Source organism: Spirosoma fluminis (genome assembly GCF_054778895.1).
Map to the genome: position 1 here is coordinate 1 of NZ_BAAGZD010000015.1, position 57,671 is coordinate 57,671.

Annotated in this window: 48 protein-coding genes and 3 pseudogenes (1 of these 51 running past the window's edge); 26 read left to right on the top strand and 25 right to left on the bottom strand. The window is 51.0% G+C overall.

Annotation, left to right across the window (positions count from 1 at the left end; genetic code table 11):
• Positions 1-261: 261 nt before the first annotated feature.
• The 5 genes from ACYVBJ_RS17490 (at position 262) to ACYVBJ_RS17510 (ending at position 4,416) form a co-directional block, all read left to right on the top strand.
• On the top strand, positions 262-753 hold the full coding sequence (locus ACYVBJ_RS17490) for a GNAT family N-acetyltransferase (RefSeq protein WP_460983601.1): 492 nt from the start codon (positions 262-264) through the stop codon (positions 751-753).
• Positions 754-851: 98 nt separating this feature from the next.
• Complete coding sequence (locus tag ACYVBJ_RS17495; RefSeq protein ID WP_460983602.1) at positions 852-1,910, top strand: serine hydrolase domain-containing protein; 1,059 nt, start codon at positions 852-854, stop codon at positions 1,908-1,910.
• Between the two features lie 139 nt (positions 1,911-2,049).
• Positions 2,050-3,294 (top strand): MFS transporter, encoded by a 1,245-nt coding sequence (locus ACYVBJ_RS17500; RefSeq protein WP_460983603.1) that lies wholly within the window; start codon positions 2,050-2,052, stop codon positions 3,292-3,294.
• 113 nt (positions 3,295-3,407) lie between these two features.
• The gene (locus tag ACYVBJ_RS17505) at positions 3,408-3,857 is read left to right on the top strand and encodes a hypothetical protein (protein ID WP_460983604.1); all 450 of its coding nucleotides are present in this window, start codon (positions 3,408-3,410) and stop codon (positions 3,855-3,857) included.
• Between the two features lie 25 nt (positions 3,858-3,882).
• Entirely contained in the window at positions 3,883-4,416 is a 534-nt protein-coding gene (locus ACYVBJ_RS17510) for a hypothetical protein (protein ID WP_460983605.1), read from the top strand.
• A 6-nt stretch (positions 4,417-4,422) separates the two neighbouring features.
• Here ACYVBJ_RS17510 and ACYVBJ_RS17515 read toward each other — a convergent pair whose 3' ends face one another.
• Together ACYVBJ_RS17515 and ACYVBJ_RS17520 are read right to left on the bottom strand one after the other, a co-directional pair.
• The gene (locus ACYVBJ_RS17515) at positions 4,423-7,965 is read right to left on the bottom strand and encodes a carboxypeptidase regulatory-like domain-containing protein (protein ID WP_460983606.1); all 3,543 of its coding nucleotides are present in this window, start codon (positions 7,963-7,965) and stop codon (positions 4,423-4,425) included.
• A 60-nt stretch (positions 7,966-8,025) separates the two neighbouring features.
• On the bottom strand, positions 8,026-8,331 hold the full coding sequence (locus tag ACYVBJ_RS17520; RefSeq protein ID WP_460983607.1) for a putative quinol monooxygenase: 306 nt from the start codon (positions 8,329-8,331) through the stop codon (positions 8,026-8,028).
• A gap of 90 nt (positions 8,332-8,421) precedes the next feature.
• On the opposite strand from ACYVBJ_RS17520, the gene ACYVBJ_RS17525 reads away from it, so the two are divergent.
• The 4 genes from ACYVBJ_RS17525 to ACYVBJ_RS17540 all read left to right on the top strand — a co-directional run bounded on the left by ACYVBJ_RS17525 (position 8,422) and on the right by ACYVBJ_RS17540 (position 14,143).
• A complete protein-coding gene (locus ACYVBJ_RS17525; RefSeq protein WP_460983608.1) occupies positions 8,422-9,393 on the top strand; it encodes an aldo/keto reductase in 972 nt (323 codons plus the stop codon).
• Positions 9,394-9,467: 74 nt separating this feature from the next.
• On the top strand, positions 9,468-10,154 hold the full coding sequence (locus ACYVBJ_RS17530; RefSeq protein WP_460983609.1) for a response regulator transcription factor: 687 nt from the start codon (positions 9,468-9,470) through the stop codon (positions 10,152-10,154).
• Entirely contained in the window at positions 10,151-11,431 is a 1,281-nt protein-coding gene (locus tag ACYVBJ_RS17535; protein ID WP_460983610.1) for a sensor histidine kinase, read from the top strand. The genes ACYVBJ_RS17530 and ACYVBJ_RS17535 overlap by 4 nt, the downstream gene beginning before the upstream one ends.
• A gap of 516 nt (positions 11,432-11,947) precedes the next feature.
• Positions 11,948-14,143, top strand: coding sequence for a TonB-dependent receptor (locus tag ACYVBJ_RS17540; protein WP_460983611.1), 2,196 nt, complete (start codon positions 11,948-11,950; stop codon positions 14,141-14,143).
• Between the two features lie 71 nt (positions 14,144-14,214).
• On the opposite strand, the gene ACYVBJ_RS17545 is transcribed toward ACYVBJ_RS17540, so the two are convergent.
• Positions 14,215-14,922: an SDR family oxidoreductase gene (locus ACYVBJ_RS17545; RefSeq protein WP_460983612.1), complete on the bottom strand. Its 708-nt coding sequence runs from the start codon at positions 14,920-14,922 to the stop codon at positions 14,215-14,217.
• A gap of 68 nt (positions 14,923-14,990) precedes the next feature.
• Here ACYVBJ_RS17545 and ACYVBJ_RS17550 point away from each other — a divergent pair, with 68 nt between their 5' ends.
• Positions 14,991-15,932 (top strand): tryptophan 2,3-dioxygenase family protein, encoded by a 942-nt coding sequence (locus ACYVBJ_RS17550; protein ID WP_460983613.1) that lies wholly within the window; start codon positions 14,991-14,993, stop codon positions 15,930-15,932.
• A 31-nt stretch (positions 15,933-15,963) separates the two neighbouring features.
• Here the strand turns inward: ACYVBJ_RS17550 and ACYVBJ_RS17555 are convergent, their stop codons facing one another.
• Positions 15,964-16,488, bottom strand: a complete 525-nt coding sequence (locus tag ACYVBJ_RS17555) for a YdeI/OmpD-associated family protein (protein WP_460983614.1) — start codon at positions 16,486-16,488, stop codon at positions 15,964-15,966.
• Positions 16,489-16,534: 46 nt separating this feature from the next.
• Positions 16,535-17,566 carry a helix-turn-helix transcriptional regulator gene (locus ACYVBJ_RS17560; RefSeq protein ID WP_460983615.1) on the bottom strand — a complete coding sequence of 344 codons (1,032 nt, stop codon included), beginning with the start codon at positions 17,564-17,566 and terminating at the stop codon, positions 16,535-16,537.
• Positions 17,567-17,728: 162 nt separating this feature from the next.
• Between ACYVBJ_RS17560 and ACYVBJ_RS17565 the strand changes: the two genes are divergently transcribed.
• From ACYVBJ_RS17565 to ACYVBJ_RS17600, 8 genes are all read left to right on the top strand, one after another.
• Positions 17,729-18,181, top strand: a complete 453-nt coding sequence (locus ACYVBJ_RS17565; RefSeq protein ID WP_460983616.1) for a pPIWI_RE_Z domain-containing protein — start codon at positions 17,729-17,731, stop codon at positions 18,179-18,181.
• A 41-nt stretch (positions 18,182-18,222) separates the two neighbouring features.
• Entirely contained in the window at positions 18,223-19,581 is a 1,359-nt protein-coding gene (locus ACYVBJ_RS17570; protein ID WP_460983617.1) for a WGR domain-containing protein, read from the top strand.
• 1 nt (position 19,582) lies between these two features.
• Entirely contained in the window at positions 19,583-19,831 is a 249-nt protein-coding gene (locus ACYVBJ_RS17575; RefSeq protein WP_460983618.1) for a hypothetical protein, read from the top strand.
• Between the two features lie 158 nt (positions 19,832-19,989).
• Positions 19,990-20,451, top strand: a complete 462-nt coding sequence (locus ACYVBJ_RS17580) for a pPIWI_RE_Z domain-containing protein (protein ID WP_460983619.1) — start codon at positions 19,990-19,992, stop codon at positions 20,449-20,451.
• 31 nt (positions 20,452-20,482) lie between these two features.
• On the top strand, positions 20,483-20,833 hold the full coding sequence (locus ACYVBJ_RS17585; RefSeq protein ID WP_460983620.1) for a VOC family protein: 351 nt from the start codon (positions 20,483-20,485) through the stop codon (positions 20,831-20,833).
• 105 nt (positions 20,834-20,938) lie between these two features.
• On the top strand, positions 20,939-21,136 hold the full coding sequence (locus tag ACYVBJ_RS17590; protein WP_460983621.1) for a DUF433 domain-containing protein: 198 nt from the start codon (positions 20,939-20,941) through the stop codon (positions 21,134-21,136).
• Positions 21,137-21,393: 257 nt separating this feature from the next.
• Positions 21,394-23,022 carry an amidase gene (locus ACYVBJ_RS17595; RefSeq protein ID WP_460983622.1) on the top strand — a complete coding sequence of 543 codons (1,629 nt, stop codon included), beginning with the start codon at positions 21,394-21,396 and terminating at the stop codon, positions 23,020-23,022.
• A gap of 67 nt (positions 23,023-23,089) precedes the next feature.
• On the top strand, positions 23,090-24,022 hold the full coding sequence (locus ACYVBJ_RS17600) for an HNH endonuclease (protein ID WP_460983623.1): 933 nt from the start codon (positions 23,090-23,092) through the stop codon (positions 24,020-24,022).
• 117 nt (positions 24,023-24,139) lie between these two features.
• Here ACYVBJ_RS17600 and ACYVBJ_RS17605 read toward each other — a convergent pair whose 3' ends face one another.
• The 6 genes and pseudogenes from ACYVBJ_RS17605 to ACYVBJ_RS17630 all read right to left on the bottom strand — a co-directional run bounded on the left by ACYVBJ_RS17605 (position 24,140) and on the right by ACYVBJ_RS17630 (position 33,154).
• The gene (locus tag ACYVBJ_RS17605; protein WP_460983624.1) at positions 24,140-24,613 is read right to left on the bottom strand and encodes an RES family NAD+ phosphorylase; all 474 of its coding nucleotides are present in this window, start codon (positions 24,611-24,613) and stop codon (positions 24,140-24,142) included.
• 6 nt (positions 24,614-24,619) lie between these two features.
• Positions 24,620-25,165: an antitoxin Xre-like helix-turn-helix domain-containing protein gene (locus ACYVBJ_RS17610; protein ID WP_460983625.1), complete on the bottom strand. Its 546-nt coding sequence runs from the start codon at positions 25,163-25,165 to the stop codon at positions 24,620-24,622.
• A 143-nt stretch (positions 25,166-25,308) separates the two neighbouring features.
• Positions 25,309-25,650 carry a YrdB family protein gene (locus ACYVBJ_RS17615; RefSeq protein ID WP_460983626.1) on the bottom strand — a complete coding sequence of 114 codons (342 nt, stop codon included), beginning with the start codon at positions 25,648-25,650 and terminating at the stop codon, positions 25,309-25,311.
• A 77-nt stretch (positions 25,651-25,727) separates the two neighbouring features.
• A pseudogene (locus ACYVBJ_RS17620) lies at positions 25,728-27,413 on the bottom strand (glycoside hydrolase family 13 protein).
• Between the two features lie 135 nt (positions 27,414-27,548).
• Positions 27,549-30,419 carry a TonB-dependent receptor domain-containing protein gene (locus tag ACYVBJ_RS17625; RefSeq protein WP_460983627.1) on the bottom strand — a complete coding sequence of 957 codons (2,871 nt, stop codon included), beginning with the start codon at positions 30,417-30,419 and terminating at the stop codon, positions 27,549-27,551.
• A gap of 167 nt (positions 30,420-30,586) precedes the next feature.
• A complete protein-coding gene (locus tag ACYVBJ_RS17630; protein WP_460983628.1) occupies positions 30,587-33,154 on the bottom strand; it encodes a TonB-dependent receptor in 2,568 nt (855 codons plus the stop codon).
• Between the two features lie 460 nt (positions 33,155-33,614).
• On the opposite strand from ACYVBJ_RS17630, the gene ACYVBJ_RS17635 reads away from it, so the two are divergent.
• Together ACYVBJ_RS17635 and ACYVBJ_RS17640 are read left to right on the top strand one after the other, a co-directional pair.
• Entirely contained in the window at positions 33,615-33,761 is a 147-nt protein-coding gene (locus ACYVBJ_RS17635) for a DUF2490 domain-containing protein (RefSeq protein WP_460983695.1), read from the top strand.
• Between the two features lie 119 nt (positions 33,762-33,880).
• Positions 33,881-34,168, top strand: a pseudogene (locus ACYVBJ_RS17640) (DUF2490 domain-containing protein); the annotation flags it as partial.
• 37 nt (positions 34,169-34,205) lie between these two features.
• Here the strand turns inward: ACYVBJ_RS17640 and ACYVBJ_RS17645 are convergent.
• The 7 genes from ACYVBJ_RS17645 to ACYVBJ_RS17675 all read right to left on the bottom strand — a co-directional run bounded on the left by ACYVBJ_RS17645 (position 34,206) and on the right by ACYVBJ_RS17675 (position 44,089).
• Positions 34,206-34,799 carry a YbhB/YbcL family Raf kinase inhibitor-like protein gene (locus ACYVBJ_RS17645; RefSeq protein ID WP_460983629.1) on the bottom strand — a complete coding sequence of 198 codons (594 nt, stop codon included), beginning with the start codon at positions 34,797-34,799 and terminating at the stop codon, positions 34,206-34,208.
• Positions 34,800-34,942: 143 nt separating this feature from the next.
• Positions 34,943-35,644, bottom strand: a complete 702-nt coding sequence (locus tag ACYVBJ_RS17650) for a hypothetical protein (protein WP_460983630.1) — start codon at positions 35,642-35,644, stop codon at positions 34,943-34,945.
• Between the two features lie 429 nt (positions 35,645-36,073).
• A complete protein-coding gene (locus ACYVBJ_RS17655; protein ID WP_460983631.1) occupies positions 36,074-38,587 on the bottom strand; it encodes a phosphocholine-specific phospholipase C in 2,514 nt (837 codons plus the stop codon).
• Positions 38,588-38,949: 362 nt separating this feature from the next.
• The gene (locus tag ACYVBJ_RS17660) at positions 38,950-39,657 is read right to left on the bottom strand and encodes a head GIN domain-containing protein (RefSeq protein WP_460983632.1); all 708 of its coding nucleotides are present in this window, start codon (positions 39,655-39,657) and stop codon (positions 38,950-38,952) included.
• A gap of 253 nt (positions 39,658-39,910) precedes the next feature.
• On the bottom strand, positions 39,911-41,764 hold the full coding sequence (glmS, locus tag ACYVBJ_RS17665; protein WP_460983633.1) for a glutamine--fructose-6-phosphate transaminase (isomerizing): 1,854 nt from the start codon (positions 41,762-41,764) through the stop codon (positions 39,911-39,913).
• A gap of 134 nt (positions 41,765-41,898) precedes the next feature.
• Positions 41,899-43,347 carry a DUF4270 family protein gene (locus tag ACYVBJ_RS17670; protein ID WP_460983634.1) on the bottom strand — a complete coding sequence of 483 codons (1,449 nt, stop codon included), beginning with the start codon at positions 43,345-43,347 and terminating at the stop codon, positions 41,899-41,901.
• Positions 43,283-44,089: a glycogen/starch synthase gene (locus ACYVBJ_RS17675; RefSeq protein ID WP_460976247.1), complete on the bottom strand. Its 807-nt coding sequence runs from the start codon at positions 44,087-44,089 to the stop codon at positions 43,283-43,285. The genes ACYVBJ_RS17670 and ACYVBJ_RS17675 overlap by 65 nt, the downstream gene beginning before the upstream one ends.
• Before the next feature lie 199 nt (positions 44,090-44,288).
• Here ACYVBJ_RS17675 and panC point away from each other — a divergent pair, with 199 nt between their 5' ends.
• Positions 44,289-45,128, top strand: a complete 840-nt coding sequence (panC, locus tag ACYVBJ_RS17680; RefSeq protein ID WP_460983635.1) for a pantoate--beta-alanine ligase — start codon at positions 44,289-44,291, stop codon at positions 45,126-45,128.
• A gap of 32 nt (positions 45,129-45,160) precedes the next feature.
• On the opposite strand, the gene ACYVBJ_RS17685 is transcribed toward panC, so the two are convergent.
• The 5 genes and pseudogenes from ACYVBJ_RS17685 to ACYVBJ_RS17705 all read right to left on the bottom strand — a co-directional run bounded on the left by ACYVBJ_RS17685 (position 45,161) and on the right by ACYVBJ_RS17705 (position 49,393).
• Positions 45,161-45,310 carry a DUF6766 family protein gene (locus tag ACYVBJ_RS17685; protein WP_460983636.1) on the bottom strand — a complete coding sequence of 50 codons (150 nt, stop codon included), beginning with the start codon at positions 45,308-45,310 and terminating at the stop codon, positions 45,161-45,163.
• Positions 45,309-45,401, bottom strand: a pseudogene (locus ACYVBJ_RS17690) (DUF6766 family protein); the annotation flags it as partial. The pseudogene ACYVBJ_RS17690 and the gene ACYVBJ_RS17685, both read right to left, overlap by 2 nt.
• A gap of 83 nt (positions 45,402-45,484) precedes the next feature.
• Positions 45,485-45,913: a DUF1810 domain-containing protein gene (locus ACYVBJ_RS17695; protein ID WP_460983637.1), complete on the bottom strand. Its 429-nt coding sequence runs from the start codon at positions 45,911-45,913 to the stop codon at positions 45,485-45,487.
• A gap of 1,069 nt (positions 45,914-46,982) precedes the next feature.
• On the bottom strand, positions 46,983-48,605 hold the full coding sequence (locus ACYVBJ_RS17700; protein ID WP_460983638.1) for a hypothetical protein: 1,623 nt from the start codon (positions 48,603-48,605) through the stop codon (positions 46,983-46,985).
• A gap of 122 nt (positions 48,606-48,727) precedes the next feature.
• Positions 48,728-49,393, bottom strand: coding sequence for a M15 family metallopeptidase (locus ACYVBJ_RS17705; RefSeq protein WP_460983639.1), 666 nt, complete (start codon positions 49,391-49,393; stop codon positions 48,728-48,730).
• 91 nt (positions 49,394-49,484) lie between these two features.
• Here ACYVBJ_RS17705 and ACYVBJ_RS17710 point away from each other — a divergent pair, with 91 nt between their 5' ends.
• Entirely contained in the window at positions 49,485-50,720 is a 1,236-nt protein-coding gene (locus ACYVBJ_RS17710) for a nucleoside recognition domain-containing protein (protein ID WP_460983640.1), read from the top strand.
• A gap of 106 nt (positions 50,721-50,826) precedes the next feature.
• A complete protein-coding gene (locus ACYVBJ_RS17715; RefSeq protein WP_460983641.1) occupies positions 50,827-50,997 on the top strand; it encodes a hypothetical protein in 171 nt (56 codons plus the stop codon).
• Here ACYVBJ_RS17715 and ACYVBJ_RS17720 read toward each other — a convergent pair.
• A complete protein-coding gene (locus ACYVBJ_RS17720) occupies positions 50,994-51,656 on the bottom strand; it encodes a DUF1345 domain-containing protein (RefSeq protein ID WP_460983642.1) in 663 nt (220 codons plus the stop codon). The two genes, ACYVBJ_RS17715 and ACYVBJ_RS17720, sit on opposite strands and share 4 nt — an antisense overlap.
• Before the next feature lie 42 nt (positions 51,657-51,698).
• Between ACYVBJ_RS17720 and ACYVBJ_RS17725 the strand changes: the two genes are divergently transcribed.
• Both ACYVBJ_RS17725 and ACYVBJ_RS17730 read left to right on the top strand, forming a co-directional pair.
• Complete coding sequence (locus ACYVBJ_RS17725) at positions 51,699-53,003, top strand: APC family permease (RefSeq protein WP_460983643.1); 1,305 nt, start codon at positions 51,699-51,701, stop codon at positions 53,001-53,003.
• Positions 53,004-53,279: 276 nt separating this feature from the next.
• On the top strand, positions 53,280-56,732 hold the full coding sequence (locus ACYVBJ_RS17730) for a pyruvate carboxylase (protein WP_460983644.1): 3,453 nt from the start codon (positions 53,280-53,282) through the stop codon (positions 56,730-56,732).
• A gap of 95 nt (positions 56,733-56,827) precedes the next feature.
• Here the strand turns inward: ACYVBJ_RS17730 and ACYVBJ_RS17735 are convergent, their stop codons facing one another.
• Positions 56,828-56,953: a hypothetical protein gene (locus ACYVBJ_RS17735; protein WP_460983645.1), complete on the bottom strand. Its 126-nt coding sequence runs from the start codon at positions 56,951-56,953 to the stop codon at positions 56,828-56,830.
• Positions 56,954-57,301: 348 nt separating this feature from the next.
• Here ACYVBJ_RS17735 and glgX point away from each other — a divergent pair, with 348 nt between their 5' ends.
• Positions 57,302-57,671, top strand: the 5' portion of a protein-coding gene (glgX, locus tag ACYVBJ_RS17740; RefSeq protein ID WP_460983646.1) for a glycogen debranching protein GlgX. The gene runs 1,745 nt beyond the window's last position; 370 of the gene's 2,115 nt are visible here — the first part of the coding sequence; the start codon lies at positions 57,302-57,304; its stop codon lies off the right edge, out of view.

Genomic DNA, 57,671 nt, shown 5'->3' on the forward strand with positions numbered 1-57,671 from the left:
AAAACATGTTAAACAGGTTTGGCTAATAACACTACGGACTTTCCCGCGCTGGTGGCTCAAATCACAGTAGAATAACTGTTTTTAGAGTATTTTTCAAACCAGCTCAAACGTACTATAACGTTAGATCATATTATACAACCTGTTTAACACATTTTGGTACGCTCAACAGAGGGTGTCACTCATATATGCATAGTCAGAGTAGGCTGACAAGTTTAAGATATTTCTTATGCATTTCTGTCTTCCTGCCATAAATTAGTAGCTATGCAATTCACCTTCAGAAATGATCAGCCTGACGTCGCAATTGCCATTCTGCAGGAAGTTGGGCAATGGCTGATTGATAGTGGACGAGAACTGTGGGGGATTGATACCCTGACTCATCAGAGCTTAATCGATGAGCATACGGAGGGTAACCTATACGTAATGTACGCCGACGATGAACCCGCGGCTGTTTTCATTCTGCAATGGTCCGATCCGCTGTATTATCCTGATGTACCCGCTAATACCGCCGGTTTGATCCATAAAGTAGCCATCCGACGCCAGTTTGCCGGGCGGGATTTATTCCGGCAGGTGCTCCTGTTCTGCCAGCAGCAGTGCATTGAACGTGGCATCCACGAGATCCAGTTGGAAACCGACGCTACACGACCGGCACTGGTCCAGTTTTACGAGCGCTACGGCTTCCGGCCTACCTACCGTCGACTGGTCGAAGAATTCGGACGAACGTATGACTGTCAGTATTACGTCCTGGTGTTTTAACGTATCGGATTCCTGCTTAAATTTATAGCCTGTTAATTCGATTTAAACCATTGGGCAGTAAGCTGATCAATGGTTTGCGACCACCGTACTGATGACTTATGAAACCGGCTTGTTTCCTGCTTATCGTATTGAGTATTTCGGCTGCGTTCGGCCAGTCTAAACCCGCTGCCAGCCCGATCAAATCAACAAACTCTCCAGCGGACGCTAACCTGCAACTGGCTTGGCAGTACTGCCAGCAATCGGGCACGCGGGCCATGCTGGTCATGCATGAGGGCAAAGTCGTTTTTGAGCAGTACGCCAATGGCGGTTCAGCCACTCGGCCCCAACTGCTGGCCAGTGGCAGCAAAAGCTTCAATGGAGTGTTGGCCGAAGCAGCCGTGGAAGATGGCCTTCTTAAGCTCGACGATCGCGTGTGCGACGTCATCACGGAGTGGAAAAACGACCCGCAGAAGTCTCAGATTACGTACCGTCAGCTACTAACGCTCACCAGCGGCTTATCGCCGGGCAGCATCCGAGGCAAGCTGGGTCTGGCGGGCTGGAACGACGTACTGACCGTACCCATGGTATCGGCTCCGGGCGAGAAATTTGACTATGGCGGCAATCACCTCAACGCGTTTGCGGCTGCCCTTCAGCGCAAGCTCAGGACCGAAACCTACGAGAGCTACCTCAAACGACGAATCCTGGACCCGCTGGGTATTACGTTGACCTGGCGAGGCCGGTTCGACGATGGTAATCCACAGGTAGCCGGTGGTGGTTTTATTACGGCCCGCGACTGGGCTACGTTTGGCGAATGGGTTCGTCGGGAGGGGAACTGGAATGGCAAACAGATCATTGCCAAAAATCGCCTGGCCGAATGTTTCGTCAGTACGCCCCAAAACCCCGCCTACGGACTGACGTGGTGGCTGCGCAGGCCCGTCAGCCCCGACCTGATTCAAGCCATTCCCTTACTACGGAGCGAAGCCGGTCCATTTCTCAGTGCTCCTAATCTCCCCGACGACGTTGTGATGGCCGCTGGAGCCGGTAAGCAACGGCTTTACATCATCCCCTCCCTGAAGCTGGTGGCGCTGCGCCAGGGTCCACTGCTTACGCCGAATGCTGAGTATACAGATGTCGAATTTCTGAATCGACTGCTTCTCGGTAAAGCGTCCCGCCAGTAACGAACGTACCGCTTAGCCCGAAAAAATCAACGAAACAGATCAGATTGGCGTCGTAACCGTATACGTAACAAACCCAATAGCTCAACCTTGGGTTTGTTACGTATACATCGGACTTTTACAGCCGAAAAACGCTTCATTCATGCTAAGCGACCGCCGTCTGCTTCAGATTTACGCCATTATTCTCATTGATGTTATTGTCGGCTCGGCGGTGGGACCCGTTCTGCCTCAGTTCGTAAAAGGGTTGGAGCGCCCTCAGCTTTGGCTGGCCGTGGGCACCGCTCTCTTTCTGGGTGTGCAATTGTTCTCAGCGCCGTTGCTGGGTAAACTGTCGGACGGGTACGGCCGACGGCCTATTTTTATTGTATCGGCTATCGGTACATTCCTCGCTGACTGCCTGCTGCTGCCCGTGCGGGTTGGATTTTATTTCGCTAACCGGCTGAGCGACGGGACCACCAATGGGATGTATGCCACCGTACGGTCGGCCATTACCGACATCTCGCCCAAGGATCAGTTATTTCGGAACCTGGGTATTGAAGGCGCTATTATTTCGCTCGGCTTCGTAATTGGCCCAGCCGTAGCGGGTCTGCTCTTAACTACGTTCGATGTTGTGGAAGGCGAACAGGCGCGGGTCATAGCGATTATGGCCGTTGCATTGTCGAGTGTTAACATGCTGCTGAGCTGGACCTTGCGCGAGACGCACCCGAACCCACCCGGCGTGGCTGTGGCCACGCTCAAATCAGAACTTATCCAGTCGCTGAATGTCCATACGCTTTGGTCCCGCTTAACGGCAAAAGACCAGCAGTATCGGAAAGCCGGGCTGGGGCGGCTAAAACAACTGGTGCTCATGCAACTGGCGTTAACGTTGAGTACAGGTTATTACAACTACTTTGTTACGTTCGCCAGCTTCGGTGAACTGCGCATGGACGCCAAAGATATTTCGTACTTCTTTATGTATTTCGGCGCGCTGAGCATCGTTATCAGCTACGTCTTTTACGCCTACATCGCCGACCGCATCAACCAGCGCCGGGCTATTTTCTGGTTTGCCTTACTTGGTGCCCCGGTGCTGGCTGGCTACGGTCTGGTTGGTTCATCGATGCGTTGGTTATACATTCTGATTACGATCGACTGTCTGACGCTATCGCTCATTCAGGGGCTAATTGAAGGCCTGATGGCCCAGTGCACCACCGACGAAGACCGGGGCGAAATTTTTGGTATCAATCAGGCCCTGCAAGGTATCGCCAGCTTTGCCACCACCCTCGTCTTCGGCGCTTTATCCCTACTGGATCTGCGTGTACCCTTCGGCTGGTTCGGGTTTTGTCTGGCTGCCGTAGCCTGGCTGGCTAATGGGCAACTCAAGCAGGCAAAGGCCACTGCCTTACCCTAATTTTTCGGAAATTTATCGCATCAACCGTTTGCGAATTGCGCTTCGTTTCGACTAAAGAATTGTCTACTTTAACTGGCACAATAACAAAATCATGGTTGATAACCGATAGATCTATGACAAACCGGATACCCTTACTTCTATGGAAGGCTCACATACCGCTGTTGGAGTTCGTCGTGAGCCTGCTGCTGCTGGGGGGGTGCTCAAAATGGAACGTAGCCCCTAAAGAACTGGAAGCCGTTTCTACCCTGCCGAACCTGCAGGTTTCCAATGTCGATGTGTTTGCCATATCGGGCCGGGGCTGGAGCGCTACGTTTACCCTTAACCTGGATGCCAAACCCAAGGTAGCTATAAAAGAACTGGGCGTGTGCTATTCGTCGACGAACAAACTGCCATCGCTGGTTGATGCAACCGGCGCCACGGCCACGGCCAAGGCGAAAGACGTTACGTTGCCCAACTCGGTAGGCGTACTCGTCACCGTTAAAACGACGTATTACTACCGGGGCTACGCGCTTTTCGAAGACGGCCGGGTCAGCTACAGTAAAGTAGATTCGTTTGCGCCTTAATGATGAGTTGATCAAACTGATTTCTATGCGCCTATTTTCCGGTCTAACGCTTAGCCTGCTTGTCGCCCTGACCGGTTGCCAGTCGCGCCAGGAGCCCAGGCCCGATCAATACGTAGTACCGGCGGAGGTCGAGCGGTACGTTCAGGCATTCCGCGAGGAAGCACAGCAACGGAACCAAGCTCTTACAATAACCAACCTGGTTATCCAATTCGGCGCAACCTCCGGCCGCGACGTCTGCGGCCAGTGTTCGCTGGAGGCTGGTAAACCCCCAACCATTACGTTAAGCAAGGAGCCGTACTGCTGGCAGAACGCCAGTGAAGCGGAGCGCGAATGTCTGGTGTTTCATGAGTTGGGCCATTGTGTGCTCAATCGGGCGCACAACACAGCGCGTCTCCCAAACGGAGCCTTCGCTAGCCTGATGAATCCCGACGATGTCAGCCTGTACGCCACCTGTCGGTATCCGATTGGCGATGAGGTTTGCGACAAACGTCCCCGACGACTTTACTACGTTGACGAGCTGTTCAACGCCAATACGCCCGCTCCAGCCTGGGGAAATTGATTGTTTCTACTGTACCTCTATGAACCCACTTTTGACCACTGGACGCCCATCCCGGGTGATGCCCTGCACAGTTACCCGCAGAGTTCGCACCACATCCGAAAGCGGAAAGATCAGCCGGGTATGCCCACTCGCGTCGGTTTGCAGAATAGGTTTCCAATACAACACATCCCGCCGATCAACGGCCGATGTTTCGTCAATTTCACCTTCGTAGCGCGGCACGTAAAATTCCCGAACCACCGACGGAAACCCGATAACCTGTAAGGGTATCATGCCAGACTTCGCTTTACTGTCTTTATCCGGACGAAACCGTTTGGTATAAAAGGCAATCACACCATTACCGCCCCGAACGCCATAGATACCGGTTGATCCTCCGTTTTTCAAGACTTCTATACGCTCAATATCACCGGGGTTAAAACTAAGCAGCGACGTTCCTTCATCGCCCGTAATAGGCATGCCGTCCATCAGGAAAAGAGGCTCGGTACTACTCACAAACGTACCTATGCCCCGAATGACTACGCGGTAACCACTCCCAGCCGTTACCGATGATAATTGGGAAACACTAACGCCCGGTACCTGGCCCTTTAACATTTCGTACAGATTTGTGTAGCGGGGGCCGTTATCGTCGAATGTAATGGTCGCATCAGCTTCGCTGTGCAGGCTCATACGCCGGGCATCTTCGGCGGCCGGGTCGCGTTTACGCGCTTTGACGGTCACTTCCTTTAATATTTTGACGGTTTTGTCGCGGTACAAATTCGGGTTCGATTCCTGCCGGATTCGGGCGGCTTCGAGCTGAGCTTTCAGAGCCCGCCAGTCAGGCGCGATCCGGTCTTCGCTGGATTTCCACTTCATTCCCACCTGATCGAGTTCGATGCGGACATCGTTGGCGGGTAAATCTTTAAACTGCCGATTGGTAAGCTGGGCCAGTAGCTGGGTTGTGTCAGCGATGGGTAAACCCGCCAGCCGAAACCGGCCCCGCTCATCAGCCCCCGCCGACCGAACAAACGACCGTCCCGACGCCGTCGATGCCAGAATAAGCTGTGTGCCGGGCATTGGTTCATTTTTTGGATTTACGATACGTCCCGAGACCGACACGCCCCCGCCCAACTCATCGTTGGGCGTGCCGCGAACCCGTCGCCAGCCCTGCGTCAGCAATAAATCGTCCAACGCCCGACGGGTCGCGGGGGCATTGTCTTTGAGGTAAACATTAGGTTCTTCCACCCGGCCCCGCAGTTCGTCGGTCAGCAAAAAATGCGTTTGAACGGTAGCGGCTGCCGTATCATCGGGGATTTGAGCCGCGTCAGTGATGGAGGCCGACAGGGTAGCTACAGCCGGTTGTCCGTCATCGTTCAGGTTGATGTTCAGCACCACCGACTCGCGGGGTTTGTACCGGGCTTTGTTGGGCGTCAGCATCACCCGCACAGGCGGCAGCCGATCCGGAATGAACACCAGCCGCTCTGCCTGCGGACGGGCGATGCCGTCGTAGAGCGTAAGCTGGATCAGGCCCGCTGGCAGCGTAGCTTTGGGAATCACCAGTTGGGCACTACCGTCCTGCAACTGCACTTTCTGCTGCCCCACCAGCTGCCCCCGCTGTTCCAGCAGCACGTATACCGGATCCGCACCAAAGCTACTGGTGGCCGCAATCTGAATAATAAGCAGGTTGGTATCACTGACGGCATCGGCCGATAGGACTAGCCCCTGCGCTTCGCAGGCGGGCAACAGAATAAGCTGTTTCTGCCCATCCTGATCGACTTCGGCGTAATATTTCTGCCCAAGTTTAGGCGTCATCGATACGCTGCCCATACCAAACCGATTGCAGCCGAACCGAACCAGCTCGGTACCAATACTGTCGACAATCCGGCCTGCGGTGGACCGGCCGCGCCCGTCCGGAGCAGTCACTTTAATGCCCAGCCGGGCGGGTAAATCCGCGACCCAACGGCCCCCTTCGGGCAGCAACTGCACATCCAGTGCCGCTTCGGTTTTCGCCAGCTTTCCTAAACCCGCCCCCTGCATCAGGTTGTACACGGCAACAGTTCGTTCAAAGGCCGGACGGTTCAGCCCATCGTCTTCATCGGTATAGGCCCGCAGCCGATACGTACCCGACGCCAACGAATCGGACAGGCGGAAATCGCCTACCGCTCTCCCGTCTTTTATATAAATCCACTGGTGCTGCACCAATTGTCCTGAGGGAGCGAGCAAATCAACCTGTAGAGCCGTTTCGCCAATGGGAAGCCGACGGGTAGGTGCGTCAAACACGTACGCACTTAACCACAACCGGTCGCCCGTGGCGTAGAACGGTTTATCGGTCTGGACAAACACACCCGGTGCCATGTTTTTAAATCGCTTTGCAAATTCCTCCGTTATCCGCCCCATACGCGCATCGGGCGGCAGCAACTGGCCTTTAGCCAGGATCGGTGCCGACGCGTCTGGCTGGTTACCGCTGCCCGCTGGTTTCCAATCGGCAGGCAGTAAGGTCGCGAGTCCCTGTTCAGCCAGTGAGCCCTGAATCTCCATACCGCTGGGCAAAGTAATCCAGCCGTCCGTTGTAAACTGCATCTGCTTATAGGGCAGCATCAACTGCGAATAAGCGTAACGGGCATCGCGGTAGGGTGAATAGGAAGACGTAGCACCGGTGTAAAAAATGGCCAGTTGTTTATCCGACATCAACCGGCGCTCAAAGGCGAGTTTCCCCGGCAGAATCAGTTCGGGCAGTTTTAAGGGTAGCAGACGCCGACCGATGGAAGCCTGCAACGTAGCGGGGGTGCCAGGTGTCGTAATCGGAACACGTAGATCTTCCTGATAAACCAAAAACCCTTCCTGCTGATACGTCCCTGACACCAAACTGGCCATCAGATGACGTAGTGACCCCTGATACGCCTTCATCCGGTTCCGGCGAAACCGGTTAGCCTGGCGTTCGTCAGCCGCGGGTAGTTCTTCGAACCGGGCCGAACCACCGTAGTGCACATGCTGCCGGTACACATCGAAATGCTGTAAATCGTAAAAGAGCCGATACCCCATCGCCTGGTTTTCGATGGTCAGCGGTTCACTGGCCGTCGCTGTCAGGCGGCCCTCTCTCTCCGTAAACTCAAGTACGTAACTATTGACCAGGAGGCATTGATTTCCGTAGAGATCGCCGAGCATGTATCGTTTAAACTCCCGCAACTGCCGCTCCCAGACCTTATCTTTCTTGCGGGCCTTCACCGTTACGTCGGCCAGCACCTGGTTGTTGGGTTTGAGAGCAAAGTGTATGGGTGTAGGCTGTGCGTCGTCGATGCGTACCGTGCGTCGCTCGGTCTCGTAGCCCAGAAAAGAAGCGACCACATCAACCGTACCCAGTTGTACAGCTGGAAGCATAAATTTCCCTTGTTCGTCCGTAGCGGCTCCCTGGGTGGTGTTGTTCAGGTAGACGTTGGCGAAGGGCAGGGGTTTTCCCGTCGCGGCATCCGTTACGTGCCCCGTGAGTCTCGTGGTCGTTGTTTGCCCTAGCGCATCGACAGCGCACCACCCGACCAAGCAGCTAATCAACAACCCATATAAGAGCCAGCGTTTCATAAGTGCTAAGGGGCGACAAACGTATAACTCAGAAAGCCGGGCAAACCGTATTTTTACCTATTAACCCGATTGGTCCACTACCTCAAGTGTATTGCCCGAAAAAGCAATGGCTTTGTCGGCAAACAACCGTTTGGTAGCCGCCCAGGTGGTGCGGAACAGCTCGCTTTGTCGATACGCTTCCAGGGCCTGAGCCGAGTCCCATAAACTGTACGTCATCCGGACGTTCGGATGATCCGGATCGCGCAGCAGTTCGAGGTGATGGTTACCGGGAAACGCCCGGATGTGGTGCTTGGAATTATCGAAAATGGTATGAAAATCGGAAAGTTTATCTTCCGGAAAGGTCATACGAACAATGCGAACGAGCATAAAAAACTAAGTTTTATGTTTGTGGTTTCAAGTGTACAGTTGTTACAAACAACGGCAACACGAAAATCATAACCCTTTATTACTTATCGAATGGAATACCGTACGTTTGGCCGCACCGGCTGGGAAATTTCCGAAATTGGCTATGGCATGTGGGGCCTGGCGGGCTGGACTGGCTCAGAACGGGATACGATTGAGAAAGCCCTGGACCTTGCCGTTGAGCGCGGCTGTAATTTCTTCGACACGGCCTGGGGCTACGGCGAAGGTCTGAGTGAACAGATTCTGGGCGAACTCCTGAAACGTAACGCCGGCAAAAAGCTGTACGCAGCCACCAAGATTCCCCCCAAGAACCGCCAGTGGCCTTCCAGACCAGAATTTCAGCTGGACGATGTGTTTCCGGCGGATTATATTGTCGAGTACACCGAAAAAAGCCTGAAAAACCTGGCCGTCGACACCATTGACCTGATGCAGTTTCACGTCTGGGAAGATGCCTGGGCGACTCGCGATGACTGGAAAGAAGCCATTACGAAACTAACGGAGCAGGGCAAAGTGCAGGCCTGGGGAATATCGGTAAACCGCTGGGAGCCCGACAACAGCCTCGCTACGTTACGTACCGGCCTGATCGACGCGGTGCAGGTAATCTACAATATTTTCGATCAGAATCCGGAAGACAACCTGTTTCCCCTCTGCCGCGAACTGAACCTGGGCGTTATTGCCCGCGTCCCCTTCGACGAAGGAACGCTGACCGGTACGTTTACGAAGGAAACGACCTTCCCGGCCGACGACTGGCGCTCGACGTATTTCGTACCCGAGAATCTGAACAGCAGCGTCGACCATGCCGATGCTCTTAAGCCGTTAATTCCGGAAAGCATGACCATGCCCGAAATGGCGCTGCGCTTTATCCTGAGCAACCCCGACGTACACACGACCATTCCCGGCATGCGACAACTACGTAACGTCGAAGCCAACACCGCTGTTTCCGACGGACAAGGCCTATCCCAGCCTCTTCTGGAGGAGCTAAAAGGCCACCGCTGGGACCGGACGCCAACTGAGTGGAGCCAGTAGAAACATAGCAATTTACCGTTCGCAGCTTAGTATCAACCTGTTAACCGTAACTTGCGAACGGTAAATTGTACATTATGAAAATCCTTTTAGTTGAAGATGAGCCAGCGTTACAGGCAGCCGTGCAGCAGTACCTGGGAGGTGAAGGCTTCACGGTAACGACGGCAGCTACCTACCAGCAGGCATCTGAAAAGGCTCATGATTATGACTACGACTGTGTCGTGATCGATTTAATGCTACCCGACGGTAACGGTCTGGATTTAGTACGCGATCTGAAACACCAGCGCTCTCAGTCCGGTATTATTGTTGTCACGGCAAAAGATGCCCTGGCCGACAAACTCACAGGCCTGGATGCCGGTGCCGATGACTATCTCACCAAGCCCTTTCACTTACCGGAACTGAACGCCAGGCTTCGGTCTGTATTACGGCGTCGATTGTTCGGCGGTCAGGCACGCGTCGATGCTGGCCACCTCACCCTATGGCCCGACCAGCAGCGCGTATGCATTCACGACGTCGATCTAAAGCTCACAGGCAAAGAATATGAGCTACTACTTTTTCTGGTTACGAATGCTGAGCGACTTCTGTCCAAGGCAGCCATTGCAGAGCATGTGTGGGGCGATGCCATGGATGCCGCCGACTCGCACGAGTTCCTCTACACGCACGTCAAAAACGTACGCCGGAAATTGATTACCGCCGGTTGCCCCGATTACATTCAGACACGCTATGGTGCGGGATACGTCTTTTCGACTCGGATGACACCATGAGTTTACTTGGCCAAACTGCCCGCTATCTGCTGCTTTCAGCATTGATTGTTGCACTACTTGGCGCGGTAGTCTTCTATGCGCTCATTTATCGAACCATACGGCATGAAGTGGATGAAATCCTGTTCAATCAATTTGGACAAACAGAAAAACGACTCCATCAACAACCACCTGCTACACCCTTGTTTATGGGTTGGGATGACAACCCACGCGTTGAACGTATTACAGGATCAGCCTCAAGCCAGCCTGTGTTTTCGGATGTGTTCCTGCGCGATTCGCTAAATTCTGAAGAGCAGATCCGCCAACTTCAGGCTACCGTATCGGTAGGGGCACAGACCTACCTGGTAACCATACGTCAACCGTATTATGAATTTAACGAGTTAACCCGAATTATGGCCGGGGGTGTTATTTTCGGCTTTTTAGGCTTGATGGCTTTGTCTGTAGTGATTGGATTAGCACTGGCCCAGCGATTATGGAAACCGTTTTACGGAATCATCGGCAAGTTCAGCAGCTTTCGACTTGATCAGCCCACCGACCTGGCCTTTCCCACCAGTCGTGTACGGGAATTTAAACTGCTAGGCCAGTCATTAGGCGAATTAACGCACAAGCTACGTCTCCAGTATCAACTGCAAAAACAGTTCACGGAGAATGCCTCCCATGAACTGCAGACACCGCTGGCTATTGCCCTGGCCGAACTGGAACTGCTTATGCAATCGGATCGATTAAGCGAAACCGATTGGGAACACCTTCAGCATGCTACCCATGCGCTTAGTCGGCTGAGTCAGCTAAACCGATCTCTGCTACTGCTCACCCAGGTGGAAAACAACCAATTCGCCGGCGCCGACGACCTTAACTTAAGCAGCTTGCTGAACCAATACGCCGACGAGTATGAGCCGTTCTTCCAACATAAACACATACGGCTTGAGCAATCGATTAGCCCCGATGTTCATTTACGAATAAACCGGCAACTGGCGGGTATCTTGTTGACGAACTTGCTGAAGAATGCGGCCCGTCACGGTAAACCAAAGGGCTGCGCAGGCCTTTCACTGACATCCGACGAATTGATTATCTATAACACCGGTGAGCCGTTGCCCTTCGCTGATAGCCAGCTGTTCAACCGGTTTGTGAAGCACCCTGGCAATCCCGATTCAACGGGACTGGGTCTGGCTCTGGTGAAGCAAATTGCGGATCAGTATCAGTTGCCACTCGCCTACAGATACGATACGAACGAGCGAATACATAGCTTCCGACTAGGGCTACGTTCGACCGTTCAATCCTGATTTGAAACACTGCACTGGCTACCACCACGCCCAGTGTCAACAGCGCGAGCCAGCTTGACAGATTGTTTTTTATCCATAACAGGCTTATTATCCTTTACGATCGGCTAAATATATACGCAACAAGCCCGGCCAGTATTGACTCAATAATCCAGATGTAGAGCACCCTGTAGTTTGTAGCTCGCCGAACTAATAAGTGCACGAGAAGACAGAAAACCGCCAGCGGCAAGCCAAGTACGATCCCGAGCGGGTAATCGCGCTTTTGTTGGGGAGTGCCATACAGAGTATAAAACAGGCCATGCAGTACCCAATAAAAACCCAGCAAAACACCAAGCATTAGGAGGTAATCCAGCCAGGCAGCTTCTCTATATTTACGTTGTCATTCGCTGGTTTCCTGAACAAACAAATGACAGCCGGCAATGGATTTCAACGGCTCAAAATGGTTAGTGCCCGTAATCGAGGCTTCTTCAGATTCTCTTCACATTTTGTGATTAGTCTTACGGCGAAATCCAATAAATGATGAAGACGGCCTTTCTTGCCTTCCTGCTAACCTTAGCGATAACACCAGTATTTGCCCAGAGATCTCTGCGCATCCGGGTCGAAGATAGTCTTTCGCACGAACCGGTTGTTGGTGCCACGGTCCGGACAGCGACAAAACCTAGTATTGGGGCCGTTACGAATGTCAACGGCCTGGCTGAATTAGCTAATCTACCCGCAGACATTAAAACGCTTACCATTAGCGCCGTAGGTTATGAAACCTCCCTAGTCCCGCTTACAGCTAGTGCCGACACCCTTACAATTAAGCTGCACAGCCAGGATGAATCCCTGGAGGAAGTGACGGTAACGGCTACCCGTACAAACTCCCGTATTGAAGACCTGCCCATTAAAGTAGAAGTGTTAGGCCAGGAAGATATGGACGAAGAGAGCGCTGTCGTACCGGGAAACGTCAGCAGTATTCTGGGCGACATTTCAATTATTCACGTTCAGCGCACGTCGGCGGTTAATGGCAATCAGGCCCTTCGGATGCAGGGCCTTGATCCTAAATACACGCAGATTCTACGGGACGGTCTGCCGCTTTACGAAGGGTTTTCCGGCAATCTGGGCGTCTTGCAAATTCCGCCCCTCGACCTGAAGCAGATTGAGGTCGTTAAAGGCTCCGTGTCTACCCTATACGGCGGGGGCGCTATTGGCGGGTTGATCAATATTGTGTCTAAAACGCCGACATCTACCAAACCCGAATTTACGGTTCTTGTGAATCGTTCGGGTTTGAAAGAAAGCAATAGCAATGCCTATTACTCTCAGAACTACGGTAAAACTAGCCTGACCTTGTTTGCGGGCTATACCAACCAGCAGGCTGTGGACGTAACGAGCGATGGCTTCACGGACAGTCCGATGATTCGGCAACTCAATCTGCATCCTCGTTTTTTCTGGAATCCGTCGGATCGCACGCGGTTGAATGTTGGCTATACTTTCACTAATGAACATCGCGCTGGTGGATGGTTGGCCGCCGTCGACGGCGATGAGCCAAATCCGTCGAATGCTTACCAGAACACAACGGCCCTGAGACGCCACACGATTGATTTTAACGCCAGCCATAACACATCGGAATCGAACACGATTACCTTTAAAGGTGCATTTAGTGCCTTCAATCGCCAGAATACGGATTATGGTAAATATTCCAAAGGACGCCAATCGTCGGTGTATCTGGAAGCAAATGATCTGATTCAGTTTGGCAAGCACCAGCTTATTGCGGGGGGTAACGTAACCGTTGAGTCCTTCCGCAAAGGAGCTGATAGCACCCGTCTTGTGGATTATACCTACCAAACGCTGGGCGCGTTTGTGCAGGACGACTGGCAACTGGCCGGGAAAGTATCATTACAAGCGGGGTTACGGTTTGATCACCCCTATACATTTGGCAACTTTCTTTTACCCCGGCTGTCGGTCAAAATCAAGCCGTCCGCCCCCTGGACGGTGCGCGTGAGTGTAGGAACGGGTTATAAAACGCCAAACCTATTTGTGAACCAAACACCCGGTCAGTTAAACGTCAGCCTGATTCCAGCGCGGCTACTGCCGATTGATGTGAATGCCGTTAAAGTCGAGCGGTCTGTTGGAGCAAATATGGACATCGCCTATTCGAAGTCATTCGAAAGCGGGCTTTCGATACAGGTCGATCAGGCGTTTTATTACACGTACATCAACTCGCCGGTGGTTGCCACATTTGCCAGCACTTCGAGTTCATTAGGCGCGTATACCCAACTTGCGAATGCTCTTTACAATATATTCAGCGTCGGAATGGACACCTACGTCCGGCTGGAATACAACGATTATGAACTGTATTTGGGCTATAACCATACCTTATCACAACACACGGGCGTTGACAATACCTATTTACCACTTGCCCCGCAGGACAAATTCTCGACGACACTGGCCTGGGAGAACGAGCATTTTCGTTTCGGGGTTGAAAGCGCTTTAGTTGGCACCCAATACCTCTATAACAATCAGCGCGTACCGAACTACTGGTTCTTCGCCGGAGCTGCGGAGTATCATTACAACGAACACTGGCGGCTGGTGCTGAATGCCGAAAACCTCTTCAATATTAAACAAGCGAATTACGAAACCGTCGTCACCGGCCCCATCTCACAACCCACCTTCCGCCCTGTCTGGGCACCACTCGAAGGTCGCATCGTGAATCTGGCACTGAAATACACGTTGTAAAAAGAATGCCAAACGATTCTGTCCGGTTCCTAGAGAAGGGGCAGAATCGTTTGGCAGCTATTCATATCACTTTAATACTCCTGCTCCAGCGGGTGAACCATGAACTCGTCGATGACAACGTGGGCGGGGCGGCTGACGATGAAGAGCATCGATTCGGCCATATCTTCGTTTTTGAGCCAGTTTTTCGAGGTATCGTGGCCATGTCCTTTTTCGTGAAAATGGGAGTCGACCAAGCCTGAATACACACCCGTTACCTTGATGCCAAACGGCCGAACTTCCTTACGTAACGCGCCCATAAACGCTTCCTGGGCGTATTTACTAGCCGTATAAAGCGAACCACCGGCAAATGTTCGTTTCGCTACGTCCGAAGCCACGACCACGATATGCCCCGATCCCTGCGCTTTCAGGGTAGGCAACGCAGCTTTGGTGAGTAAGAACGTACCCTTCACGTTCGTTGCCATGAGGTTATCCCATTCATCGACGGAAATCTCATCTACGTTCTTGAAGACGCCATAACCTGCGTTATTGATGACAATGTCGATGCGCCCGAAACGATCCAGAGCCGCCTGCACAACACGTTGCATATCGACTTCGCTCGTCACGTCGCCCGGTATGGCAACAACCTTACCCTGACCGTCAGCTTCAACCTGCCTGAGCTCAATGACATTGCGGGCCGTAACAACTACGCTTGCACCATGCTGAGCTAATAGCAGAGCCGTAGCCCGACCGATCCCACGCGAGGCACCGGAAATGATAACCGTTTTGTTTTCTAAAGTCATTGTCTGGACATTTGGGTACAAAGAACGAAAAGAAACTGTAGTCAATTTACACTTCGGTCAACACCTATATGCACGAATCCATAGCTGACAAACTCAATCAACTGGAACAGAAATTTGCGGCCATGGGCCAGGACATGGCCTCTTACCTCGAAGGGTTGCTGCAAGCGGATTACCTCACGTATTGGGATTACGTTCACCTCGAAACGCTGCTGTCGTTACAGACGCCCAAAACCACCTATCCTGATGAACTGATCTTTATTACGTATCATCAGATCACCGAATTGTATTTCAAGTTGATCCTGCACGAGATTGCCCAGATTGCCGATACCCAGCCATTGACAGCACCGTTCTTCGCGGAGCGGATGGGCCGCGTCAACCGCTACTTCGACTTACTGGAGCAGTCATTCAGCATTATGGTTACGGGTATGGAGCGGGAGCAATTCCTGAAATTTCGAATGGCCCTCCTGCCCTCCAGCGGCTTTCAATCTGTTCAGTTCCGAGAGATAGAGATCGTCTCTACAGACTTTATTAATCTGGTCGTTGCGCCAGATACATCGACAGATCACAAGCCCATTGCCGAGCTGTATGATTTTATTTACTGGAAACGGGGTGCAACCGAGTTAGCTACGCAGCAGAAAACGTTAACCCTCCGACAGTTCGACCAGCATTATGGCGACCAGTTGGTTCGATTAGCTGAAGTCTACAAGCTCAAAAACCTATACCGGCGGTATAAGCAGTTAGACCAGACGGGTTTGGCCACTGACGAGTTAATTGCGGCCCTGCGGGAGTACGATTGGCGGGTAAACGTCCGCTGGAAATTAGTTCACCTCCGCTCGGCGGTTCAATACCTGCACAAAGAACCCGAAGATATTAAAGCAACAGGTGGCACCAACTGGCAATCGTATCTGCCGCCTGTTCAACAGCAACGCGTGTTTTTCCCAAGTCTGTGGTCAACTGACGAACTGCAAAACTGGGGGCAATCCATACATCCGCCAGTTAAACCAACGTAAGCAGGATAAAGCCAAACGTGGGCCGAATGTGCTACAACTGCTTCCTCTTGAAATACCGAATCATTTCCGGGTATTCCATTCCTAAAGATAGGCCCGTTACGGCCTGCGTAATACGTTTCGTTTTGGTCTCAACGGTCTTGGCGCTTTCGATCCAGTTAGAGAAATAATTCTGGTGGCCTTTGGTCAGCCCGTTGAAGAAGTCGAGTGCCCTGGGGTCGTCTTCCAGACACGCCATCAGATCAGCGGATACCGGCATGGGCGAATCGTCAACGTCGATACTAACCCGAACGCTGGCTCCTTCTTCTTTTCGAATTCCCCGACGCATGGCCGCATTAACGGCCAGAATAAATCGTCCTTCGCCCATTGGCACTAAAGCGACCTGCTCAATTGGGTGATTATCCAGCGTTCCCTTTACGCGAAAGGCCGTTTTCTGACCAGGTTTGAGGGATTCGGTGATATCGAGCGGAATATCGATGTATGTCCAGCCAAGCGTGGCCCGGCCGGTTTTTTCGCCTTTTTCACCGAAGCGTTGTAGAAGGGCAGTGAAGGTGTGCATGGTGTTTGAATAAATCCCAGAGAACAGAACGAAATCACTTGTCCATTCAGTAGCTATACTTTGCTAACGTGGCACGTAACGACTCGGCCATCTCCTGGACTAAGCTTTGCGGTTGTAAGACGTTCAGATGTTCACCGTAGCTCCGCAGGTGCATCAGCAAATCACGGTTTGGGGCTAAACGTAGTCGAATCAGGCATTCGGTGTCGGTATCGCTGATGACCTCCTGAGTTTGGTGGATCGGTTTCGCTTTCACGTATCGACCAAACAAAGGGGAGAACGACAGAATAATCTCTTCGACGGGTCCGCTGCTGTCGGTAATGCCGTAAATGTGCTCGAATAACTCGCTTACGTTGGTCAGAATATTGGGTGGCACATCGCAGGGGTCGTCCAGTATTTCGAGGTCGCTCATCCGGTCGAGGGCAAACGTTTTTTCGCGGCCGCTGGGGGCGTCGTACCCAATTACGTACCAGCTGTCCCACACTTCACGTAACAGGATCGGGTGCAGAATACGGAGCTTTGGCCGTTCCTGATCGGGTATCGGATTTTCGTGCTTGCTGTACCGAAACGCGACTTGTCGATTCTGGTTTACCGCCCGGATCAGCACCGGTACGTATTGCCGATTACCACCCAAAATCTTCTCCTCTACGTATACAACCCGCCGGACCGGGCCAGCATCCGCGCCCGTGTCGCGCTTTACTTCGCGAATAATGTCCAGACTTTGCCGCACGCGTTGTAAGGCATTATCCAGCTCATTAGCTACCGATGCGCCTTGTGTTGCGGCTAAGACCTCACTGGCCTGCTCCATGGCTTCCATATCGTCGGGCGAGAGCATCAGCCTCAGCAGCCGAAACTGCGGGTCGGTATAGTAGTAGCCGTTACGTCGCTTGCAGTAAGCAATGGGTGCGTCGTGGTCCTCACGCAGCCGTTGAATGTCTTTCTCCAGCGACGAAACCGACCGGATGCCGCACTTATCGCGGCACAACTCAAACAGCTTCTGCTTGGAAAACTGGCGAGGATAGCGGCTGATGATCTCATCAATTAACCGATAACGCTGAAAGGCAGAACGAGTGATGGGCATAAGGAAAGGGGCAATGGGTGCTGTCAGTGTTTGTCATTCCAACCGGTACGCCGGTCGGAATGACAAACATCACGAAAATATTTTCGCAATAAAAGAAGAACGGAAAAAGATTACGTTTTGCCGGGTAGAACTTTGTTCTGTGAATTTTAAACAACGATACTAATGAACACGCTATTTCAGACCCAGCCACAGAACACGTTACGGCCCTTGTACCCAACCGCTCAGCGGTCAACCATACCGGCTCAACGCCCCACAAAACGCACTGCGTTATCGGCTCAGCAGCTTCTGGACGTTGAATTAGGGTTGTTTCTGCTTTCACAACTCCTGCCGACAGCGCCACCCGACGCCTTACCCAATTTGCTGGTCGATAAAGGCAGCTCATTTCTGGACCGTCCGACCTGGACTCCAAAGCAACTCCGCCTGCTGAACCGCGGACGGACTATGCTCAGCCACGTCCAGCAATGCACCATCTGGAATGCCCTGCTCGACGCGTACGTGACCATTCCTGAGCGTTTACAAGCCTACGACATCAGCACCGACCGCAGCCGCTTTAGCGAGAAAACGGTTGGTTTCTTCCGAAATCGAATCATTACGTTGCGGCAAACTGTGGCCTGATCCTTTCTTTCTTTTTTTAAGTATTTAAGCGTAGCGTACCCATGTTTACCGGTCTATTACAGCAGCTTACCAACGTAATGAATCCCGCGGTTGCGTTAAAAAAGATTCAGCTCTCATCTGACCTTCCTAAACCCAAACCTATTTCTAAACCTGTTTCCCAGTCCGGTACCTTATCGACTCCGCCGGGGCGGGTGGCCAAGCTGATTATGGTGACGGCCGAAAACAACAATAAGTTTTATGAGATGCGCGAGAATGATAATGGTACGTTCACTGTGCAGTATGGCCGGGTGGGCGGCACGCACAGTACGGCAACTTATCCGCTGGCGCAGTGGGATAAAAAGTTTCGTGAGAAAGTGGCGAAAGGCTACGTAGACCAGACCCATCTCTTCGCGAAGTCAACAACGGCTACTGATGCCAGTACCATCGACAATGTCGCCGTACGTGGGCTGATGACCCGACTACTGGAACTGGCCAATCGCTCAATCCTCCAGAACTACGTCGTAACCGCCCAGCAAGTAACTCGCAAACAGGTGGAAACGGCCCAGCGACTGCTCGACGAATTAGCAGCACTCGTAGCCATTGGCGTAGATATTGATACGTACAACCATAAGCTACTCGACCTGTTCAAGACCATACCGCGCAAAATGGGCAAGGTCAACGAGCATCTGGTGTTGCAGACGCCCCAGTCGACCGACGATCTGCAGCCCTTGCGCGACCGACTCGCCAGCGAGCAGGACACCCTCGACGTGATGCGGGGGCAGGTAGAGCTTACTCAAGCAAACGACACCCCCGACCAGGCTCCGCCATCGCTGCTGGAATCCCTGAATCTGACTATGGAGCCCGTTACCGATGAGCGCGCACTGTCCCTGATAAAGCGCATGATGGGTGCCGATGTCAATAAATTCGACGCGGCTTTCAGCGTCAGGCAAGCTAATACACAGGCCGCTTTCGACGCCTATGTAAGCCAGCAAACGAACCGAAAAACACAGTTACTCTGGCATGGCAGCCGAAGCGAAAACTGGCTTTCAATTTTGAAGACAGGGCTGGTGCTGCGACCCGCTAATGCCGTGATTACCGGCAAGATGTTTGGGTATGGCATCTACTTTGCAGATCAGTTCAGCAAGTCATTAAACTACACCTCGCTGCATGGATCATCCTGGGCTAGAGGTATGCAACGCGAAGGCTACCTGGCCATTTACGAAGTGCACGTCGGAACGCAATTGGTAGTGAAACAGCACGCAAACTGGCATACGCAACTCGATGCCGATCGGCTGAGACAAATCGACGCTGAGTACAATTCCGTGTTTGCCCAACGAGGTGTGAGCCTGCTTAAAAACGAATTTATTGTTTACAACCCGGCCCAGTCGACAATCCGGTACATGGTTAAAATTAAAGTCTGAGATGAACGCAGCACTCAAACAAATCACCCCATCGGCTGTACGCATGGCCGCTACCACCTTAATCCTGGCCGAGGGCAGCACATCGACACTTATTGTCAAGCAGTTTCTGCGGAACCGGGGGTATCAGGCCTATCAGGCCGAAGTCTCGAAGTGGTTATTCGTCGTGGCCCTGGAAGAGGATTGGGCCATCAATGACAACGGTCTGTTCCGGGTTTATTACTTCCCTACCCTACCGGCCTTACCGCAATAAAGAGCGGGTGGGAAAAGCAGTGAAAAATATTTTTTACGCAAAGAGAACAACGTAAAAAAATTACGTTCATCAAGTGAGATCTTTGACATAACAACAGCATACAACGGCCCGACGTATCGGGATTCAATCCAACTGCTGACAGTAAACAACAAAGACAAATGAACACTGTAATGACTTCCGCTCGTGCCACCGCCCGCCCGGCCCTGACCAGCCTGATGCGCTGGCAGGAGCCGCTGGCGACTCGCCTGCGCCACCGTTACGCTTTACCGGGTATGGTGACAAACCGTCTGCTTAATGTAGAGCTGGGGTTGTATCTCCTGACGGAGTTGTTACCCCTGTGCCCTCCGCACTCGTTACCCGACCTGCTCAACGGACAGGGAGAGGCCTACAAACAACGGCCTATCTGGTCGCCCCGGCAGCACCGGGCGTTAAGCCAGGCGCGGGCCTTATTGGCTCCTTACCGCGATCGCACCGTTTGGTACAAAGCTCTGGACAAATACGCGACTTTAACGCCGGAAGTGCGGGCATTCTCAATCAGCGTACGGGGTGGCTGGAACCCTGAGATTAGCAGCTACACCCTACGTGAGCGACTGCAACTGTTTCAGGGCGCTTTGGCGTAATAAAAGTAGACTATTCCTATTCCTTTTTCTTATGAAGTTCCTTTCGATTGAGCCATTTATTCCTTCCGGTAGCGACTATGAAAGCTCGAAGCAACTGTTTCAGGCCCTGGGCTTCCAACTAAACTGGGAAGCGGATGGCATGGCCGGTTTTGAACGCGACGGCTGTAAATTTATACTACAGCAGTATGATAACGTGAGCTTTGCCGAGAACCTCATGCTTAGTGTACGTATCACCAATGCGGATGAATTCTATTGGGACGTAACGGAAAAACAACTCGCCGAGAAATTCGGTATCCGGGTAAGCAAGCCTATCAATCAACCCTACGGCCGCGAAGTAAACCTGATTGATCTGGCCGGTGTGTGCTGGCACTTTGTGGAATAAATATATCAATGTTGTCTAGGCGGTGCCTAGAATGAACTGACGGCTTCGTAAGTGAGTAGATGCTGTTTATAATGCATTCACTACCTTTGTAAAAATACGTGCTACATGAACTGGCAGGAGTACATAGTTGCAAATGAAGAGGTCTTGTCGGGGAAATCAACCATTAAAGGAACAAGACTATCCGTTGAATTTTTGCTGGAACGGCCGAGTGTCACCGATGCAGACGTCACCGGTTTTGCTATTGCTGAACAGCGAATCATCCTGACGTTCGACGGTGATTATGGAACGCTAATCTTCAAATAGGGTTATCGCCCACCCGGCGTTGTTTACTTTCGATTAGCCAATATTGCTGCCGACGAACCGGCGTATATCCTGATGAATATATTGAAAGAAGGGTACTTAATCGACAATATGCATACGGTTGTTGAGAATGACAAGATACGTCAGCGTCGGATAGCTCAGGAGTGATACTTTTGTCGGTGATTTGAATGACCTTATGTGAATGCCCGCTTAACTTAATGGCCAGTTAACCTAATCCATTTAGCCTACATTCACTTCTTATGAACAGACGGAGCTTCATCAAGCACAGTTCAGTCGTTTCCGTATCCGCAACTTCTTTGGCAACAGCCGCCTGCTCATCGCCTAAAGCAGCCGAGTCAACCGATAACTCCACCCACTTTGACGATACATTCGCCCTTAGTGAGCTAACCGTCTCCGATCTGCAAAAGAAGATGCAGTCGGGTGAGTACACGTCAGAAGAGATTACGCAACTCTACCTCGACCGTATTGAGGCCATCGACAAGAAAGGCCCTGGTTTGAACGCGGTAATTGAAGTCAACCCCGACGCCCTGAAAATTGCCAAAGCCATGGACGAGGAACGCAAAGCCGGTAAGGTACGCGGCCCCATGCACGGCATTCCGGTACTTGTCAAAGACAACATCGACACGGGTGACCAGATGATGACTACCGCTGGCTCATTGGCCTTAGAGGGTCATAAAGCAGCAAAAGATGCGTTTATCGTTGCTCAGTTACGGAAAGCCGGAGCCGTCATATTGGGTAAAACCAACCTGAGCGAGTGGGCAAACTTTCGCTCAACCCGGTCGAGCAGTGGCTGGAGCAGCCGGGGTGGACAAACGCGCAATCCGTACGTACTAGACCGGAATCCAAGCGGCTCCAGTTCAGGTTCCGGCTCGGCGGCATCCGCTAATTTATGTGCCGTAGCGGTAGGCACCGAAACCGATGGCTCTATCATTGCTCCGTCGTCACACTCTGGGCTGGTTGGTCTCAAGCCAACAGTGGGGCTGGTTAGTCGCAGCGGCATCATTCCCATCTCGAAGACACAGGACACCGCCGGACCAATGACACGTACCGTAACCGATGCCGCCATTTTGCTGAGTGCGCTGGCGGGCGTCGATCCGGCCGATACCGTTACGTTAGAAAGTGGTGGTAAGAGCGCGACCGATTACACCCAATTTTTGAAAGCCGATGCCTTACGTGGCAAGCGTATTGGCGTCGAAAAATCATTCTTGAAAGGGCACGAAGCCGTCGTTGGCCTCTACAAAGAGGCTATAGGGGTATTGAAAAAGCAGGGCGCTACGGTTGTCGAGATTGAACTGATGAAAGGGCTTGGCGAAACGGGCGGAGCCGAGTTTACCATGCTGCAATACGAGTTCAAAGACGGCCTAAATCGCTACCTGTCTACAGCCAACGCGAAGGTTAAATCGCTGGCCGACGTGATTGCTTTTAACAAGCAGAATGAGGCCAAGGCCATGCCATTCTTCAAACAGGAAACCCTCGAAAGCAGCGAAGCCAAAGGCGACTTAACCAGTAAAGAGTACACCGATGCACTGGCCAAAACACGAACCTGGCGCCAACGTATCGACCAGCTCATGGCGGCAAACAAGCTGGATGCCATCGTCGGAACGAGCATTGGCTTTGCGGGTTGCATCGATCTCATCAACGGCGACTACGACACCGGCTTTTACTTCTGCCAACCAGCCGCCATGGCCGGTTACCCGCACCTGACCGTCCCGATGGGAAACGTTCACGGCCTACCGGTCGGCTTCTCCTTCATCGCCAGTGCCTACCAGGAAGGGCCGTTACTCGCCTTGGGCTATGCATATGAGCAAGCGTCGAAGAAGCGGGAACGGCCTACGTTTGTGCCCGTGTTGATTCCTGGAGTAAATTAGGTAATCACACAGATATTTTTTCGGGTAATGCCACTCTGAATTATCTTGTACTCCCTATTTTACTTGTATGGATTATTATCTCGGCGTAACAGACTGGCGTTGGTACAACTTTCTAAGCAACCGTGCTCCGGAAGACGTTAATTTTTGGCAACCCGGTGGTAAGAGCGCATTTCGTGCACTTAAGCCGGGCGGTGCTTTTCTATTCAAGTTGAAACATCCGTATAATGCTATTGGAGGACTTGGCTTCTTCGCGGCTCAAAGCCAACTACCACTGTCGCTAGCTTGGGATGCATTTGAATCACGTAACGGATTTGATTCTATAGAAGAATTTCGGGCTGTAATTCAGACATATCGCAAAACGTTGGAACGTAATCCAGTTATTGGTTGCATTGCCTTAACTAATCCTATATTTTTTCGCAGGGAGGACTGGATACCAGTGCCAGAAGATTGGGCTAACAGCATTGTACAAGGCAAGAAATATAATTCAAGTAACAGCACTGGAGCAGGTTTATGGAAACAGGTCGAGACGACGCTTACTAACTATCTCACAACGGTTCCTGGAAAGCAAGAGTCATTTTTAGTAGATGAAGAAGAGCCACATTATGGGAACTCAGTATTAAAGAAAGTAAGAATCGGGCAGGGAGCTTTCCGGCTCTCTGTAATCGATGCTTACCAAAAACGATGCTCAATTACGGGTGAGAAAACATTGCCTGTGCTGGAAGCGGCTCACATTAAACCGTTCTCGGAATCGGGTCCGAATCAAATAGCCAACGGTTTGCTACTACGCTCGGACATGCACAAATTATTCGACGACGGTTATATAACAGTTACGCCTGATTACAGAGTTGAAGTAAGTAAACGTATTAGGGAAGAGTTTAACAACGGCCGAGAGTATTATCAATACCATGGTAAACAGCTAATCATCTTGCCAGAGTTAGCCCTCAACAAGCCTTCCGCAACCTATCTTGATTATCACAACAACACAATCTTTCGTCCGTAACATCAAACCCCTCCCTGTGTCAATGGTTTCCTGCCCTACGCTTTAAGCTCTATAGTTATAAGGTCGGTTCGTATTGTTATCATCCGTTCGTTCACCAAACCTACAAAATTAGCCCATTCATTGTCTCAACAACCGACCATCCAACGGTAGCGGACGCTGGGCAACTACCTCCACCTGAGCGAACGCCGGGTGTTGCGGGTGCAGCAACAGGTTGTAAGATGTGTCAATAATGGCTGAGGGAATAGCAATGGCCAGGGAAAACGGATCGAGAAGCCAGTCGGTCAGGATAGTTTGGGTTTCGGCCAGGGTGCCGGCTCGCCAGTAGGGTGGTAATCGGTTGGGGTTAAGCCAGAAAATGGCCTTGTCGAGATCGACGGGTAGGCGGATGGTGCTAAGCCAGAGCCGGGGCAGTTCAGGCAACGTAAGCGGAGGTAAATGAACCAGCGTTTCGAGTAAAGCCAATTCGGGTGTCCGGCTGGTATATAGGATGCCAATACCCTTGGGATTCCAGCGGCCTCCGTGCCGATAACTTCCAATAACGGATAACGGATCGGTATGGTACGGTTCTTTGTTGATGCGATAAACTTCCATGCGTAATCACCCAACAATGCCCCATTCGATGCGGCCTAGCACATCATCTACCAATGAAAACCCGGATACTGTATCGAGGACGGCTAAGGGCGATTGAGAAACAACTGATGCGGGGGTTTCGGCAGTTGCAGACGAGCGTTCATAAGTCGGCCTGGGTTCCTGAAAACTTCCCATTTCACGCACCGACACAGACTGCTGGGCTTCAACGGGCGTTTCACGGTAACCTAATTCATTCAAAGGCGTGCGCAGCCAACGACTCAACAGATCAGCTCGGCCATCGAACACCGCCAACCCGTGTCGGATCAGTCGTTCGAGTAACAACAACCGCTCACTGGCTGCCAGCGTCAACAATTCATCAGCCTGTTTCCCGTGCAATCCTCGAATGGACATATTCAGAATATGCGCCATCTCTTTATCGGTCAAGCCAACCAAACTGGCAACCTCGTCAACTCGCCGACGTAGTACACCCTTACGAGCTTGCTGAATCAGATCTGATACAGGGCGCTGGTATGATTTAATTGCCGATATAGGTGTTGCTCGAGGAGTGTTCATTATAATCACCGATATGCATATAGTGCAAATATACACAATAGTAATGGCAAATCTACCGCATCATTTCTTCTGATAATCTTCCACTAGGTCCCCTACTCGAAACAGGACATACCTTCTGGTACCAAGGGGAATCAATCAAATAACTACTGTTTGAAAGTTACAGCGATGGCTTCGCTCAATAGGACTAGTGCAAAAAATGCAATGGCTGATGTATGATGGCCTGATTTATACCATACGAACGCCGTGCTACCGAACAGTACTAACTTGAACATCGACAGATCGGGATACACAAGACGATGGTCTGACCGAGGGGCTGCATAGTACCCCCATAAAACTATCGCTATGGCAGGTACTCCAATGGCTAATACGTACTTCCAGCCATTGCTCTCTCCCGTTTCGTATCCCCAGGCACCTAGCATGTAAAGCATACATAGTTCGAGTGCGAAAGCCAGAACCTGGTTTGTGTATTTCAATATGGTTATCATTTATTGATCAACACGAGCTATTGAATTACAGATGAAAAGCTAACACATATCCCTGACGGCGTACCGCAATCTAGCCATTACGTGTAGCTAATCAGGATTCTTGACTCGTAGGGTCGTAGTAAGAATGAAGAACCAGCGTAGTTGGATACAACTACTTCTCCGGCTTCAAGTTCTGGTACGTACACGTCACCGTCCGAGAAGTTAGCCAACACTAGTATACGCTCTTCGCCCAGTGTGCGTTCATATACCCAAACCGAGGGATGATCGGGCGACAAGTCTTTATACGTACCCTCCCAGATGACGGGCGTTTTCCTGCGCCAACGAATGAGTCGCTTGTAAAAGCTAAGAATCGAATCATCCCGCACCTGCTGATCCGCTACGTTGGTTTGCGTATAATTTGGATTTACCTTGAGCCAGGGGCGGCCCGATGTGAAACCCGCATTCGGCCCATTATACCACTGCATGGGCGTACGGGCATGATCGCGGGCAATGTAGTTGACCGATTCGAGAAAGGCCGACTCGGACACTTTTCCGGTTGCCACCAGCGCTTTGTAGGCGTTAAGCACCTATACGTCGTTGAACTCGGTTATGCTGTTGAAGTGGCAATTGGTCATACCGATCTCGTCGCCCTGATAAATGGTTGGCGTACCGCGTTGCGTCAATAAAACGGTGGCCAGCAGGGTAGCCGATTCGTACTGGTAATTCGCTACGTCGCCGAAGCGGGATACGCATCGCGGATTGTCATGATTGCCAAAATAGATATTTTGCCAACCCGCTCCCGTATCGCCTTCGTTCTCCATCGCGCGGTCCCACGTATCGAAGATATGCTTCAATTCCAGCAAGGCATACTCCCGCGCTGGTTTAGAAAAATGATGTTCATCGCGTGGGATGGCGTGGCCGAAATGATAGATCATGTCTAGTTCATGCCGATCTTCGCCCACGTACAGCTTTGCCTGTTCCGACGAAATACCCACGCCCTCACCGATGCTGATGCAGTCGTACTGACTCAGCACTTCGCGATTCATTTCCCGCAAAAACTCGTGAATCCGTGGACCGTTGGCATAGACTGACGTATCACCAAACCGACCAGACGGATAATTAGGGAATCTCTGATCTTTTGACAGAAACGGAATCACATCCATCCGGAAGCCATCTACGCCTTTGTCGAGCCAGAAGCGCATCATCTGGTAGACATCCTGCCGCAGCTTCGGATTCTCCCAGTTTAAATCCGGCTGTTTGTCGAGAAATAAATGCAGGTAATACTCTCCCGTTGCTTCATCGAACGTCCAGGCCGGGCCGGAGAAAATCGATAGCCAGTCGTTGGGCAGATTGTTCTGTTCCGATAGATCCTGAATTGATTGATGGTCTATCGGAACGGGAGGGCGCCAGATGTAGTAATCGCGATACGGATTGTCTTTGCTTTTACGGCTCTCCACAAACCACGGATGTTCGTCAGAGCTGTGATTGACGACCAGATCCAGCATTAACTTCATGCCGCGCTTGTGCACACCAGCCAACAGCTCATCGAAATCGTCCATATCGCCGAATTCGGTCATAATGGCTTCGTAATCGCTGATATCGTACCCATTATCAGCGTTGGGCGATTGGAATATAGGGCTAAGCCAAAGTATGTCGACACCCAGATCATGCAGGTAATCGAGCTTCTGGATAATACCCATCAGATCGCCTACGCCATCGCCGTTTGAATCGTTGAAACTCCGGGGATAAATCTGATAAATGATCGCGGATTTAAAGTCACTCATGAAACTACCAAATCATGTTAACCTGGTCTTTGTACCAATGAAAATTAGGCTGTCCAGACACAACCGGCCAGTATCCCATAAGGCTACAACCAGATTACGTCTATTGAAGGAATTACGGTGGTCGTCGAAAATCAGCTACCGCATCAATTCATCAAACGTGATGCTCACGTAATACAGGCCACCAATTTGCGCTAACCCGTACCCTTGGGTGTAATACTGGTTCAACAGGTTAGTCCCGCCCAGCTTAACCACGGACTTAAACGACGGGACTCGGTACGACACTTGTGCGTCGAGGCTACTCCACGAGGGCAACCATACATCACCCTGGGTTGTGCCCTGCTCTATCCAGGTTTCGTCTGTCCAGCGATACGTAACAGTAGCCCCAAGTCGGTTCGTTATCCGGCTATTGCTCAGGCCGATGTTGTAGCGGTTCTTAGGCGAATTGAAGTAGTTACGTCCCTGCTGCGACACTTCCGGGCTACTCATCTCTCGTTTGACAATGGGTCTGCCCGAACGATCGCTCAGGATAGTTCCCCGTGCATCGCGGAGTGTTACTAACCCGTTCTGATACGCATAGTTCCCGTGCAGCGTGTACCCTTTACCAAGACTGTATTCGACGCCAAATCCGATTCCCCGGACAAAAATTTCGTTCGAACTATTGACGTTTACCAGCAACGGCCGGTAGTTTGACGGTGTTAACAGAGCCGCAGGGTCACCGCCGGGTATCAGCAGTTGATTAAGCGGTTGCGTTGTAATAAAATTGGAATAACGGCTGGCAAAGTAATAGGCATCGATGAAGAACCGATCAGCCACCAGCGCCTTATACCCAATCTCCCAGGTTTTAAGCGTTTCGGCGGTAAACCGAGTGGGGTCAATTACAAACGCCTGGGGTGCTGTTAAGGTCGTGTTGCCTGGAGAAGACATTACTTCAGCCTGCAAATAACCCGGATTGGCATTCAGTCCTGCCCCGTTATAGGCCTGTAGCAATCCCCCCACTTCACCTCCCTGCCCGATTGGCGGTACTCCAAACAGTTGCAGGGGTGATGGATTATGGAACGCGGACTGCCACGACACACGCAGGTTATGCACACCAGAACTAACCACAGCCGCTGCCCTTGGTGTCAGTATGCCTTTGAGATACTGATTTTTGTCGTACCGGGCAGAAACGGTAGGTTTTACCGACAGCGCGCCAATCGAAAACGATCTCGAAGCTTCCACATAAGCGCCTACTTCGTTGATGGTATATTCCGACCCGTCGGGGCGACGTACAAACAGCGTTCCGCCCGACGCCAGCGCGTAATGGCGTAGGCTGGCTCCGGCAATAACGGTAGCGGCTCCGTGCAGCAGCTTCGTAAAGTCATACATACCCTCGTAATGCCACAATGCCGAATTGTCGCGGAAGCGTAACCCCCGGTTCGTGGTCGAGCCCGGAATAAAGTTCGTATTGAACGTATTCGCGTAGGCATCCCGAACCCGGTTGAACTCCGGCGAACCCGGCAGGTAACGCCCTCTGTCGGCTACCGAACGCGCCAGGTCAATACCCCCGTTCTTCCCGCCGTCGAAATAAGCTAATCCAAATTCAGACGCCCATTGATCCAGTGGTTTCCAGGTGTTGTTGATGGCTCGTGCCGTTTGGCCGATGTTCCAGCCTTCGGCGCGCTGCTGCGTGGTATACGCCCGCAGAAAAAAGTGATCACCACGCAGTTCGGCTTTGAACTGATTACGTCGGTAGTCAGGAAAATACTCCCGGAATTCGGCCGTACGAATAAAGTTGCCATTCCCGTAATACCACCCAACGGAGGCTTCGATCGTGTTAGTTAACTTATAATGCAGCGATACGTCGGCGCGGTTGTTGAACACCTTCCCATTATTGCCGAGTACGTCAAGCTCCGTATAGCCGGTGCGGGTGACCAGCTTATTCCGTAACAACGAGTTTGCATAATCGCCCGGAAACAGAAACGCCCCACCGGTATTGATATCGTCGCCGTAGCGATTGACACCATCGTACTCAAAATTTGTGTTCGAATTATTATTCGGCACGTAGCTAATTCCCGTTGCTACCCCGCCCCGAACGGGGTCTGTACTGAAAAACCCAGTACGAGCGCGCGTTGAGCGGTCGCTGTAATCATCGGCGATAAAATCCGTAGCAGTTATCCGCTGAAAATTAACCTTAAAGGCAAAGCGGGTACCCAGTTGCCTGGCGTAGCGAATGGCGTAGTCTGAGTAGGCTTTAGCTCCAGAACTAGTCTTACCAACATTATTAACCCCGATTTTCACCTGGGCGCTCAGTCCCTGATACGTAAACGGACTCTTGCTGGTTGTCGACAGTACGCCCTGAAGCGCATCGGGTCCGTACAAGGCCGATCCCGCGCCCGTCATTAACTCCATACTCTCAATGTCGAGGTCGGGAATGCCAGTGACTGAACCAAAGCCAAATCCGAAACCCGGTGCCCGGTTGTCCATGCCATCGTTAAGCTGCAAGAACCGGTTGTTATTGTTCGCGCCGAAACCCCGTGCGTTTACCGACCTGAACAGCAGGCTCTGCGTTATCAGATCAACGCCCTTAACGTACTGGAGTGCATCAAACGGCGTAAGGGCTGGCGAGTTGGCGAACTCCTGAAAACCTAACTTTTCGATGGTTACGGGCGCTTTTCGAATATCTTCAGACACCCGGCTTGGCAACGTAACGGCTTCATCGGTTACGGTAGCTTCTTCACTAAGTTTGACGTTTACCGCTCTGAAATTAGAGCCACGTACCGCAACCGACTGTCGGCTGTATCCGCCCAAAAAGGCCTGTAGAGTTAAAGGGAGCGATTCGGCGGTTTCCAGATTGAACTGGCCATCAGCATCGGTTGTCGCGCTCGTTGCTGTTCCCCGGATCGAAATGGTTACGCCACCCAACGGCTGACTTTTTGCGTCGGTAACCCGCCCCGCAATCTTAATCTGCGCCTGAGCAGCTCTACTACACAAAATTGTGAAGTACAGAAAAAGGAGTAGTTGTTTCATAAGTGTCGTTCGTTGGATAAGAAGCCCGGTCATTCACAAAGACAAGGCTGACAAAGATACGCCATCGAACAACCACCTATTAAACACAGACCCTGAATCCTATCGCCTAGCCTTCCAGCGATAAGAATCAGGGTCTGTGTTCAGCACTGCGTATAACTATACCTGGCTTAGAACGAGTAACGCAACGTAACGCTATACGTACGTGGGTCGCCGACAATGCCGGCATAATGACCCGCACTTCCTGGAGCGGCCAGTAACTGCTCAAAGTAATTGGTGTTGAACAGATTCCGGCCCCAGACGAAAACGGTGATGCCGGTAGACGCTCGGAATCCAACCCGGCCATTGATCAGCGAATAGCCCTCGATGTTCAGGTATTTCGAAGGCGATGGGCTCGACGAGAACGAGGACCGGTAGAAAGCATCTACCCCCAAGAAGTAGTTTCCTTTCAGGCCAATAAACTTTCCGCGCGCGGTTGCCTCGCCCCCTGCAGAACCTGACCATTTCGAGATACCGGGCAGTACGCCACCCGACACATCTTTAAAAGCTTGCTCGCTACCTGTTTCTTCCAGCGGCACCGGCGCATTCCTGAATGATACGTACTTACCGTCCGTGTAGGCAATGGCAGCGTTTAAGGTCAGGAAATTAGCGACGCGGATGTTTCCGTCTACTTCAACCCCCAGCACACGCACTTTCTCGGCATTGGCCAGATAGCCCCGGTTTACGCCCGGCTCAGGCGTTTGTACCTGCGTCTGGTAATCTTTGATTTCCGTGTTGTAAAGCACTACGTTCAGGACAGAATTCGGAGTCGGTTTTGTTTTGACGCCGAATTCGACGTGTTTCACAAACTCGGGTTTCACCTTCGCCAGATCAAGCAGTACCTGCCCGTTGGCCGTTGGTAAGCCGCCAATGTTGATTCCGACCGGTTTATAGCTGATCGCGTACGTACCAAAAGCATTGATCGCGCTGCCAGCTCGGTATTGCAGGGTAAGCTGACCCGAAAAATTATCCGACGATACGTCGGTATCAAACGCCTGATTCGTATAGACGCCGTTTTTCAGGGCTAGTAGAGCTGGGTCGGTCGTTTGCAGACCGCCGTAGGTTTCGCGTTTGTAATTGGCAACCTTCTTGTCATAGTTATATCGGATACCGGGCAGAACGTGGATTCGATCCGTTACAGCCCAGTCAAGCTGCCCAAAAGCTGCTAAACCCGTGCTCTGGATTCGGTTGGTAGTACGAATACCGAAGTTATCGAACAGGCCTGGGGTTTTCCAGAGGGCGCTGGTCGAACTTTGGGCAAATCGCCACTGCGCCGAGCCGGCCTCTTCGGTCTGCACGGGGTCAGCTTTTAAATCCTGCCAAAGACCGAATAAACCAACAACGCCACTCAAGCGGGAAGAAACCCGCCCCGAATACCGGACTTCCTGCGACCACTGATCATGAACGGAGTTACCGGCTGAAACGGTAAAGACGGGTAAACCGATGTAGTCACGGTCGTTCAGCGGGGTCCACTGCCAGTGCCGCCATGCCGTGGTCGAGGTTAACGTACCGTTCCCGATTTTCAGATCCGCATTCAGCGATACGCCACCCAGGTTGTTATCGGCTTTCGAGGGCGTATCAAGGTCAACGATCCGATCGAACGCGCTTGAGTAGGGAAGCTTGTAATTTAAATCCGCAATGATAGCGTTGAATTGCCGGTAGGCCGCCCGTTTGGTCGGTACAACACCAGCAACCGGCCAGCCGTAGCCATTCGGTTTTTGCTGAGTCACATCCCCGATCAGGGTAATCTTTACGTTATCGGAAGGTGTGTACAGGAGTTGCCCACGCACACCGATATTGTTAATATCATTGATAGACTGTTGGGTATGCACATTGTAAAATGTTCCGTCCCGCTGCGTACCCGTAAACGATACCCGCGCAGCCAGCTTCTTGCCCAAAGGCCCCGTGAGTGAACCCTTGGCCTGGATGTACCCGTAATTGCCGTAGCTCAGTTCAAACGTTCCACTCGGAGTAAAACCAGCAGGACGCGTGGTAATGTTAAACGCTCCGGCCGTGGTGTTCTTACCAAACAACGTTCCCTGAGGGCCGCGCAACACTTCAACCTGCTCAATATCAATAAAATCGAGAGCCGTAGCCGCCGGACGGGCGAAGTAAACACCATCCACATAAAAACCGACGCCGGGATCAATTCCATCGTTTGTCAGGCCGTAGGTAGAGCCTAAGCCGCGAATGTTCAGCGTCGTGTTACGGGCGTTAGACGCATACAACTGAACGGTCGGTACCAGCTCTTTCAACCGGTTCACGTTAAAAGCGCCAGCATCTTCGGCCCGGTTTCCACTCACGATTGAAATGGGAATGGGAACATCCTGCGCCGACTCCTGACGGCGCCGGGACGTAATAACAACGTCGTCCAGTTGATTAGCGCCTTCTACGAGCTGAATTTCTACGTTGTTATCGCTGATAACGGTTTCTTTGGTCTGATAGCCGACGAACGATACAACGACGGTGAACGGAAGTTTCTGCCCCGTGAGCAGATTAAACTGGCCGTTTATATCGGTTGGGCCGCCATTTGTTGTCCCTTTTATGGTTACGGTAGCTCCGATCAATAACTCCCTGGTGCGTGCATCAATGACTTTTCCCGATACCGTGGAGTTGATAACCGGGGCATTCTGAGCCGATAAAAATGAGGGTATAAAAATCGCTCCCAGTACCAGAACAGATTTTAAAAATTGCTTCATTCTCAGTTGTAGTTAGCAGTGTATTAATGTTCGTCAATGCACAGAGAGCCTGGTTTTCAATTCATTTTTCCATCTCTCCCTATACTCCCGGTTGTAGATAGACTATTAGTACTTATAATCTATTGAATTAGTAGGGATTGCAAAGAAAGGCGTATATTGCTGGCACTTCCAAACAGTAGAGCTGATTATTTTGGTGTCTTATTCATTTTTCTTGTTTTGAAGCTAGCCGTTCGCGGAAAAAGCCAATTCCAACGCATCAGTTAGTTGCCTGAAAAAAGCTGTACTATTTGTAGTTCCCCTTTTGATTCCGAGTACAATTCAGGCCCAGCAACCGACACTGCCCAAACTAGTTCTGGAACAAGAACAAGCCTGGCTTGGGCATTTCAATCAAACCCGATTCAATAATCATTGGGGTATCTGGCTAGACATTCATCACTGACGTACTGACTTTTCCGATTGGCTGAACCAGAATTTATTCCGGGCCGGACTAGCCTACTACGTCGCCGACAATCTATGGCTCACGGCGGGCTATGCCTATGCCGGATCTGCTTTATCGCCCAGTGGTACCATTCGGCCTGAGCATCGGCTCGGGCAACAATTCTGGTAGACGGGCGGGCCGGGCGGTTCAATCTGTTGCAGTGGGTTTGGGCTGAGTAACGGTTTAATCACCGTGTTCAAGCGAACCAGTTAGCGGATGGCTACCGTTTCAACTGGCGGTTTCGGTACAACTTCATGTTGCAAATACCGTTTAAAGGCGAAACTATTCAGCCTGGTATTCTCAACTTTACTGTACAGGATAAAGTCTATGTCAATGCGGGCAAACAGATCACGTATAACTACTTTGATCAGAATCGCTTTTTTGTTGGACCATCATATCCTTTCCGTAAGAACCTGACGGCGCAGCTTGGCTACATGAACCAGTATGTTCAACAACCTTCGGGCAGTGTACTGATCAGTAACCATACCGCACGGCTGTTCGTGTTGCATACGCTTGATCTGCGTAAGCAGCCATAACGATCAGGAAGAGGTAAAGCTTCGTTAACCCAGCGGTTTAGCGGAAGTAGCCGGTTAGTTCACCGTAAGCCAGCACATGCCCTTTCATAGCATCCAGAACCGCTTGCTTATCAGGAGCGCTGGAAAAAGTCAGGAGCTCGTCCAGTGCGTAGACGCGAAATACGTACGCATGCCGGCCAACGGGTGGGCAGGGGCCAATGTAGGTCAGATCGCCGGTTGAATTCTTACCGGTTTTGCCACCCAGCATACGCATCTGCTCAACGGACAGGCCTTCGGGTAAACTGCGCACAGAAGCCGGTAAATTGTAGATAACCCAGTGCGACAAATTATAGATGGGAAAAACGGGAGTCGGTACGTCGTAGTCCGTCATCAGCACTACGTACGACTCGGCATGGGGTTGGTCGCCTTCCCACATCAGAGCCGGGGATGCCTCCTGCCCTTTGCAGCTACAATTGATGGGCATGTCGCCATTGGGTGGAAATGACCTGCTGGTTACAGCAACCGTTTTCCTGAGCGCAGCATGATACGTCTGTTCATCCTGACGTTGGTTTTTTGCCCGGATATGCATCACAGCCGCCACTGATCCACAGATAAGTAAAATACCCACAAACACCCAGAGGAGGACACGCATAAAAAAGCCGGTTAAATACGTTATCGTATCTATCCGGCTAATTTATAATAAAAACTTTGCTAAGTTTCCGGTTTCCCAACCTGTTTGTGGGCCCATTCACTCATATTAGTAATACTACTTAAGCGTAATTCTACGTGTCCTATCTAGGCGGCCCGGCTACTTTGCGGCCGACGTAACGTTGCAGAACGCAGTGGCTGCGTGTTCGAGCGGGCTTCTTCAATCACCTGTTCAGAAACAAGACCGAGGTGGTTCGCCCGCTTCAGTACGTAGTCGAACGGTAAATTGAAATAATTCGCCACTTCACTGCGGAACGAATCGGGAAACTTCGACAGGCGTAGGCCAAAGAACTTACGCACTTCATCCTCCGGCAGCATAGCGGCTAAGGCTACCCGTTCGGCCTCGACCAGCAGTTCCAGGCGTGATGGGTATAAATACTCTAAGCCAATAGAGGCCGTCAGGATGTTGAGAAACAAGTTCTTATACATCGCCGACAGTTCGGCGGGCAGGATAATCCAGCCTTGTTCCCGAAACTTAGCCGAGAAACCAGTAAGTCCCTGCTCACCGCGAATCTCTCCGGCAATAATCTCGTTGGGGAAACGCAGGCGGTTTGCCTCACTTTCGCGATCAGCCTTTTGCAGCCGAAACACAACCGCTTCTACGGGGCTTTTATGAAACAATAAGTCAGCGGGCATGACGCGGGTGCTTTCCCACTGGTCGGTCATGCGCATAAACAGACTTTCGTTCACCGGCAAGTTCTCGGGGTTACCGAGGCTGATAAGCATCCGGCGGAAAGCCGCCAGAAAATCGATCTGGAGTTGATTCGGATTAGTGCGTCCTCGCTTCATGCGGTTGAGGAAACTGGGCCTTGGTTTTGGAGCCAGAACCCAGCGTCATTAGTATGGTTGTTGATTGTAATTGAGGAGGTAAATTTAAGCAATAAACCGCTGAAAACAAAGGAGTAACGCAGACTTAATACGACAAAGCTATTTATCAGAAAACAGAACTGAATTCGCCAATAATCAGGCAATTAAACTGGTGGCGGGATCGTTCAACTGGCCAATGTTCTAACCAACCTGTAATGAAGAGTATGCATTAACCACCAGGCATCAATAACCTCTTCCAACGCAGGCAGAGACTAGTTCTTTACGTTAAAAAAGCGATGGTCAGAAAACCACCACTTTTTTAACGTTTGCTACGCAGCAATCCAGCTGGTCATAAACAGATATCGACTGGCCTAATCTTGCTCCATTTTATTCAGGATTAGCCTGGAGCTTCTACACAATGGCCCCCATCAGCGGGTCCGTCTTCGAAGGTGCTCCCGTTTCAACGTGCCCGGCGAATCGCTCCTCAAAGCTGTTGTTACCGCTGATCCGCACGCTTACATCATACCAGTCGTGCTGCTTACTCAGGTCAATCGTTACGTTAGTTTTGGCTCCTGCGGCCAGCCGCACCTCTTTCGCTTTCGTTTTATAACTGTTGTCGACCAGGGTCAGCGTATGGGCTTTCGTGTCGTGGTTCTGGAACATCAGCAGCAGGTTACCCGTCAGCTTGCTTTGTCGCAGGCGCTGGGCCTCGTAGCCGCACTCGATCTGAAGCAGGGAATTCTGTTTACTACCCATAAACTCCCGATAAAATCCGTTAGGACCGTAGACACGCAGATGGTACTGACCAGCTTCAAAGTCCTGCGTCGACCAGTCATCCCGCAAGGTATCCCCCGCGACTACCGAGTAATCCCAGGCGCGCATCACTTCACCCTGATACGGCCGGACGGCGTACACCCGGAACGGAGCTCCCGCAGCCTGCTTTCCAAATACTACGTTGCCCGCCTTGAACGTCAGCCCAAACGGTTGCGTATCCAGCCCGGCAACTCGGTTCACGTACAGTTCATACGGCAATGCACAAGCTGACCGGATGCCTTTTTCCTGCTGCGGAAAGTGGGGCGACTGCGCAGGCTGGCTGTTGATCTGGGTAATGTCGGCGGCTGCCAGTTTTTGATAATCAGCAGGTGCATTTTTGAACTGAGCCTGGTGAATTTCCTCCAGAAATGGCCCGCGCTCCAAGAATTTAGGCTGCGTAATGGCCTCGCCGTTGTAAGGTCGAAAAGTTGATGTCAGGTCTCCGCAGATGGTACGTCGCCAGGCCGTGATGTTTTCTTCCCGGATAGTCTTCCCGGTTTTCTTCGCCAGAAAATGCTCCAGAAACTGTAATGACGAGGTATGATCGAACACTTCGGAGTTTACGTACCCACCCCGCGACCAGGGCGAGGCAATAATCATCGGAACCCGGTAACCCAGCCCAATAGGACCTTCGCGCAGGCCGCTCGTCTGCGCCGACGGGTTGGTCTGCTGCTCCTTCGTCACAAAATCGAGTCGGGGGTCGATACCCGCCGAGACTTTGCCGGTATGCTCTTTGTACGGATTAGGCACTACGTAAGGCGGCATGTGGTCGAAGTAGCCGTCGTTCTCATCGTAGGTGATGATGAAGATGGTTTTCTTCCAGACCTCCGGATTTTGCAGCAGAATCTCCATTGCTTCGCTGACGTACCAAGGACCAAACCACGGCTGGCCGGGATGGTCCGAGAAATGAGCTGGTGGCATGATCCACGATACGGTTGGCAGCGTGCCGTTCTGCACGTCCTGCCGGAACTGGTGAAATACGTCGCCTTTGGGTACGTTCAGCGTCCGTTCGGTACCGCCGTCGGTGTAAGCCATCGCTGCCAGTTCATGGAAGAACGGGTCCTGGCGGTTTGTTACAAATGCACTCTCGTGCAGTTTTTTGGCCTCATCCGATAGCTTTGCGTAGCCGTCGGCGGTATAGCGCTGCTGCGCCGTTTCGATGTTGGTCAGCAGTTTGCGGGCAGCCGTTAGCTTTTGGCCGGTCTTTTCGTCGGCCGGGCCTTTTTCCAACTCAGCGATCAACTGACGCACCGATTCGTTTTTGACCTGTAAGTTGGCAATACCCCCTTCGTGCAGCCGGACGTTGTACTGCTGATAATATTCCAGAACGTTGGTGCCGAAGTTGCTGAGCCAGGCGCTTTCCTCTCCTTTCAGTCCGTAGCCCATGGTAATCTCGTTCTGGTACACCTTCCAGGGAATACCGGCCGCCTGAAGTCGTTCGGGGTAAGTGGTCCAGTTGAGTGTCGGGTATTCGTAGTTACTGACGTTCCAGAGATGAGCCACGGCTTCCGGCTCGTTCTTTTCACGTACCGTTCCCGTCATCCAGTAGTGGCGGTTGGGGTGCGTACCGGTGATACTAGAGCAGAAATTATGGTCGCAGACCGTAAAGGCATCGGCCAGTGAGTAATAGAACGGGAAGTCCTGACGGTCGCAGTAGCCCATTGTCAGGGGCATATCGGCAAAGGCTTTGTTATGGGCTTTCTTTGTTTCCAGCCACTTGTCGTATTTGCCGTCGTTCATGGCGTCGGTCTGGTCGGTCCAGCCGTGGGGCAGCGATCCCATCCAGGCTACCTTCGTGTCTTTCACGTTGAGGTGAAATGGCCCGTACGTATCGCCCTTTGCATTCGTTTGCAGCCAGACGGTGTTCTTGTCCGGTAACTGAATGGCGCGGGGGTCGTTGAAACCTCGTACACCCTGCAACATACCCAACTGGTGGTCGAACGAGCGGTTTTCCTGCATCAGAAATACGATATGCTCGGCGTCGTAGAATGTACTGCCTGGTTCAGGCGCAATCGCCAGCGCTTTCTGAATCACGGGAGGCAGCGTCTTATCAAACAGACCGGCACTTGACAGTAAGGCTGCTTTTTTGAGAAAATCGCGACGATTAGCCATTGGGTGGGTTATTAACGGTTATAAAGTGGTTATTTGATACATCGTCATTGGTAGCCATCGATTGTAAAAATAACGATGATTACTAAATGACGACGAACCTGCTAATGGATTCATGACTAAGTGCTTAAAACAAGTAACGGGCTCCCAACTGAACCGAATAGGGCGTCCCGTGCTTCCGGGTCGTGCCCGCGTTTTCGTTGACGCGGTAGCTGTACTGGCGAGTGGTGGGGTTGAAGCCGGTTGGTGTCAGCAGCGTCTGGTTACTGTCTTACCCAAAAGGGTTGCCTGGAGATATAAAAAAACGTTGCATCGCTTTTAGTGATGCAACGTTCACGGATGTATACGTAACGGAAGCAGCTGAATTAGTCCCGCGATACGGTGCTGGCCCCCGACACTTCGGAGTTTACGCGGGCACTGCCCCGGTACCGTACTTTGCTGGCTCCGCTGGCTTTCACGTTTAGCGCGTCGGTAACCTGCACGCGGGCATTGCTGGCTCCTGATACGTCCAGTTCGGCCTGGTTGACTGGAAATTCGTACGCATCCAGTGTACTGGCACCCGATAAACCACCCGACAGCCGAGTTCCGTTACCGGTAATTATTAACTGCGACGCTCCGGAAAGATCGTGGCTTACCCGGGCGGCATTCACGCTCACCGCAGCTTTGGAAGCGCCGGACAGCTTTACGTCGAGTTCGTTCAGGTTCGTAAAGCCAACAATCGTTGACTTCACGGCGCCGGAGAAATCAACCGCACGTACCGTCGGCATTGTAACTGTGAATACAGTCTTGTACCGCTGTTTACGGTTGTAGTTACGGTATTGCGCGTTGAGCGTTGAACTCCGTACGTTCACATCCAGATCATCCACATCTGTTCGATTGCCCCGTACCTCAACCTGGTAGATATTGCCAAATCTGACGTCAACCTGAAATCCGCTACCCATAGCTAATTTATTGAAGTCAGCCAGCGAATAGGTGCGCGTTACTTCCTCATACGGCCCGATGTCTTCTTTGCAGGACGCCAGAAAGGTCAGCAGAACTAGTAAAGCAGTGTAAAAAGTGGCTTGTCGTTTCATTGTCGTGTGTCATTCGTTTTGATGGCACAAAGTTCTGACTGCCTTTCCGATGGCGAAAGCATGACAAGCTGAATCTACGCATTACCGCCCCGAACCCGATAAATTACCTGATGAACAGCACTACCGAAATCCGTTGGCGAGTCGCTTTACGAACTAGCGGATACGTATTGAAGCTATAGGTATCGACGTATCAAACGAATGGGGGTTCAACAAGAAAGCCGGGACACGTGTCCCGGCTTTCTTGTTGTTTGGATTATTCGACCGTCACGGACTTAGCCAGATTCCTCGGCTGATCGACGTTTCGGCCGCGCATCACGGCAATGTCATACGCCAGCAGTTGCAGCGGGATCACCGAAATTAAGGGCATCAGCACATCGTGTACTTTCGGGATTTCAATGGTAAAATCGACCATACCGGGCAGGTGCGTATCGCCCTCGGTTGTGATGGCAATGACCCGCCCTTTACGCGCTTTCACCTCCTGAATGTTTGAAACCACTTTTTCGTACGAACTATCCTGTGTAGCAATGACCACGACTGGCATATCTTCATCAATGAGGGCAATCGGACCGTGCTTCATTTCCGCAGCCGGATACCCTTCAGCGTGGATATAGCTGATTTCCTTTAGTTTAAGCGCTCCTTCCAGCGCAACGGGGAAGTTCAGCCCCCGGCCCAGGTAAATGAAATTCCGGGCGTAGGTGAAGATGTACGCAATCTCCTTGATCTTATCGGCGGCCTTTAAAACCGATTCTACCTTCATCGGGATACTTTCCATCTCGACCAGCAGTTGACGGAACAGCGAATCCGAAATGGTACCTTTCCGTTGGGCAGCGGCCAGGGCCATTAACGTAAGCACCGTTACCTGCGCCGTAAAGGCTTTTGTACTGGCCACGCCAATTTCCGGACCAGCGTGCGTGTAGGCCCCGGCATGTGTTGCGCGGGCGATGGACGAACCCACTACGTTGCACACGCCAAAAATGGTTGCTCCTTTCGACTTAGCCAGTTCGATAGCCGCCAACGTATCGGCGGTTTCACCCGACTGCGAGATGGCAATCACAATGTCGCCTTCTTTAATGATGGGATTCCGGTAGCGAAACTCCGACGCGTACTCAACCTCAACCGGAATCCGGGCCAGCTCCTCGAAGATGTATTCGGCTACTAAGCCCGCATGCCACGACGTACCGCATCCAACAATAACAATACGTTTCGATTTGGCGAGCTTATCGAGATAATCACGTAAACCACCCAGCTGGAGCATTCCCTCGTCGGCCTGCACCCGCCCCCGCATCGAATCGGCAATGGACCGGGGCTGCTCAAAAATCTCTTTCAGCATAAAGTGGTCGAAGCCACCTTTTTCAATCGCTTCCAGCTCCAGCTCAATCTTATGCACGTACGGCGTCGTGGTCGTGTTATCGAGCGTTACCACCTTCAACGCTCCGTCTTTAATAACCGCAATTTCGTAATCGTTGAGGTAGATCACGTTTTTCGTATACTCAACTATCGGGGTGGCGTCCGACGCCAGAAAATATTCATCCTCGCCGACGCCAATCACTAAAGGCGAGCCTTTACGAGCAGCAATAAGCTGGGTTGGATCGGCCTCGTTCATGACCACGATGGCGTACGCGCCAACCACTTCCTGCAACGCCAGCCGTACGGCCTCTTCTAACGTACCGGCATCCGATGCCCCGGCCTGATTTTCCCAGATGTCTTCGATAAACTGACCCAATACTTCGGTATCCGTTTCACTGCTAAACGTATGCCCTTTCTTGAGCAGCGCCTGCTTAATGGACGCGTAGTTCTCAATGATTCCGTTGTGGATAATAGCCAGCTTCCGATGAAAGGAGTAATGCGGATGAGCATTCACGTCGTTGGGTTCACCGTGGGTTGCCCAGCGGGTATGCCCCATGCCAATGGTGGCGTGCGTATCCTTTGTAGCCAGTTCCTGCTCAAGAGCCGCAACCTTTCCTTTCTTCTTGAAAACCTGTAGCCCCTGACCGTTCATCAGGGCGACTCCGGCGCTGTCGTATCCCCGGTATTCGAGTCGTTTCAATCCTTTTATGACCAGCGGACAGGCTTCACGATGTCCGACATAGGCAACAATACCGCACATAAATGATGAGTAAGTTAAGCGTCTATTCCCGGCTCCCAATGACTACCGGGTTCAGACAGGGTGATGATATTAACGTTAAAATAAATACAAAAAGCCGGGTAATCCGGCTTTTTGTAAGTGAACATACCGACCAACTATTTCGAGGTCGTATAAAAAACAACAAGTTTCACACTGGCATTACCATCCAGCGCCAGGCGCCAAATCCGGTCTGTCAGGTACTGCTGAGTGGTATTGGTAAGACCACCGGATGATGTCGGTGAAAACAGAGGTCCACCTGGTGTCGTAATTACTAATCCTGTATTTGGACTAAGGCCTGAGACAACCGACTGCAGATAACCACCAATGCTGAAGGTATAAGTGTTCGTCCGCTCATCGCGAAGAGGGGCCTGCACATCGGCAAAACTACTGATCAGCCGATTCGATGGCCCACTTGTGGGCACGGCGAACAGGAAGTTGGCCGTTGCATCGCGACGAAGCCGGTTCTGCTCATCCACTTCAGCCAGCACCAATTGCGGTGGATACCCCAGAAACGCATTATTGGGCTTGGTAGGCGTAATGATCAGGTCGGCCCGGTTGATAGCTACCCGGCCGGATTGTACCAGATTCTTCAGATAAGGAAACGAAAGCTTCGTTGTAACACCGGCAGCGGGCTGAACGAACAACCGGTCGTTTGTTGCCGCAGCGGGCAGACTCTTGCTACGTTGCAAGGCAGCCAGGGGCGTTCCGCTCCGGTCGGCTGTAATCTGATTGAATCGTTTACCCGCCAGAAAGAATCCATAGACGCGCGTCGTTTTCTCGCCAGCAACGTGATAATATACGACCACGGCCGACCCTTGCGAAAATCCTACCACAGCTGCCTGGTCAGTGCCGGTCGTGGTTAGCATCAGGCCACGCGGAAACTGCGACCGGAACAATGCGGAATTGGCCGCTTTTCCGGCATCGGTGTTCGCCAGAGCCATTAGATCACGTCCATACGAATCAGGTAAAGGCAAGCGGAACGACAATGAATCCGTTGTATTGGGCCGCGGCCGGATCGTCTGCCGAACCAAAGGCTGGGCTTCAGCCGGTATACTGCTGCTGATGTCGTAGTTAATCCGGGTATTTAAACTGTCCGTCAGCCAATACACCTGCAACTCCTGCGCCTGCGTGGTATCGCCATAGGCGAACCGGTTATAATCCAGAAACAAGCGGGTTGAGTCCAGTATGATCCGGTTGGCCGGCGTAGCCGTTGTCGTCGACGAATCGTTCACCACAAAATCGCTGGTGGTCAGCAGTTGCACAAATGCCCGCGACTGAACTTTGCCGAACACGGGGTCCGCATACCGGCCAACCATTAGATTGCTCTGGTCGTTACTACGTACTGAATCAAACCGGATCGTTTCGCGGACGATAGTCACCGTATCGGTATATGAAACATCTACCGGTGTGGTAGGTGGTAATCCAATTTCCTTGGGTTCTTCACAGGCCAGAACGCCCGCTACAGTAACGGCCAGTAAAGCAAGTGGAGTGCGACCCCAGCTACCCAGCCAGTTGCGTATAGAGGTTATAATAACGTTCGGCGACATCTTCATCTTCGGCAGCATCAAATTTATGTTCGGGTAAATCAGTTAAAATTGCGTTCAGGCTCTCGCTCGACTCTTCTTCGGCGCGAACAACCGCGTCGGCGTAGGTGCTACCGATGCGAATAAAACCCTGAAAGTCTGCCGTCTTCAATTCTGCCAACATCTCATCATCAATATCCATCATGCGCGCTTTCTCAATGATGTCTCCTTCAAAGCGGTGCTCAAATGCGTTGTTATAGACCGTAAAGACCGATTTGGTGTCTTTAAACATCGGATCGTTTTTGTAGGTCGTTTTCAGGTAAAGCGGAATCAGGGCCGTCATCCAGTCGTTGCAGTGCACGATGTCCGGTGCCCAGCCGAGCTTCTTCACCGTTTCCAGCACACCTTTGCAGAAGAAAATGGCGCGCTCATCGTTATCTTCATAGAAGCGGTTCTCTTTGTCATGGAAAACGTACTTCCGCTGGAAATAGTCTTCATTATCGATAAAATACACCTGTAATTTGGCCGTTGGAATAGAAGCTACCTTGATAATCAACGGCTTTTCTTCATCGCCTACGGCAATGTTGATACCTGACAAGCGCACTACTTCATGCAACCGGTTTTTGCGTTCGTTGATTAGTCCGAAGCGCGGCACCAGAATTCGGATTTCCATCCCCCGCTCCTGCATAGCCTGCGGCAGTTTGCGGACGAAGTCAGCGACATCAGACGTTTTCAGGAAAGGATTGATTTCGCTGGCAACGTAAAGGATACGTAGTTTGCTCATAAGTATACGGGAAGCGTGTGTTGTCTTTGAAAACTAAAAAACTTGCAAAATTATACAATTTTTTCCCGTATTTCAATAAGATTTGTGCAAAAAAAGAGGAGTGAGAAGTCAGGAGATAGGAGTGAGAATGCTGCCGCAACATTGCGTTACCGGACGAATTCTCACTCCTGTCTCCTGACTTCTCACTCCTACACGAATCATGCACCAATTCGACTCCATTGCTTCTCTACGTCAGCATCTTATCCCCTTACGATCTGCCAATACTATCGCTTTGATACCTACGATGGGGGCTTTGCACGAGGGCCATATCAGTCTTATCGAAACCGCCAAACGTGAGAACGATCTGGTCATCAGCAGTGTATTTGTCAATCCGGTTCAGTTCAACAATGCCGACGATCTCGCCCGCTATCCACGCACCCTCGACAGTGACCTGAAGCAACTTGAAACAGCGGGCTGTGATGTGGTTTTTGCGCCTTCAGTGGAAGAGATGTATGCCGAATCGCCGGTTATGAAGTTGAGCTTTGGAGATCTGGAAACGGTTCTGGAAGGCGCATTTCGCCCTGGACATTTCAATGGCGTAGGCATTGTCGTAGCTAAACTGTTCAATATTGTGCAGCCCGACCGGGCTTATTTTGGCCAGAAAGACTTACAGCAGGTAGCCGTGGTCCGCCGACTGATTCGGGATTTAAGCTTTCCGGTTGAACTGGTACGTTGCCCAACGATCCGTGAAGCGGACGGACTGGCGATGTCATCGCGAAACCGCAATCTCACCCCTAACGAACGCGAACAGGCTCCGACTCTCTTTAAAGCCCTTACCCTCGCCCATGACCTGCTGACCGAAGGCCAGAGTACTTCGCAGGCTAAGGCTGCGGTGACGGGATTCTTCAGTACCAATCCTCACTTTCGCCTGGAGTACGTCGAGATTGTGAACGCCGATACGTTACAGCCCGTGAACGAAGTGCTGGCACCGGGACAAACCGCCATTTGCCTGGCGGCCCACCTTGGCAAGGTTCGACTGATTGATAATCTGGTGTTTTAATGTAAAAAGCTGACGAAACGGGTAAACCCAGTTTATTTACCCGTTTCGTCGTTTGATGCATCGACGGGTTTTGATTCGGGTGAACCTTTCTGGCGCAGGTAAATCGACAACACCACAATGGATAGATAGTACGGAAAGAAATTCGCTTTGCCAGTTCTGCAACGATTGGAACCAAAACTCACTGGTTCCCAGAAATTGCCACAGGCTCAGCATTTCTGTTTTGCCTTTCAACAGTTGTTCTGTATTGTATTGCTTTGCAAAATGAGCGTGCATGAGTTAGACAACTATGTTTAAATCAACTTAAGAAAGGTGCTCTTTAACACTTACACAGCCACGACCAAAGCGCCAGTGATTGGTCAACTTTTCTGTACTAATTTTAAGGTTTTCTCGTCTCGTTTACCATCAAAATATGTATCGATTACGTTCTGAAAGACAGGATCAGCGTTTTCAACTAAGCTGAATAAGGTCATACACGAGTTTAATTTCACGTCATCAGGGCTTCCAAAAATCTGATAAGCTGTTTCCCCTTCAACAGTGAGCAGGACCTCGGCTATCTGGACAAGCCGATCTCGTAGTAATGGATGTTGAAGGTAAAGTTCTGCTTCCTCCAGGTTTTGAATAGCATAAAATCTGGAGGTCTCGCTGAACCCGAGACCGGCTATTTGCGGAAAGATATACCACATCCAATGGCCTGTTTTCTTTCCATTTTTCAGCTCGTTAAAAGCCGCCTGGAAGGTTCCTTCCTGAGCCGTAACGAAACGGTCTAAGTCATACGCCTGAGCCATACAGTTTCGAGTTATGGTTATAAATGCAAGGTTGAACGTACTGTTTCTTCTGATGCGTGAACGGTTAGTGCAATACGTTATTCAACGATCCGGAACACCATTTTGGCCTTCTCCCGAGAGAGCGAGTTGAAGTGCCACCACTCGAATTCGATTCGGCTGAAGCCGCCTTGGAACCGATCAAAGTCAATCGCCAACGACTGCAAGCCGCCAAAGCCGAGTGGGTAAACTAATCGGACACGATACCTTCCGGCGCTTTTTAAAAGCTAGGGTGGACGATATAAACGGATTCGCAAGCGACGCCCTGCCCTTTGGAAGCTTTAGCCCAAGAAGAGAGAATCGATATTTTCTATGGGGACGAGAGTCAGGTCAGCAGATAAAGTGCGGGCACCGGAGCAAGCCACTATTTGTCTGACGACCCTTCTTGAGAAAGTCCGGTTGATCGATAACCTAATGCTATGAACAAGAAGAGCCTACCTACTACATCCATTTTAGTTTGAAATGATAAAACGCTTCCTACGCACTATGACCCACCGCCCCTCTAAACGGCGAGCACAAGTTATCCAGGTGGCACTCCCAGAGCCAACGTGTGCATAAAAGAATACGGCTTTGTCAAGCTGCTTACTGACGACGACGGGCGACACCTTAATATAACCTAGTTCGTCGTCGCTTAGTACTTTCAGACTTTTTGTTAATTTGACCTCCACCCGTTGATTTGATAGTAAACTAAGGTCGTCGTTGGTAATCGGTTGCAATTTAACATTACTAGCATAATCAACGAGTGTATTGAACGTTGAGTCCAACCCAATCCGAATACGACGATGCATTCCCTTTATCGAATCGTTGGAGCTATTTTGCATCACATAAGCCTTGTAATGAACCATTCTCGGCTTTTCTGAAAAATCGCGAGGCCAACAGGTAGGTACACAAGAATCTGAAAGAAACCTAGTCGCTTCCATAATAACAGCCAAGCTACTATCCATGGGCAAAGTCCTTACAGAAGATTTTTCTGGTTGCTGAGCGCAACCAGAAGCTATAACCAGATATAATAGACTGAAGCAGATAGTACTTCTCATGGCGCTCTTCTAAGAATATATTTGCGTAACATCACTTCATATCCGTTATTGGGATAGCCAAAAGCCTGCATATCAAAACGGTGTGTGTACGGTCCACCATTTGGAGTGCTATTCTCACCATCCGTATAGTCAATAGTTTGCGTCATGGCTGCTCCATAATGAGAGGTTTCATGAATTATCAGTTGAGCGAGCAATGTGAAATACGCTGCCTCTAACTCAGGCCACAGAATATTGTCCTCATAACGAATTAAGGTTAATTTATCAATTTTTACAACGTCTGGAACTTGTGGATCAAATGAACCATACTCATATCCATCTTGTCCCCAAAACTCTGGTGCAGACAACTGCTCAACAACAATCTTTGGACCTTGTCCAAAAGTTAAAATTGCTTTTATCTTCCGCTCGCTTAATCCGCTGAACTGCTTTAAAGCATTCAGGATCTTAGGCCTGCTCATTACATAATCGCGAACATTATTACGAATAAAGTTCGCAAACTTTGGGTAACGCTGTTGATCTTCGAAACTCATCTGATAGGTATTGCCTCCATCTGGCTTTCGATTATATAACTGAACGTAATTACGAATACTGGTCATTAGCTGTGGATAGTCCCGTATTGTCTCGATTTCATCATAATCAAAATAAATTTTTGTTCCAATTCGGTTTTGCATCTCCCATGTAAATGCATCAACTGGATTGAGATCATTGGGCATACCCTCATCAATAGGAACTGGTATATTGGGGTCATTAGGACCAGGACCACTAGACCCTCCTCCCCCGGTTACCCAATCCACTGTACCATACTCAGGGTTTAAGATGGGCCATTGTACAGGAGTATATGTATCACAATCCACTTCTTGAACATCTACTAGCTGCCAACTACCACCACTAATCCCATAGTCTCCTAAATCTATATTCATAGGAATATTATTCTGTTCAGCGGTTTGAACCCACCTTGGCGTACTACTTCCTCCTACATGAGCAGGAGCGTTTTGCTGATATATACCTCTATAACATGGTTGGTCTAATCGCCCTCCGCTTAAATTTTTCGGCTTAAGGGTCTCCTTTAGCCGACCGTTCTTGTATTTTAGCCCAAGCAAATAGTACTGTTCGCTTTCGTCGTATATCAACACTGTTCCATCAAAGTTATCTTTAGTAACACGGTTGTTTTTCTTTCGATAATCCTCAGATGGAAAAATAGCCATTACACAGGAACGATATTGTTCGCCATCTTTGCTAATCATTAATTTCTTCTGGATACGAACGTTAGCTTTTGTAGCTTTTAATTTTGGTGATTTTGATTTTTCTTGACGGTTTTCTAAATCATTTTGACTTACGAAAACCGGCTCTTCATAGCCATATAGTAATGGGACGACCACTACCGGCGTTCCGTTGGGCAACACATCATTTTTGGCGTACTTCCAGTATACTAAACGGTTATCGGGGGCATGAGCAGCAGTTCTGGCACCAGCATTTTTGCCCTCAAACCAATGACGAGCCTCGTCAATTGATAAGATAGACTGATTAGGACGGACCAGCGTCTCACGGTCTGTACGGCATGACCATTGTGTTACTAAGATTATTAGAATCCAACCTGAGTAATACAGAAACTTACGTATCATACACAAAGAGTTTAAAGAATTGCTTCTTTTAAAGCAATTCTTTAAACTCTTCCAAAGTAATAATGCCTATTCTGAGCGAATGGCTAATCATGCAACATACACTAGTCATAAGATAATGACAGTCATTCCACAATCCGAAACACCATTTTGGCCTTCTGCCGAGAGAGTGAGTTAAAGTGCCACCACTCAAATTCGATTCGGCTGAAGCCACCCTGCTGCATGGCCGTACGCAGAATCTGCCGATTCTCAATTTGCTGTTTGGTGAGCTTACCGGCTTTGAGCAGCTCGGCTTCTTTAGACGGATACGCCAGTTCGCCAAAGTAGTCGTATTTGGTTCCCATATCGAGCGGCTTGCCGTCTTTCGTGGCTACCGTTAAGTCAACAGCGCAACCGTAGTTATGGATAGAGCCTTTCCGTGGGTCAGCTACGTACTTCTGACGTTCACCTTCCGACATATTGGGTAGGGCATTCCAGAGCTTCCACTGCGCCGAACGGGGCCGGGCGGCATCATACACCAACAGCCGTAAATCAGGATGCTTTTCCTGTAAATATTTGCTGGCACGGGCCAATTTACGAGCCGCCATCGGCTGCATATACGCGCGAGTTAAATCGCCATATACGTCCTTACCCACGAAGTTGTCGGTAGTCGAATACTTCAGTTCCACTAGAATCGAGGGATCAATTTTTTGCACGTCGACAAGCCCTTGTTCGACCATGGCCTGTTCGAGTTTGTCTTGTGCAAATAGCGAAAGAGCGAAAGCGTGAAAGAGCAATAATAGGAGAAGCATTCGAGCGGTTGGCATAGTACGTCTTTGATGTTCGTTCATTGCAAATAACGCCAAAACGCGCTACTTTGCCCCATAAACCTGTACCCACCGCATGGCACTAAATTACATTTGGGTTGCTTTTTTTGTGATTGCGTTCGTGGTCGCGCTGATTAAATTGATCGTTTTTGGCGATACCGAAATATTTAAAGTTATTGTCGAGGGACTCTTCGATTCGTCCAAAGTTGCCGTTATGGACATTGCTCTGCCTCTGGCAGGCGTAATGACATTTTTTCTGGGTCTGCTCAACATTGGCGAAAAAGCCGGAGCCATTAATTTTCTGGCACGTATCATTGGTCCCTTCTTCCACAAGCTGTTTCCTGAAGTGCCCCGAGACCATCCGGCCAACGGGCAGATGATTATGAATTTTTCGGCGAACATGCTTGGACTGGATAACGCAGCCACGCCATTCGGGCTGAGAGCAATGGCCAGTTTACAGGAGTTAAACCCGGCAAAAGAAACAGCGTCGAATGCCCAGATTATGTTTCTGGTGCTGCATACGTCCGGCCTGACGATTATTCCGCTGAGCATCATGGCGCAGCGGGCCGTTCTAGGAGCCAAAGATCCTTCTGATATTTTTATTCCCTGCCTGATTGCAACCTACGTCGCGACCGTTGTCAGCATGGTAGCGGTGGCGATAAAACAACGGATTAACCTGATTAATGGCACTGTAATCGGCTGGATTGGCGGCATCACGGCTCTGATTGCCCTGGCATTGTGGTATCTGTCGACCAAAACAAAAGAAGAGATCGAGGTGATTTCGAAAGTAACGGGCAACCTCATTCTAATGCTCATCATTGTGGCGTTTCTGCTGGGTGCGATGCGCAAAAAAGTTGACATTTTCGACGCCTTTATTGAAGGTGCTAAGGGCGGGTTTGAAACGTCCGTCCGCATTATTCCGTATCTGGTTGGGATGCTGGTCGCGATCAGCGCCTTTCGTAGTTCGGGCGCTATGGACTACGTTATTGATGGCTTGAAATACGCGTTCAGCTTTACGGGACTGAACACCGAGTTCACGGATGCGCTACCCGTAGCCCTCATGCGGCCCCTGAGCGGCTCAGGATCGCGGGCGTTGATGATTGATGCGATGAAGCAGTTTGGCCCTGACTCCTTCGTTGGTCGCCTAGCCTGCATGTTCCAGGGTGCCGCCGACACCACGTTTTACATTGTCGCGCTGTATTTCGGCTCAGTCGGCATTCGAAATTCACGGTACGCGATTCCGTTTGGTTTGTTCGCAGACTTGATGGGCGTTATTGCCGGTATTGCCCTCGGCTATTTCTTCTTTCACTGAGCAAAAACCAGCTAAATTTCGTTATGAATTAGCCAGGCATGGCCCGCTGATCAGCACTATGTTTAGGCATTGAACTAATCTTGGTCGCTTAAGCGACTTTCATTGAATGAATATAACTCAAGTCCGCGAACAACTTCACCGGCTTATCGACGAAGTAGACGATATCTACGTCCTGAACGGATTGTACCGTAATCTAATCTCAGATAAACGGCAACGCGAAGCCTACGAGAAAGAGCAACAGGAAAAAGCAAAGAAGCAAACCAGACGATCTAATTAGAGTGCTCCCGATAGCCCACTGACGGTTAAGGCAATGACAAGGGTGTTGAACCCAAACGATAATACACCGTGTGCCAGGGCTATCCGGCGCATACTTTTTGAACAGATCGTTACGTCCGACACCTGGCTCGTCATGCCAATCACGAACGAGAAATAGGCAAAATCAAGATAATCGGGTTCCGGTTCATGCGGGAAATCTAAACCGCCCGGCGGCTTGTCCGGCTCTGTGGTATTGCCATAAAATACGTGAGCGTAGTGAAGTGTAAACACTGAGTGGACCAGCGCCCAGGAATTCGCCACAGCGAGAAGGGCCAGCGTAATACGTTCCAGTCGATCATTGTTCCCTACCCCATCAAGCAGAGCCACTACGGCAAACAGGCTGGCGATTGCCGCTGCGACCACGAAAAGCAGAATCAACGTACGGCTCGAATCCTGAAGTCGGGAAAGGCGGGGTATGTCGCGCGGGTGCGCGACAGAAATCGTTGTCCACATTAAGGACAGCAGCGTCATCGCGTACGATACCCAGGCAATAGTAAGGCGGGCGGGTACACTAAACGTAGCGGGCACAAGGGTTAATACAACGGTCGTAACAGTCAGTGCGATGAATAGACGGTGGTGACTATCTAAGTGGGCAATTTGGCGAAGCAGACCGGATAGCATATCCTTGAGTGAAATTTCAGTTAAGCGAAGTAATCCGTCTGCATGATACAACCCAAACTCTCCGCCTTTGATTTAACGATGATCGTTGTCAGCCTGGTTATCGGCATCGGCATTTTCCGAACGCCAACCATCGTTGCTCAATCCGCCGAAACACCAACTATTTTCTTTGCCGCCTGGATAGCCGGTGGTCTGGTGAGTTTGTGCGGGGCGCTCACATTTGCCGAGATTGGCTCACGCTATCCGGTGGCGGGTGGTTTTTACAAGCTTATTTCAGAGGCTTTTCACCCCGTGTTTGCCTTCATGCTGAACTGGGTTATTGTGCTTACGTACGGAGCCGGTAACGTAGGCGTCGCGTTGATTGGCGCAGAATATATAAACCCGCTCCTGCCAGAAGTTCTGCACGGCTCAACCGGCATTAAAGCTACCGCCATTGCTACGGTGTTGCTTTTTTACGGCATCAACCTGTTAGGCATCCGATCGGGAGCGCGCACGCAGAATCTGTTGAGCGGACTGAAAGTTGTTCTGATGACCGTGTTATGCCTGGGGCTGTTTAAAATACCGACTTTACTTGATTCAACGCCCGCTCCGGCTGCAACCATGAGCAGCAGTAAAGCCTTTTTCGTTAGTCTGATTGCGGTATTTTATACGTACGGCGGTTATCAGCAGGTGTTAAACTTTGGTGCCGATGTCAAGAATCCCACGCGCAATACACCCCGCGGTATTATCGGTGGTCTGTTGCTGATTATGGCCTTATATCTTGGCTTAAACTACGCATATTTTCGGCAACTGAGCTTCAGCGGACTACGTAGCTCTACGTTGATTGCTGCCGATCTGGCGCAGGCCCTATTCGGCCCCTGGGGCTTTACTATCTTTTCAATCGCCATATTTATTTCTGTACTTGGCTACCTGAATGCAAGCCTGCTTTCCCTCCCGCGTGTGTATTACGCGATGGCCGACGACGGTATTCTGCCGCCCATCTTCAAACGCGTAAATGCCCGCACGCAAACTCAGGAGTTTGCCCTGACGTTTCTGGTGGGTATCATGCTTTTGTCGCTGTTTTTCCTGGGTACGTTCGAGAAGATTGTCAGCTACGTAATGTCGATTGATAGTCTGGCGCTGGCCAGCGCAGCTGCCACTTTATTTGTCTTCCGAAGACGGGCCGGTGCGGATAGCGATTACAAAGGTTATCGTGTATGGGCATATCCCGTGCTCCCGTTGATCTTTGTGGGGTTTCTGCTGGTGGTATCGGCCAACGTAGTCATCAGCGATCCGGGGCCTGCGGCTATTGGCTGGGGCTTATTCCTGAGTGGCTGGCCGTTGTATTACCTCCTGAAGCGAGTGCTATAAAGCCAGGTGAAAGTCAATAGATCGCGATGGCACCGGCTCGTCAGTAATTCGTCACAGAATCAATTAATAGACAACTTAGCATTCCTTCTGCAGCAAATTCATTTTAATACCTATTGTGATCACTTTTATAAGAACGCAAAGGCTTCCTGCAATATTCCTTGAAAAAACTATCTTATCCAACGTTTATACCGTCATCCCTCCGTTTTTCAAAATTTTCAACAATCTTGCTTTGTTATTTGATGCTAATACAGCCTGAAGCCGTTTTTGTTGAAAAGTATGAAGGACTACATCCGCCCGATTAAACGCTTATTGGTGGCCAACCGGGGTGAAATTGCCATCCGTATCATGCGGGCCGCCACCGAGCTGGGTCTTACCACTGTTGCTGTCTACACGTACGAAGACCGCTATTCACTCCACCGGTACAAGGCCGATGAAGCCTACCAGATTGGCCGCGATGATGAGCCGCTAAAACCCTATCTGGACGTAGAGGGCATCGTTCTGCTGGCCAAACGGCACCAGGTCGATGCGATTCACCCCGGTTACGGGTTCCTGTCAGAGAACGTTAAACTGGCGCGTCGGTGCCGGGAAGAAGGAATCATTTTCGTTGGTCCTTCACCCGAAGCCATGGATGCCCTGGGCGATAAAGTACGGGCCAAAAACCTCGCTACGAAAGCCGGTGTTCCGATGATTCCGGATTCTCGGGAGGAAAACATGAGTCCGGAGTTTGCCCTTAGTGAAGCGCAGCGAATAGGTTTTCCGGTTATGGTAAAGGCTGCCGCTGGCGGTGGCGGACGGGGGATGCGGGTGGTACGGGAGGCCGAACAATTCGAAAAATCGTTTACAGAAGCCAAAAACGAAGCCCGTAACGCCTTCGGCGACGACACGATCTTTCTTGAAAAATTCATTGAAGATCCCAAGCATATCGAAGTGCAGTTATTGGGCGATCAGCACGGTAACATCGTTCACCTGTATGAACGCGATTGCTCGGTGCAACGGCGTTTCCAGAAAGTTGTCGAAGTTGCCCCCTCCTTCGGACTACGTCAGGAAACCAAGAATAAACTATACGAATACGCCTTACAGCTCGGCCGCGCGGTTAACTACTCCAACGCCGGTACGGTTGAGTTTCTGGTGGATAAAAACGAGACGATTTACTTCATTGAGGTCAATCCACGGATCCAGGTTGAGCACACCATTACCGAAGAGGTAACTGGTATCGACATCGTGCGGACGCAGATTCTGATCGCGATGGGCTATAAGCTTTCGGATAACGGCATTTACATCAATCATCAAGATGAGGTGCCCCTGAACGGCTATGCGATCCAGTGCCGGATCACGACCGAAGACCCCGCCAATGGCTTTAAACCCGACTTCGGTACCATCATTGCGTACCGGAACGCTGCCGGCTTCGGCATCCGCTTAGACGAAGGAAGCAGCTACGCGGGCATGAAAATTTCGCCTTATTTCGACTCCATGATCGTGAAGGTGTCGGCACGGGGCCGGACGCTGAAAGGAGCCACGCAACGCCTGACACGCGCTTTGGTTGAATTCCGGATTCGGGGCGTCAAGACCAACATTGGCTTCCTGCTGAATGTGATCAGCCACCCGATTTTCCAGCGTGGGGAAGCCCGCGTTTCGTTCATCGAAAGCCATCCTGAACTGTTCAATTTACGCCAGCCTCAGGACCGCTCGACACGGGTACTTAACTACCTCTCGGATGTGATCGTGAACGGAAATCCTGAAGTCAAAAAGAAGGACGACAGTAAAGTATTCCGTACGCCCGTTGTGCCTCCCTTCGACATTTACGGGGCTCATCCCGACGGCAACCGCAACCGGCTGAAAGAGCTGGGTCGGGAGAAGTTTGTGGAGTGGGTAAAAGATCAGAAATGCGTTCTGTATACCGACACTACGTTCCGTGATGGCCACCAGTCGCTGCTGGCTACACGGGTGCGGACGCAGGATTTGCAGAAGGTTGCCGAGGGTTTTGCCAAGAATCATCCGGAATTATTTTCGATGGAGGTCTGGGGGGGCGCTACCTTCGATGTATCAATGCGGTTCCTCTACGAAAGCCCCTGGAAACGACTGGCCGCCCTGCGCGAAGCCATGCCGAACATGCTGTTACAGATGCTGTTCCGGGGTTCCAACGCCGTTGGCTACTCGGCTTACCCCGACAACCTGATTGAGAAGTTCGTGGAGCAGTCGTGGGAAACGGGCATCGACATCTTCCGCATCTTCGATTCCCTGAACTGGGTCGAAGCCATGAAAGTCAGCATGAAAGCCGTTCGGGAACGTACCGATGCGCTTTGCGAAGCGGCTATCTGCTATACAGGCGACATGCTCGCGCCTAACCAGACGAAGTACACTCTTCAGTATTATCTGGACATGGCCCGTAAGCTGGAAGACGAGGGTGCACACCTGCTGGCGATTAAAGATATGGCCGGGCTGCTGAAACCACTAGCTGCCGAAGTACTAGTACGGGAACTGAAGCAGGCTGTCAGCATTCCGATTCACCTGCATACGCACGATACAGCGGGTATTCAGGCTGCTACGTACCTGAAAGCCATTGATGCGAACGTCGATATTGTTGACTGTGCGTTAGGTGCCTTATCGGGCCTTACGTCGCAGCCGAATTTCAATTCGGTCGTCGCCATGATGCAGGGACATGAGCGCGAGTGCCCGATCAACCTGCACTCGTTGAATGCGTATTCGAACTACTGGGAAGACGTTCGCGAGTATTACTATCCGTTCGAGTCGGGCATGAAAGCAGGCAGCGCGGAAGTGTACGAAAATGAGATTCCGGGCGGTCAGTATTCAAACCTGAAACCGCAGGCCATTGCAACCGGACTGGGTGATAAATTTGAAACGCTGAAAAAGAATTATGTAGTAGCCAATCAGCTCTTCGGCGACATTGTGAAGGTAACGCCTTCGTCGAAAGTGGTCGGCGACATGGCGATCTTCATGACGGCGAATAACCTAACGGCTGACGACGTACGTCAACGGGGCGATTCGCTAACTTTTCCTGAGTCGGTGAAAGAGCTGATGAAAGGTATTCTAGGTCAACCCGTCGGTGGCTTTCCGGAAGATATTCAGCAAATTGTGCTGAAAGGTGAGCAGCCGATCACTGGTCGCCCGAATGAGCATCTGAAGCCCATTGACTTCGATAAAGACTTTGCTACGTTCCAGGAAAAATACCCCCTTAACGACGGCTTCGTCGACTATTTGTCGTACCAGATGTACCCGAAGGTATACGACGAGTACTACAAGGCAAACGAGCAATACGGCGACGTCAGCGTGATTCCAACGCCTGCTTTCTTCTACGGATTGAAGGAGAACGAAGAGATTTTGATTCAGATTGAAGAGGGTAAAAACATCCTGGTTCGTCTGCTCTTCATGTCGGAGCCCGATGAGTTCGGTATGCGTACCATTACGTTCGAGCTGAATGGCCAGAGCCGCCAGGTTCAGGTCCGCGACAAATCCTCGAAAGTAGAGAAGGCCATGAACGCGAAAGTGAGCAAGCCGGAAGATGTGGGCGCTCCGCTGCAAGGCCGATTGACCCGTATTCTGGTTAAGGAAGGCGACGTAGTGAAAAAGAACCAGCCGTTGTTTGTGATCGAAGCGATGAAAATGGAAAGTATCGTAGCGGCTCAAAAAGAGGGTAAGGTTTCCAAGATTGTACTCAAAGAAGGGACTGTCGTAGAGCAGGACGACTGCGTAGTGGAAGTAACCGCTTAATTGAGCCCTATCGACTTGCTTAAGGCCACCTTGCTGAGTGTACGGTGGCCTTATCGTTTTTTTGCGGATGCACGCCTTGTTCCTCCTTTGCCGGATCAAATGCGCAGGTTAATCGGAACGCTCTGATACGTCCCAAGCTGCTGCGCCATATTGGTAGAGTTGCGGGGGCGCTTTTCGAACTCACGATGGATGCGAGGCAGGGCAGGCTGTTGAAACTGCACTCTGTTTAATGGGAAAATCTGATCTCAGAAATATAGACGAACTCGCTAAAGATGGCACATACGGATAGCCAGTTTCTGCCAACAAGTAACTAAAGTTAACAGACAGCCACACAGGACGATACGTGCCACTGATTCAAGTAAACAGGATTCGCCTTACCGATTTGTTCGCCTTGCTCAGCACTTTTCTTCAAACTGAATTATATACAAATTAGTATTAAATAAATCCCTAATACGCTTGACCAAATAAGGGGATGCCTGGTGTGGGGCCTGACAGGAAGTTTACTGGCCAGCCGACGATCGACGGTCTGTAAGGCCAGTCGAGCGTTGCTCGTTTCAATCGAATCAACTATGTACAAGAACCAAGTTGCTACTAATTTTAAGACTAAACCTGGGCTTCATTATCCACGGGGAGCTCATTTTGATGGACAGGGAACCAATTTTGCGCTCTTCAGCGAAAACGCAACGGCGGTCTTTCTCTGTTTGTACAATCCGAATAAACCCGATGAAGAAGTGATCCGCTTCCGCTTGATTGAGCGAACGGAAATGATCTGGCATATTTATGTAGAGGGCCTTGGACCCGGGCAATTATACGGCTACCGGGTCGAGGGGCCACACGATCCCGCTAACGGTCATTATTTCAATAGCCATAAGTTGCTGCTTGATCCCTACGCACGTGCCATACATGCTCCGATCAATCACCACGATACATTCCTGGGAT

Excerpts from the sequence above, each read along its gene's own strand:
- ACYVBJ_RS17630 (WP_460983628.1), bottom strand. The coding sequence starts at position 33,154 with ATGAAGCAATTTTTAAAATCTGTTCTGGTACTGGGAGCGATTTTTATA.
- ACYVBJ_RS17695 (WP_460983637.1), bottom strand. The coding sequence starts at position 45,913 with ATGGCTCAGGCGTATGACTTAGACCGTTTCGTTACGGCTCAGGAAGGA.
- ACYVBJ_RS17565 (WP_460983616.1), top strand. The coding sequence starts at position 17,729 with ATGAACACGCTATTTCAGACCCAGCCACAGAACACGTTACGGCCCTTG.
- ACYVBJ_RS17645 (WP_460983629.1), bottom strand. The coding sequence starts at position 34,799 with ATGCGTGTCCTCCTCTGGGTGTTTGTGGGTATTTTACTTATCTGTGGA.
- ACYVBJ_RS17500 (WP_460983603.1), top strand. The coding sequence starts at position 2,050 with ATGCTAAGCGACCGCCGTCTGCTTCAGATTTACGCCATTATTCTCATT.
- ACYVBJ_RS17615 (WP_460983626.1), bottom strand. The coding sequence starts at position 25,650 with ATGATAACCATATTGAAATACACAAACCAGGTTCTGGCTTTCGCACTC.
- ACYVBJ_RS17555 (WP_460983614.1), bottom strand. The coding sequence starts at position 16,488 with ATGCACACCTTCACTGCCCTTCTACAACGCTTCGGTGAAAAAGGCGAA.
- ACYVBJ_RS17570 (WP_460983617.1), top strand. The coding sequence starts at position 18,223 with ATGTTTACCGGTCTATTACAGCAGCTTACCAACGTAATGAATCCCGCG.
- ACYVBJ_RS17580 (WP_460983619.1), top strand. The coding sequence starts at position 19,990 with ATGAACACTGTAATGACTTCCGCTCGTGCCACCGCCCGCCCGGCCCTG.
- ACYVBJ_RS17585 (WP_460983620.1), top strand. The coding sequence starts at position 20,483 with ATGAAGTTCCTTTCGATTGAGCCATTTATTCCTTCCGGTAGCGACTAT.
- ACYVBJ_RS17660 (WP_460983632.1), bottom strand. The coding sequence starts at position 39,657 with ATGAAACGACAAGCCACTTTTTACACTGCTTTACTAGTTCTGCTGACC.
- ACYVBJ_RS17530 (WP_460983609.1), top strand. The coding sequence starts at position 9,468 with ATGAAAATCCTTTTAGTTGAAGATGAGCCAGCGTTACAGGCAGCCGTG.
- ACYVBJ_RS17725 (WP_460983643.1), top strand. The coding sequence starts at position 51,699 with ATGATACAACCCAAACTCTCCGCCTTTGATTTAACGATGATCGTTGTC.
- ACYVBJ_RS17715 (WP_460983641.1), top strand. The coding sequence starts at position 50,827 with ATGAATATAACTCAAGTCCGCGAACAACTTCACCGGCTTATCGACGAA.
- panC (WP_460983635.1), top strand. The coding sequence starts at position 44,289 with ATGCACCAATTCGACTCCATTGCTTCTCTACGTCAGCATCTTATCCCC.
- ACYVBJ_RS17540 (WP_460983611.1), top strand. The coding sequence starts at position 11,948 with ATGAAGACGGCCTTTCTTGCCTTCCTGCTAACCTTAGCGATAACACCA.
- glmS (WP_460983633.1), bottom strand. The coding sequence starts at position 41,764 with ATGTGCGGTATTGTTGCCTATGTCGGACATCGTGAAGCCTGTCCGCTG.
- ACYVBJ_RS17610 (WP_460983625.1), bottom strand. The coding sequence starts at position 25,165 with ATGAACACTCCTCGAGCAACACCTATATCGGCAATTAAATCATACCAG.
- ACYVBJ_RS17575 (WP_460983618.1), top strand. The coding sequence starts at position 19,583 with ATGAACGCAGCACTCAAACAAATCACCCCATCGGCTGTACGCATGGCC.
- ACYVBJ_RS17595 (WP_460983622.1), top strand. The coding sequence starts at position 21,394 with ATGAACAGACGGAGCTTCATCAAGCACAGTTCAGTCGTTTCCGTATCC.
- ACYVBJ_RS17730 (WP_460983644.1), top strand. The coding sequence starts at position 53,280 with ATGAAGGACTACATCCGCCCGATTAAACGCTTATTGGTGGCCAACCGG.
- ACYVBJ_RS17535 (WP_460983610.1), top strand. The coding sequence starts at position 10,151 with ATGAGTTTACTTGGCCAAACTGCCCGCTATCTGCTGCTTTCAGCATTG.
- ACYVBJ_RS17625 (WP_460983627.1), bottom strand. The coding sequence starts at position 30,419 with ATGAAACAACTACTCCTTTTTCTGTACTTCACAATTTTGTGTAGTAGA.
- ACYVBJ_RS17605 (WP_460983624.1), bottom strand. The coding sequence starts at position 24,613 with ATGGAAGTTTATCGCATCAACAAAGAACCGTACCATACCGATCCGTTA.
- ACYVBJ_RS17705 (WP_460983639.1), bottom strand. The coding sequence starts at position 49,393 with ATGCTTCTCCTATTATTGCTCTTTCACGCTTTCGCTCTTTCGCTATTT.
- ACYVBJ_RS17670 (WP_460983634.1), bottom strand. The coding sequence starts at position 43,347 with ATGCTGCCGAAGATGAAGATGTCGCCGAACGTTATTATAACCTCTATA.
- ACYVBJ_RS17490 (WP_460983601.1), top strand. The coding sequence starts at position 262 with ATGCAATTCACCTTCAGAAATGATCAGCCTGACGTCGCAATTGCCATT.
- ACYVBJ_RS17560 (WP_460983615.1), bottom strand. The coding sequence starts at position 17,566 with ATGCCCATCACTCGTTCTGCCTTTCAGCGTTATCGGTTAATTGATGAG.
- ACYVBJ_RS17655 (WP_460983631.1), bottom strand. The coding sequence starts at position 38,587 with ATGGCTAATCGTCGCGATTTTCTCAAAAAAGCAGCCTTACTGTCAAGT.
- ACYVBJ_RS17600 (WP_460983623.1), top strand. The coding sequence starts at position 23,090 with ATGGATTATTATCTCGGCGTAACAGACTGGCGTTGGTACAACTTTCTA.
- ACYVBJ_RS17495 (WP_460983602.1), top strand. The coding sequence starts at position 852 with ATGAAACCGGCTTGTTTCCTGCTTATCGTATTGAGTATTTCGGCTGCG.
- ACYVBJ_RS17520 (WP_460983607.1), bottom strand. The coding sequence starts at position 8,331 with ATGCTCGTTCGCATTGTTCGTATGACCTTTCCGGAAGATAAACTTTCC.
- ACYVBJ_RS17545 (WP_460983612.1), bottom strand. The coding sequence starts at position 14,922 with ATGACTTTAGAAAACAAAACGGTTATCATTTCCGGTGCCTCGCGTGGG.
- ACYVBJ_RS17650 (WP_460983630.1), bottom strand. The coding sequence starts at position 35,644 with ATGAAGCGAGGACGCACTAATCCGAATCAACTCCAGATCGATTTTCTG.
- ACYVBJ_RS17510 (WP_460983605.1), top strand. The coding sequence starts at position 3,883 with ATGCGCCTATTTTCCGGTCTAACGCTTAGCCTGCTTGTCGCCCTGACC.
- ACYVBJ_RS17710 (WP_460983640.1), top strand. The coding sequence starts at position 49,485 with ATGGCACTAAATTACATTTGGGTTGCTTTTTTTGTGATTGCGTTCGTG.
- ACYVBJ_RS17720 (WP_460983642.1), bottom strand. The coding sequence starts at position 51,656 with ATGCTATCCGGTCTGCTTCGCCAAATTGCCCACTTAGATAGTCACCAC.
- ACYVBJ_RS17515 (WP_460983606.1), bottom strand. The coding sequence starts at position 7,965 with ATGAAACGCTGGCTCTTATATGGGTTGTTGATTAGCTGCTTGGTCGGG.
- ACYVBJ_RS17590 (WP_460983621.1), top strand. The coding sequence starts at position 20,939 with ATGAACTGGCAGGAGTACATAGTTGCAAATGAAGAGGTCTTGTCGGGG.
- ACYVBJ_RS17675 (WP_460976247.1), bottom strand. The coding sequence starts at position 44,089 with ATGAGCAAACTACGTATCCTTTACGTTGCCAGCGAAATCAATCCTTTC.
- ACYVBJ_RS17525 (WP_460983608.1), top strand. The coding sequence starts at position 8,422 with ATGGAATACCGTACGTTTGGCCGCACCGGCTGGGAAATTTCCGAAATT.
- ACYVBJ_RS17550 (WP_460983613.1), top strand. The coding sequence starts at position 14,991 with ATGCACGAATCCATAGCTGACAAACTCAATCAACTGGAACAGAAATTT.
- ACYVBJ_RS17700 (WP_460983638.1), bottom strand. The coding sequence starts at position 48,605 with ATGATACGTAAGTTTCTGTATTACTCAGGTTGGATTCTAATAATCTTA.
- ACYVBJ_RS17505 (WP_460983604.1), top strand. The coding sequence starts at position 3,408 with ATGACAAACCGGATACCCTTACTTCTATGGAAGGCTCACATACCGCTG.